Source organism: Mesorhizobium sp. P2_D1, assembly GCF_056404455.1.
In genome coordinates, this window is the sequence record NZ_JBFUDZ010000031.1 from 1 (window position 1) to 57,073 (window position 57,073).

The following is a 57,073-nucleotide window of genomic DNA, read 5'->3' on the forward strand; positions in this document are numbered from 1 at the left end:
GACGAAGACCGGGCTGTCCTTGGTGTCGAGTTCGATGACTGCCGACGCCACCGACATGGTCTTCAGCGTCATGGTTGATTCGGCGACGATGGCCGGCGCGAAATTATCCGGAATATCCTCGTCGTCATCGGCCAGCGGCGCCATCACCGTGTAGGCAATGTCGGTCGGATCGCCATTGGCGGCGCCTGAATTGTGCGATTTCAGCCGGCGCTTGTAGCGCCTCAGGCGCGTTTCCAGGCGATCGGCGGCGGCCTCGAAGGCAACCGTCGGATCCTGGGCATCGCCGGTGGCCTGCAGCGAAGCACCGGAATCCAGCCGGATCATGCAATCCGCCGAATAGCGCGAACCTGATTTGATGACTGTGACGTGTCCGGCAAAGCCGCGATCGAAATATTTGCCGATCGCTTCGCCGACACGATCGTTGATGCGTGTACGAAACGCATCGCCGATATCCATGTGTTTTCCCGATATGCGCAGATTCATCTGAAAACTGACCTTCCTTGCTCAGGCTTCAAACTCGCCCGAGTTTATACTCGTGGTCCGTGCGCACAAGCTTTGCGGCGTCACTCGCGCCGATTTTAAATCCGAACTTTCCGGTTGATCACAAGCCGCCCTTTTGACCGTCCCGAGGCCAACGTCGTGACGGACCATCCACACGCGGGCATCTAGCCCCACTCATGCGGGCGGGCTTCTAGCCACTTCGCCGCGGCTTGTCAATGAAGTGCTGGCCTGAGGAAAATTGAACCGTGTCAGCGCCCGGCGCTGGCCAGCGCCCGTTTCTCGCGCCGGCGCTGCACCGAGGAGGGAATATTCATGCCTTCCCGGTACTTGGCGACCGTGCGCCTGGCGATATCGACGCCACTCTCGCGCAACATGTCGACGATCGCATCGTCGGAAAGCACGTCGACGGGTTTTTCCTCATCGATCAGCTGCTTGATGCGATCACGCACCGATTCCGAGGAATGCGCATCGCCGCCACCCGACGCAGCGATCGAAGCGGTGAAGAAGTACCGCAGCTCGAACACGCCGCGCGGCGTCAGCATGTATTTGTTCGCGGTGACCCGGCTAACCGTCGATTCGTGCATGCCGATGGCATCGGCCACCGTGCGCAGGTTGAGTGGCTTCAGCTGGCGCACGCCATGGACGAGGAAGGCATCCTGCTGGCGAACGATCTCCGAGGCGACCTTGAGGATGGTCTTTGCCCGCTGGTCGAGGCTGCGCGTCAGCCAGTTGGCGTTTTGCAGGCATTCGGCGAGGAAGTCCTTTTCCGCCTGGTTCTTCGCCTGCGGCGAAACCTGGGCGAAATAGATATGGTCGACCAGAACGCGCGGCAGCGTTTCGGCATTGAGCTCGACCGTCCAGCTGCCGTCATTGGCGGCACGCACCTCGACATCGGCAACGATCGCATCGCTGGCGCCGCCCGAAAACGCCATACCGGGCCGGGGATCGAGCGCACGGATCTCGGCCAGCATGTCGAGCAGATCCTCCTCGTCGACGCCGCAGATCCGCTTCAGCGCATGGAAATCGCGCCGTGCCAGCAGCTCAAGATTGGCGACCAGCGCCTTCATCGCCGGATCGAGCCGGTCCCGCACGGCAAGCTGCAGCGACAGGCATTCGGCAAGGTCGCGGGCAAACAGGCCGGCCGGCTCGAAAGTCTGGCACACCGCCAGCACCTTTCTCACACCAGCGGCGTCCGTGCCGAGGCGGGCGGCGATCTCGGCCAGGTCGCCGCGCAGATAGCCGGTCTCGTCGAGGCCGTCGGCCAGGTCGGCGGCGATCAGCCGTGCCGCCGGATCGGCGAAGGCGAGCGCCACCTGTTCGCCGACATGATCGCGCAGCGTGATCGCCGCGGCCGCCATGTCGCCGGCATCAATGCCCTCGGATGAGGAACTCGCACCATTGCCGGAAGCCGATTTCCATTGCGCCGTCAGGTCGGGACCGAGCCGCTCGCTCGTCCCCGGATCGTCGGGAAACAGGTTTTCCAGCGACGTGTCGAGCTTGTCGGAGATCGCCTCGGCGCTCCACTGCGTCTCGTTTTCGAACCAGTCGCCGTCGGCGGTGGCGGCCTGCGGCTCCGCCTCGATTTTTTGCGACTGGTCGCTGGCGGCATCGTCCTGCGGCTCGGCGCGCTCCAGCAGCGGATTGCGCTCGATTTCGTCGTCGATGAAATGCTCGAGCTCGGTATGGGTGAACTGCAGCAGCCGAATCGATTGCATCAGCTGCGGCGTCATCACCAGCGACTGCGATTGTCGTAGCTGTAGTTTCGCCGCCAACGCCATTGTCTGGTTTCAAACGCCTCGTGTACGCATCCGGGCTTCCGGACAGGATTTTTGCAGCCGGCCATAGAAACTGGCCCGGCTTTTGCTTGTCAAGGCAATAGCTAGCAAAACTCACTTACCGGAGCGTTATCTGGCGGCAAAATCGCAGAAAAAGCGCGGTGAAGGCACCAAAAATCGTGTCAGGAAACAAATTTCACGCTCAGAGCGTAAAGCCCTCGCCGAGATAGAGCCGGCGGACATCCGGGTTTGCCACCACTTCGTCGGCCCGGCCATGGGTCAGCACCTGACCGGCGTGGATGATGTAGGCGCGGTCGATCAGGCCGAGCGTTTCGCGCACATTATGATCGGTGATGAGGACGCCGATGCCCCGCGCCGTCAGGTGACGCACCAGTTGCTGGATATCGGCGACGGCGATCGGATCGATGCCGGCAAAAGGCTCGTCGAGCAGCATGTAGGCCGGCCGCGTTGCCAGCGCACGCGCGATTTCCAGGCGCCGCCGCTCGCCGCCGGAAAGCGACATGGATGGCGCCTTGCGCAGATGGCTGATGTGGAATTCCTCGAGCAGTTCGTCGAGATTGCGTTCGCGCTCCTTGCGGCTCTTTTCGACCACTTCGAGCACGGCGCGGATGTTCTGCTCGACACTCAGGCCCCGAAAGATCGATGCCTCCTGAGGCAGATAGCCGATGCCGAGGCGCGCACGACGGTACATCGGCATCGAGGTGACGTCGAAGCCGTCGATCTCGATCGTGCCCTCATCCACCGGCACCAGGCCGGTGACCATGTAGAAGCAGGTCGTCTTGCCGGCGCCGTTGGGGCCGAGCAGTCCAACCGCCTCGCCCGCGCGCACACCGATGGTCACGCCGCTGACGACCTTGCGGCCCTTGTAGCTCTTGGTCAGACCCTTGGCGATCAGGGTTCCCTTGAACTTTCCCGTATCGACGGTCGCCGTGGCCGGCGCCGAAAGCTTGCCAGCGGCCCGTCCCGGAAGACGCGCCGTCAGCGACGACAGGCTGGCCATCAGGGGTTCGCCGCTCCCGATTTCGGCGGCGGTGTGATCGACATCTGGACGCGTTGCCCAGCGCATGGATCAACCTGGGCCAGGCCGGTTTTCATCTGAACGACGAGCTTGCAGCCGACCAGGACGTTATCGTTCTGCGACAGGACGACCTTTTTGCCCGAAAGCACCAGAACCTGGCTTTTCATGTCGAAGCTGCCTTGATCGCCGGTGGCGATCTGCGCGTCCGACTTGATGTAAACCTTGTCGGAAATCTCCAGGTGGTCGATGTTGGCTGAGCCGGTCATCGCCGCCCCTGCGGCTTCCGTGCCCTTGGCCGCGGCGTTGGGATCCTTCACATAATAGACCGTCATCTTGCCAGCCTTCATCAATGTCGGCCCTTGGACGACGCTGACATTGCCCGTGAAGATTGCGACATTTTCGGCCTGACGGACTTCCAGCTTGTCGCTTTCGATCTGGATCGGCTTGTCGCCGGACAGTTTGAGACCTGATTGGCTGGTGGACTGCGCCAATGACGGCACCAGCCCGAACAGCAGCAACGCCGAAGTTGCAGCCGCGAGCCGCGTCGAACTACTGAGCCGCATTGATTTCTCCGCTGTTTCCCTCTGCCGTCTTCAAGGCGGCGGAATCGATGTTGACGCGCACTTTGTTCTCGAAAACCAGAACCTTGCCATTGTCCTGGACCGACATCGAATCCGCCGTGATCCGTGACCCCTCACGGCTGACATCGACGGGATCTCCCGTCTTCATAGTGCCTTTGCCCATGTCGAGGAAGACCGATTTGAACTTGGCCTGCATGCCGTCAGTTGTGGTGATGTCAACGTCGCTGGTCAGGTTCATCGTATTGCCGTTGCGATCGTAGGTGCCGTGCGAGGCCTTGATCGCCGCGATATTGTCAGGTCCGACCGGGATCTTGGCGTCGATGCCTTCCAGTTCGATGATGCCTTGCGTGCTGACATCCTGGATGGCGCGCAGCGCCGTCATCGAATAGGGCTGCTTCTGCTTCGTGAAACCGTTGAGCTTGGGATTGGCCATCACCAGCTTGCCGTTGGAAAAAGCGGTGCCTTCCGCCTGGACCGCGACGGAGACGGGTGCGGCCAGATAGGAATAGACCGGGAAGGCGACAGCGATCAGTACCGCGGCCAGCGGCACGGCAAACTTGAGAACGCGCACGCGGCGCGAGTGACGCTGGGCGCGGTCGAAAGCATCGCCACGCATCCGGACGTCCGCCGGGGGAGCCAACTCCGTCTCGGCGTTGGTCGATTCAATCGGTCGCGCTAACATTCAACGCTTTCTTCTAACCCCTTGCCCACCCGCGAGCACCGCCTATAGGTGGGACGCCGCCGCCTGCAAGCAAGCACAAGCCCATGAAAACTGCAAAAATGTGACAGCCGCGTTTGTACAGATGAAAATGAGATCCGCACAACTGCCCGTTCTTCATAGCAGAAACAGACACGCGGCGTAAAATTTATCAGCTGCCAATCTTCGCCGCCAGACCTCGCGGCGATTGCACAAATACGTGAAGAGACCTGTGCCTGGAGAGGGGCGGAGCCCGCCCTGACCTGCCCGATGGCGCATCCGGCATGGCCAACTCGACTGTCCGCGCGGATTGTCTTGTTGCGCCGGAAAAGAGAATTGCTTCCAGATGGGAAGATGATGGTCTAAAAGCGTCTCCTCCCGCCGACTGAAAGGCTGACCATGGCACTGAGAGCCGACGACCTGATCGACCGCCRCCGTTTGCGGCGCAAGCTGACATTCTGGCGGATTGCCGCCATCGGCATCGTGGCACTTGGGGTGATTGCACTTTCAACCTGGTTCTATGGCGACGATTTCACCGGCTCGGCCGTCGACCATATCGCCAAGGTCAAGATCGAAGGCACCATCACCGAGGACGAGGAGCTGATCAAGCGGCTGGAAACCATCCGCCAGTCGTCGAAGGTGAAAGGCGTTATCCTGTCGATCGATTCGCCTGGCGGCACCACGGTCGGCGGTGAATCGATCTATGAAGAGGTGCGCAAGCTGGCCGCCGACAAGCCGGTGGTCGCGGAAGTCGGCACGCTTGCCGCATCGGCGGGCTACATGATCGCCAGTGCCGCCGATCATATCGTTGCCCGCAAGACCTCGATCGTCGGCTCGATCGGCGTGCTGATCCAGTATCCTGATGTCAGCGGCCTGATGGACAAGCTCGGCGTCAAGCTGGAGGAAGTGAAATCCTCGCCGCTGAAAGCCTCGCCATCTCCCTTCAAGCCGACCAATGACGACGAGCGCGCCATGGTCCGCAAGCTCATCCTCGACAGCTACGACTGGTTCGTCGGCATCGTCGCCGAGCGCCGCAAGATGACCCGCGAGCAAGCGCTGGCGCTCGCCGATGGCTCGATCTTCACCGGCCGCCAGGGCGTCGCCAACGGGCTGATCGACGCTGTCGGCGGCGAAACCGAAGCGGTCGACTGGTTGGCGACCAAGGGCGTCGATGCCAAACTGAAGGTCGTCGAGTGGAAGGATACGCAACGGCGCGGCGGCTTTTTGTTCTCGAAAGCGATGGCGCAAACCATCGGCAGCGCGCTCGGCCTGCCCGCCTACGGCGGCGATGTCATTCATGAACTCGGCGCCGACCGCTTGTTTCTTGACGGTCTCGTTTCCGTCTGGCACCCTTGAGATGCCGTTTGGGGCAAGTGAAAAAGCAAATAAAATCATCCTCATAATTTTGACCGTACTGCTTTCACGGGGACCCGTCTGATGATCAAGTCCGAACTTGTGCAGATTATTGCCACGCGCAATCCGCATCTTTTCCTGCGCGACGTCGAAAACATCGTCGGCGCGATCTTCGATGAGATCACCGACGCTCTTGCCGAAGGCAATCGCGTCGAGCTGCGCGGCTTCGGTGCATTTTCGGTGAAAAACCGTCCCGCCCGCACCGGCCGCAATCCACGCACTGGCGAGTCCGTCGAGGTCGAGGAGAAATGGGTGCCGTTCTTCAAGACCGGCAAGGAGCTGCGCGAAAGGCTGAACGGCGGCAAATAGGCGCGGCGTCAGCGCCAGACAGCCTTTCCGACGGAAAACATCATGTTCAATCGCTTCATGCTCATCGTGGTCTTCGTGCCCCTGGCGATCATCCTGATCGCGCTCGCCGTCGCCAATCGCGAACTGGTCGCCTTCACGCTGGACCCGTTCAACCCCGGCAATCCAAAGCTGACGCTGACCTTGCCGCTGTTCATCTTCCTGTTTTTGGCGCTCGCCATCGGCATGGTCGTTGGCAGCCTGGCAACCTGGGTCAAGCAGGGCCGCTACCGCAAGCTGGCGCGCCAGCGTGGCGTCGAAGCCGAGAACCTGCGCCAGGCGGTTAGCCGCGCGCCGGCGGCACCACAAGGATCTGCCCAAGGGTCAGCCCAGGCATCGGCCTTGCCGAAGCCAACCACTTGAACCGCCGGTCGGCGGTTTTCTCTCCGCGGAGTTTTCCATGCTGACCATTTCGGCCGCCGAGGTCGATCATGCGCTGACCTTTCCCGGACTCGTGGATACGCTGCGCGCCGCGTTTCGTGACGGTGCGGTGCAGCCGGTCAGACATCATCACTCGGTCGAACGGCCCGACGGCGCCGCCTCGACACTGCTTTTGATGCCGGCATGGACCGACTTCAACGCTGCCGGCACGTCGGCCAGTGGTCACATCGGCGTCAAGATCGTCACCGTTTCGCCTGACAACAACACCATCGGCAAGCCGGCGGTGATGGGGCTCTATCTGCTGCTCAATGGCGCCACCGGCGAACCTGAAGCCTTGATCGACGGCCAGAGATTGACGCAGTGGCGCACCGCCTGCGCCTCGGCGCTGGCTGCTTCCTACCTCGCCCGCGAGGACGCCTCGCGGCTGCTCGTGGTCGGCGCCGGCGCGCTGTCGCCCTTCCTCGCCAAGGCGCATTGCGCCGTCCGGCCGATCAAGACCATCCGCATCTGGAACCGTACCCCTGCCAATGCCGAAAAGGTCGCCGCCGATCTGCGCGCCGAAGGCTTCACGGCCAGCGCGGCAAGCGATCTCGATGCCGAACTTGGGCAGGCCGACATCGTCTCCTCGGCGACGATCACCACGACACCGCTGATCAAGGGAGCGTTGTTGCAGCCGGGAACCCATGTCGACCTGGTCGGCGGCTTTACGCCGACGATGCGCGAAAGCGATGATGACGCGATCGCGTTTGCCCGCGTCTATGTCGACACCCGCGCCGGTGCCACCAAGGAGGCCGGCGATATCGTTCAGCCACTGGCCTCCGGCGTGCTGAAGCCGGACGCCATTGTCGCCGACCTGCACGAATTGACGCGCGGTCAGAAGAAGGGGCGCGAGAGCGCCAGCGAGATCACGCTGTTCAAGTCGGTCGGCGCAGCCCTCGAGGACCTTGCCGCCGGCATTGCCGTCTACAAGGCGCTCGTGGCTTAGTTCACCGCCGCCGCTGTTCTGGCGCCCATCGCCTCGGCGATCAGCGAAAAATCATGCGCGCTGATTTCGAAGAGGCCGAAGCGCAGCTGATAACCCCAGTTGGACTTGTCGGCGCTGAAGTCCAGCCTGTCGAGCAACGGCTTGATCGATGCTTCCTCGGCCTTTGCCCAGGCGACATCGCGGCGGAACGGCGTGAAGCCGCCGCCCATATCGCCCTGATAGGGCTCGCCTTCCCGCACCGTGCCGATTGCCGTGAACGCTTGCAGGCCGTCTTTCTCGCCGAGAATGGTGGTTGGCGAATAATAGGCGATGCCGTCACCGGGCTTAACGCGGCGCAGGGGTGCTGCCTTGCCGTGATTGACCTGCATGAAGCCGCCTTGGCGCCCGCGCCGGACATGTTCGGCCGACGCCACCGCGATCCAATGCGCACTCATTTTTGTCCCCCATCGGTCTGTTCGCCATCGGACAGCCAGTAGACGCGCAGGCGATGATTGTCGGGATCGAGCGCGACGAAGGTGCGGCCGAAATCCATGTCGGTCGGCGTCTGCAGGATCTTCAGCCCGCGCCCGGCCCAGTCGGCATGGGCGGCATCGACTGCGTCCGGCGTATCCAGCGCAAAGACGATTTCGGCGCCGCCGCCTGCCGTCGCTGCGGCCGGCTCCACCGTATGGCGCGACCAGAGGCCGAGCTTGAAGCCCGCATCGAGCACGAACAGCACGAAGGTCGGCGAACTTTCGACGGGCTCGCGACCGAGCAGCGCGCTATAGAAGGTGCCGCTCTGCTGCGGCTGGTCGACATAGAGGATGACGAAATTCGGGGCGATCATGTCTGCTCTCCAAGGTTCAGTGTTTCAACTTGGCGACCATAGAATGAGCTACTGTCAGATTCTGGCAGCAGTCGTCACGAACTGCGGGGCTTGTCGAGCGTTGCCCGCCATTCCCTCAGAAGTGCCTGGCGACGGCGCGGATAGCGCGTATCGGTGGCGTTGAGGCCGGATATTCGATCGGCGCGAAAATGCCGGAAATCCTGGCGCATCTCGCACCACGCCACCACGACCCGCACCTTGTCGAAGAACCCCAGCGCAAACGGCCAGACCACCCGTTCGGAGGCCGCGCCGCCGGCGTCGCGGTACAAAAAGCCGAGCTTGCGCTCGTTGCGGATCGCCTGCCGCACCAGGCCGAGGTCGATGCCCTCAATGACTGCTGCGGGAGGCCCGACCAGCAGCGTGCTCGCATCGAGATCCTCGCGCAGATCGTCCGGCAGCACGGCGGCGATCTTGGCCAGCGCGTTGGCGGCAGCGGCCGACAGACGCTGGTCCGGCTGCTTGGCGACCCAGCGCGAGCCGAGCACGATGGCTTCGATCTCCTCGTCGCTGAACATCAGCGGCGGCAGCATGAAGCCGGGCTTGAGCACATAGCCCAGTCCCGCCTCACCCTCGATCGGTGCGCCCTGGCCCTGCAACGTGGCGATGTCGCGGTAGAGCGTGCGGATCGAAATCCCGAGTTCATCGGCCAGCGCCTGCCCGCTCACCGGCCTGCGATGCCGGCGCAGCGTCTGGATCAGGTCGAGCAGGCGTTCAGAGCGGGACATGATTCTCCGGGCTTTGTAGTCTCCACGATAGTGCATCTCGTTCGGAAGTGTACGGGTGGTCCAAGCCGTGACATCAGAGATGGAATACCTTGACTTCGTTGCCGCGTTCCAAGGCCTTGTTGGCGACGAACATCTGCGTCTTCGACATGTCGACTTCACGGTCGGCAAGGACGCGCAACATCGCCTCCAGCCGCCTCAGTGCGATCGCCTTGTTGCGGTGTTGCGATCGCTCGTTGCGCGCCGTGACGACAATGCCTGTCGGCAGGTGAACGGCACGCACCGCACTGTCGGTGGTGTTCTGATGCTGTCCGCCGGGACCACCAGCCCGCAAGGTTTCGAACCGGACATCGGACAGTGCGACCGACACGGCAGCGGCCACCGTCAAATCCACGGTCTGCACGCCGACGAACCAGTTCTGCCGTTTGTGGCCCCGCCGCACCTGGCTCTTGAAGACGAACTTGACGGTGCCGCAATATTCCTCGGCAAGTGCCTCGGCGTTGCGCCCCTCAAGGCTGAGTATGGCGGATTTGGCGCCATGCCGGTCCGGTTCGTGACCAAGCGTAACTTCGATCGCATAGCCAAGCCTGCCAGCTTCGCTCTTGATTATGTCGACCAGAGCCATCAGGGCGATGCGGCATTCCACCGGCCCGCTGCCCGATGTGAGAAGCATGTCAACTGCGGCCATGATCTGCCCTCCTCGATGCGCGTTCACGCGATGGCTTCTTGCGCGTCCGGTCGAGCGGGCCGTCTATCGCCTTCTTGTAAGTCACCAGCGGTTTCATCGCCGCCAGCGTTACGACCAAGCCGGCATCGGCGAGATCTTGCACCACTTGCCCGGCATCCTTGTAGGCCGAAGCCGCTTCCTCGATGACCAGGTTACGGTCATCGCAGATCAGCTGCCCTCCCCACACGTTCCTCAGCAAGGCGTCGCGCTCCGACCTGTTGCGCCCCGCACGGCCATGCATGGTGGCGCGATCGTATTTGCGCCCGGCGCCATGCGAAATGCCGCCCAGCGATGGACCCGTCCCGTCGAGCGCTCGCACGACATAGCTCAGGCTGGCGCGCGAACCCGCGATCGGCGCGACATCTCCCATCCGCACCGCAGCCGACCCCTTGTGATGGACGAAACCATCGGCCCGGTCGCGGACTAGATTGTGCGGCACATCAGCCACCACCCGGACCTCGCTGCGCAAGGCGCTTGCCGCACGCTCGGCGATCAGCCTGCGGTTGAGCGATGCCCAGGTGACGCAGAGATCATGCTGGCGGCGCCAGTTCCTTCCCTCGGCGGACTGCGGATCAAGCCCGGCGATGAACGCGGATTGAAGGTCGCGCATCTGCCCGAACACAAAGGCACCAAGCCCACGCGAGCCGGAATGCACCAGTAGATAAAGCTTCTGGCGGTCGAACAGGCCTTCACCAGCCGCATCGATCTCCTGGTCAACCGCTTGCAACTCGCAGAAATGATTGCCGCCGCCGATCGTGCCCAACGCATCGGGGCAGAGATCCAGCGGCAGGTCCGCGCCAGCGAGCGCCGCACGCGGGTCGATATCCTCCGCTTCGATCTGGCGCAGGCATTCGACGGCCTTGTCGATCCTGAGTTTGCGCAGTGGCAGATCGAGCTCGAACAGCGACATGCCGCAGCCAATGTCATTGCCGATCAGCTGCGGATGCAGCCGTTCCGACAACACCGCAATCCCGGTCGGCCCATATTTGCCGGGATGCAGGTCGGGGAACGCGGCAACCGAGGTAACGCCGGGCAGAGCCGCAACGGTTTTCAGCTGCTGAACTGCTGCTCCTTCGATCCAGGTACGCGGTGAAAAACAATGCTGGATATGCGCCGTCGCGACGACGCGCGGCGCAGAGGAGCCTGAGCTCCCAATCAAATTGCCCATGATGGAACACTTCTGGATACAGGTCAGAAATCGGACGCCATCAGGCATCCGTTCGACCGGCGGCAGTCAGCAAGATGCTGGCTTACGCCGGAACCCTCGAGGGGTGCGCGGTGAAGATGTTCGTCATCTTTCGCTCCCATTCCAGAAAACAATCCGGGCCTCATAAACGAAGCGCGTGGAAAAACAAGCGCAATGCTGCAACACCCGCCGCACTGTTTCGAACGCGAAGGCTTCAGGCCTGCGCCAATCGACCTGCCGGCCATCGCTTATTGCACCGCCGCTGTCCGCATGCCAAAAGCGGCCACGCCGCTCGGAGTTGCTCACGCTTGAAGTCTTTTCGCGACAAACGCCGCGACAACCGTCCGCATCAATCCGCGAAGGGTGCGGGGGACCAGCCACGTCCGCAGGCCGGCCGCGCCCCCGCCAGACCGGAACCGCAGCCGCGCGAGCGGCTTGAGGCGAAAGCCGACGACCGCTCCGAGCCGAAATCGGTGCCGCGCATCCTTGCCCGGCGCGATGGCGCCCTGCCCACCGAGCACCTCCCCGTGATCCTCGAAGTGGCGCCGAATGCCGATTATGCGCTGCTCGACAGCGGCGCCGGGCAGAAGCTCGAACAATACGGCCCCTACCGCATCGTGCGGCCCGAGGGCCAGGCAATCTGGCAAAAGGCCTTGCCGGCAAAGGACTGGGAGCGAGCCGACGCCATTTTTACCGGCGATACCGACGAGGAAGGCATCGGCCGCTGGCGGTTCCCGAAGACGCCGCTCGGCGAAACCTGGCCGATGAAGCATGACGGCATCGACTATCTCGGCCGTTTCACCTCGTTTCGCCATGTCGGCGTCTTTCCGGAGCAGGCCTCGCACTGGGACCATATGGCCGGGCTGATCACTGCGGCCAAGCGGCCGGTCAAGGTGCTGAACCTGTTCGGTTATACCGGTCTTGCCTCGCTGGTGGCGGCCCGCGCCGGCGCCGAGGTCACCCATGTCGATGCCTCGAAGAAGGCGATCGGCTGGGCCCGCGAAAACCAGGAAATGGCCGGGCTCGGCAGCAAGCCGATCCGCTGGATCGTCGACGATGCGGTGAAATTCGCCGAGCGCGAGGAGCGCCGCGGCAGCCGCTATGACATCATCCTGTTCGACCCGCCGGCCTATGGTCGCGGCCCGAAGGGCGAGGTCTGGCAGTTGTTCGAGGACCTGCCTGACTTGACCGACCTTTGCCGCGCGATTCTGACACCGAAACCACTCGCCATGGTGCTCACCGCCTATTCGATCCGCGCATCCTTCTTCGCCATCCATGCCTTGATGCGCGACACCTTTGCCGGCATGGGCGGCACGGTCGAATCGGGAGAGCTCATCATCCGTGAAAAGTCCGCCGGCCGGGCGCTTTCGACCTCATTGTTTTCGCGTTGGGTGGCCTGAAATGAACGAGCGGCATGCAGGCGCACCCGGGCAGGTGAAGGAAGTCACCAGCCTCGCCAATCCGCTGGTCAAGGACATCAAGGCGCTGGCCCAGAAGAAATTCCGCGACCAGCAGAATGCCTTCATGGCCGAGGGGCTGAAGCTGGTCATCGATGCGCTCGATCTCGGCTGGCAGATCAGGACACTGGTTTTCGCCAAGGCCGGGCGTGGCAACGCCGCGGTGGAGAAGGTCGCTGCACGCACCGTTGCCGCCGGTGGCACGGTGCTCGAAGTGTCGGAAAAGGTGCTCGTCGCCATCACCCGCCGCGACAATCCGCAAATGGTGGTCGGGGTCTTCTCGCAAAAATTCCTGGCCTTGAAGGATATCCGCGCCGACAATGGCGATGTCTGGGTGGCGCTCGACCGGGTGCGCGATCCCGGCAATCTCGGCACCGTCATCCGCACCGTCGATGCTGTCGGCGCCAAGGGTGTCATCCTGGTCGGCGACACCACCGATCCCTTTTCGGTGGAAACGGTGCGCGCCACCATGGGTTCGATCTTTGCCGTGCCGGTGGCCAAGGCGACGACCGAGGCCTTCCTTGCCTGGCGAGGCGGATTTTCAGGCCTTGTCGCCGGCACCCACCTGAAAGGCGCCGTCGACTACCGCTCGGTCGACTTTTCCCGCGGTCCGGTGCTGCTGATGATGGGCAACGAGCAGCAGGGGCTGCCCGAAAGCCTGGCGGCGAGTTGCGACAGGCTGCTTAGAATTCCGCAGGCTGGCCGCGCCGATTCGCTCAATCTTGCCGTTGCCACCGGCATAATGCTGTTCGAGATCCGGCGCGGCGCGCTGAAGCTCGAACCAATCGTGGACCCGCAATGAAGGTTGTCCGCCCGTGAGATCATGGTCCCCCTACGCGCTGCTCGTCGTCGCGGCCATAGCGCTCGACCAGTGGATAAAACATCTGGTCGAGACCGGCCTGCCCTTTCAGGAAAAGCTCGATCTCGTGCCGTTCCTGGCGCTGTTTCGCACCTACAACACCGGCATCGCCTTCTCGATGTTCTCGACCTTCGGCGACACCGGGCTGATTGTCATCTCGCTGGCGGTCGTTGCCTTCGTGCTGTTCCTGGCGACGCGGATCGCGCCGTCCCAGATCCTTGCCCGCACCGGCTTTGCTCTGATCGTCGGCGGCGCCCTCGGCAATCTCATCGACCGCGCCATATACGGCCATGTCATCGATTATATCCTGTTCCATACGCCGGTCTGGTCCTTCGCAGTCTTCAACCTGGCCGATGCCTTCATCTCGGTGGGCGCAGCCCTGGTCGTCTTCGACGAACTGTTCGGCTGGCGGCGCGAGCCCAGACCTTCGAATGCCAAGTCTTCCAAAGATTGACCCCGTGCGGCCATCGCCGCACAGTCCATGTCGCCAAACAAGATCGCGGAGAAAGAGATGCCCGAAACCTTCAAAGCCATCCTCGTTTCGCGTGACGCCGAGAAAAAGCAGTCGGTAGCCGTGACCGATCTCACCGAGGCCGACCTGATGGAAGGCGATGTCACCATCGCGGTCGAGGCGACGACGGTGAACTACAAGGACGGTCTTGCAATCACTGGCAAGGCGCCGGTGATCCGCCGCTGGCCGCTGGTGCCGGGCATCGATTTCGCCGGCACCGTCATCTCGTCTTCCCATCCTGACTGGCGCGCCGGCGACAAGGTCATCCTGAACGGCTGGGGCGTCGGCGAAACCCACTTCGGCGCCTACGCCGGCCGCGCCCGCGTCAAGGGCGACTGGCTGGTGCCGCTGCCGCAAGAGATGAGCCCGCATGACGCAATGGCGGTCGGCACCGCCGGCTATACCGCCATGCTCTGCGTCATGGCACTGGAACGACACGGCATCCTGCCCGATCGCGGCCCGGTCGTGGTGACGGGGGCGGCCGGCGGGGTCGGCTCGGTCGCGGTCTCGATCCTGTCCAGCCTCGGCTACCATGTCGTTGCTTGCACCGGCCGCAACGCCGAAAGTCCCTATTTGATCAACCTTGGCGCCGCCGAAGTGATATCGCGTGACGAGCTTGCCCAGCCGGCCAAGCCGCTGGCCAAGGAGCGYTGGGCCGGCGGCGTCGACGCGGTCGGCAGCCACACGCTGGCCAACGTSCTGTCGATGACCTCCTATGGCGGTGCGGTCGCCGCCTGTGGCCTGGCCGGRGGCATGGACCTGCCGACGAGCGTCGCCCCCTTCATCCTGCGCGGCGTCTCGTTGCTGGGCATTGATTCGGTGATGGCGCCGAAGGCAGTCCGCCTCGAAGCATGGCGGCGCATCGGCACCGATCTCGATCTGCAGAAGCTTGCCAGCCTGGCGACGACCATCGGTTTCGACGGCATCATCGATGCCGCCCATGACATCGTCGACGGCAAGATCCGCGGGCGCGTCGTCGTGGATATGTGAGCCGCTCGACTGCCCTGAGAAGGCGGACGGAATTGCCACGTGTGCCGGCAAATCCACCACCGCCGGGGCGAAAAGCACTCATCCGCTAAAATTCGAACGATCCGCCGCAATTTTCCATAATCTCTATCTGGCAAGGGTTTCGCATGATCGCGGAATCCGGCAGCCAACAGGTGGACACGGGCGAAGACGTCGATGCGGCGCCGACGTCGACGCGGCGCTTCGTCGCCGCGCCGCCGCTGGTGCCCGAGCCGGAACCCGCCGGGCGCGAAGGCCTTCCGTTGCTGGCCTTCGCCGCCATCGTCGTGCTGGCAGGCCTTGCGCATCTGACCGGAGCACCGATCTTTATCAGCGTCGCATTGCTGGCAGTCGGCCTAGCCGGCGTTGCCCTGCATCTGCGCGCCAGGCGGAGCGAACACCGAACGGCGGTCCTGCTCGACGAGACCACCGCCCGCAGCCGCGCCGAGATCGAGACGCTGGCCGACCGCATGTGGGAAATGCAGGAGAGCGAGGAGCGCTTTCGCGGCCTGATCGACGCACTTGGCGACCTCGTCATTCATCGCGACCGCGATGGCTACATCGTCTATGCCAACAAGATCTTCGCCGACCTCGTCGAAAGCGATCAACGCGACCTCGCCGGCAAGACCCTGGCGGAACTCGGCATCGATGTCGGCATCGTTCCCGATGCTGCCTTTTCCGATCATGAATGCCTGAGTTCCACCGATGTCTCCATCCGCACGCCGAGCGGTCCGCGCTGGTTTTCGTGGATCGAACTGTCGGTGCGCGACAAGGACAGCGGCGCCGTTTCGCATCGCGCCATCGCGCGCGACATCACCGCCCGCAAACGCGCCGAATCCTCGCTGATCACCGCTCGCGAGCGGGCCGAATACGCCAGCCAGGCCAAATCGCGCTTCCTCGCCACGGTCAGCCATGAAATTCGCACGCCGATGAACGGCATCATGGGCATGGCCAGGTTGCTGGCCGACACCAGGCTGTCGCCGGAACAGCAGACCTATGTCGGCGCCGTCTCGACCTCGGCCAGCGCATTGCTCGCCCTGATCGAGGATCTGCTCGATTACTCCAAGATCGAGGCGGGGCGTTTCGACCCGGAGCCGCAGCCGATGTCGGTGCGCGAGATCGCCGACAACATCGTCGAATTGCTGGCTGCCCGCGCCTTCGCCAAGGATATCGGGCTGGGCTGCCATGTCGAACCCGACGTGCCGCAATTGATCACCGCCGATCCGGGCAAGGTCAGGCAGGTGCTGCTCAATCTCATCGGCAATGCCATCAAGTTCACCGACAGCGGCGGTGTATTGGTGAGCATCGCACGCGCGCGCACTGAAACCACCGACCGCATCTGCTTCACTATCGCCGACACCGGTCCAGGTCTGCACGAAGACGACCTGGAGCGCATTTTCGAGGAGTTCGAGCAGGCCGACGGCACGTCGACGCGCACGCATGGCGGGGCCGGCCTCGGCCTCGCCATCTCCAAACGCCTGGTGGCCGCCATGGGCGGCACGATTTCAGTATCGAGCCGGCTCGGTCAGGGATCCGAGTTCGTCTTTGAAATCCCGGCAATATCGGCCACCGAAGCGCCGCAGGGCCGGCAGAACGCGCTCTCGGGCAAGCGCGCCGTGATCCTGTCGAAAAATGCCGTCGAGGCCGATGCCATCGCCCGCACCATCCGCGCCAATGGCGGCGCGGTCGATGTCGCCATCACCGTCGCGCAGGCCGCGCCCTTCGCCGACGGCTGCGATATGCTCCTGGTCGACGCGGCGATGGAAGCGAGCGATGGAAGGCTGCTCAAGCGCCTGCGCCAGAGCGGTTTCGTCGACTGCGAGGCCATTACGCTGATCGCACCTACCGACCGCGGCATGCTTGGCGAATTCCGCGCCAGCGGCTACGCGACCTTCCTTGCCAGGCCGGTGCGTGGCGGAACGCTTCTGCGTGTGCTGTTGAGCAGCAATGCTCCCGCCCTCGCCCAGCCGCAGCCGGAAAACCGCCACGCACCCTCGCCTCGTGCCGTCGGCAGCCGCCAACGGGGACTGTCGGTGCTGATCGCCGAGGACAATGACATCAACGCCATGCTTGCCCGCGCCACGCTGCTGAAGGCCGGGCATCGCGTCAAGGTGGTCGGCAACGGCAAGGCCGCCGTCGAGGCTGTCACCGGCGCCGGGCACAACCATCGCTTCGACGTGGTTCTGATGGACCTTCACATGCCGGTCATGGACGGGCTGGACGCGATTGCTGCCATCCGCCGCTACGAGGAGGAAACCGCCGTGCCGCCGGTGCCGATCATGGTGCTGTCGGCTGATAGCCAGGAAAAGACCCGCCATGCGGTGCTTGCCCATGGCGCCAGCGGCTTCGTTACCAAGCCACTCGACCCTGACGCGCTGGTCAATGCCGTCGAGGGACAGGTCGCGGCCTAGGGGCATGATCGCGAGCCGAAGGTCAGGAACTTCGACAGCCCATCCACCCCGCCCGCAGGCGTAACGTAGCCGGTTGACCGTATTCGCCAGCCGACGAAGTATTGCCCACGACGTCGTATCACGGTACTGTCACAATCCTGTTGCACCTACACCGTATCCCCGTGCCAAGAGGGATGGCTCGAAGGAGAATCCTCGTGCATACAGTTATGCCGGAATGTGACACTCGGCCGAACGCCAGCAGCGCCTTGCTTGCCGGACGTAACGTCGATTCCGTCATAAAGGGCGCAGCACTCGGCCGTATCGGTAATCTCGAAGTGCGGCTCGCCCGCAACGAGGCCGAGATCGCGACCGCGCAGGAAGTCCGCTACCGGGTGTTCTACGATGAACTCGGCGCCAGGAAGGATTTGTTCCAGGCGCCGGATCGCCGTGACGCCGACCGGTTCGATCCGCTCTGCGACCATCTGCTCGTCTTCGATACTTCGCTTTCCGGCCCCGAACATCGACGTATCGTCGGCACCTATCGCCTGCTGCGGCAAGAAATCGCGGCCGCCGCTGGAGGCTTCTATTCCGAAGGTGAATTCGAGCTGACCAAGCTTATCGCCCGTCACCCCGGTCAGCGTTTTCTCGAGCTCGGCCGCTCCTGCGTTTTGCCTGAATATCGTTCGAAGCGCACCATCGAGGCGCTGTGGCAAGGTATCTGGGCCTATATCAACCACTACGAAATCGGTGTGATGACCGGTTGCGCGTCCTTCCACGGCACTGTGCCGGCGGCGCATGCCGAGGCGCTTACCTATCTCGCCCACCACTGCCGGACGAATTCGGCCTGGGACGTGCGCGCGGTGTCCGGGCGCTACTGTTCGATGGATCTGATGCCGATCGAGGCGGTCAATGCCAAGGCGGCGATCGCGGCGATGCCGCCGCTGGTCAAGGGCTATCTGCGCGTCGGCGCCCGCATCGGCGATGGCTGCGTCATCGACCGCGAATTCTCAACGGTCGACGTGTTCGTCGTGATGCCGGTCAAGGAAATCGGCGCCCGCTACGTCAACTACTATGGCGGGGAAGCCCAGCGCTTCGCTGCGTGAACAGCCGAATAGCGAATAGGACGTCGTGGCCGGAGTTGCGCGGCAACAACCGCTATTCGCTACTCCCTATTCGCTATTCCCTCTTTTCACGGAATATCTTCCGGTCGCCGGCCGGGCCGGCTCTTGTAGGGCGGAAACGCCCAGCCGAAGCGAAGCGCGCCGCCGCGCACGGCGAACGCCGCGGCGAAGCCGGCCCATCCTGAGACAATCTGCGGTAAGCCAGCCACATCGCCTGCTGTAAAGATGGCAGCGCCGACGAGCGCGGCCGTGACATAGATTTCGGGCTTCAGCAGCACCGAAGGCTCCCCGGCCAGAAGATCACGCAGGATACCGCCGAATGTAGCGGTAAGCATGCCGGTGATCACCGACACCGCCGGCGAGCCGGTGATGGCGAGCCCCTTGGCCGCGCCCATCACGGAAAACGCGGCAAGGCCGATTGCGTCGAGCCAGAGCAGCAGCTTGTAACGGGATTCGACACGGTGTGCGGTGAAGAACACCACCACCGCCACCACCGCGCAGATCAGCAGGTAGTCCCGGTTTCCCACCCAGAACACCGGCACGTTGAGGATCAGGTCGCGAAACGTGCCGCCGCCGATGCCGGTGACGCTGGCCAGGAACAGGAAACCGATAATGTCGAGCTGCTTGCGTGAAGCAGCAAGCGCCCCGGTCGCGGCAAAGACGGCGACGCCGGCATAGTCGAGAAGAGCGATGGGGTTCATGAGTGAGCGAATAGCAAGAAGGGAGTAGCGAATAGGGAATAGCACGAAGCCACTTGGCCGCTATCAACTATTTCCTACTCGCTACCCCCTATTCGCTACTCGCTCTCGTCAGGCATCCTTCTCGGCCTGCTCATTGACAGGCCCAGGCTCGACTGGGGCTTCCGCGGCAAACTTCGGGCCACCCTTGGCGACGCCGACCATGGCCGGGCGCAGCACCCGCTCGCCGATCGAATAGCCCGGCTGGACGACCTGGACCACGGTGTTGGCAGGGACATCCGGATTGGGCACTTCAAACATCGCCTGGTGGAAATTGGGATCGAACTTCTCGCCTTCAGGCGTGAGTTTCTTGACCCCGTGCCGTTCCAGCGCCGACAGCATGGCGCGCTCGGTGAGGTCGACGCCTTCGATCAGCGCCTTGAAGCCGGCGTCCCCGGATGCCTTGGCTTCAGCCGGGATGGCGTCGAGCGCACGGCGCAGATTGTCCGACACCGACAGCATGTCGCGCGCGAAATTCGCCACCGCGTAAGTGCGCGCGTCGTGCACGTCGCGCGCGGTGCGGCGGCGCAGGTTTTCCATCTCGGCCGCGACGCGCAGCGCGCGGTCCTTCAGATCCTCATTTTCCTTCAGCAGCCGCACAAGGGCTTCATAGTCGCCATCGATGCTGCCTTCCGTGCGCTCGGCATTGGCCTCGGTCGCCTCGACTTCATCGGGCGCGCGTTCGTCTTTTGCCTGGTCGCTCATCGCCGTTTCCCGTCAATCTCGAATGATATGGATTTTGAGCCCGATATCGAGGTTTGGCGGCCAAAAATCAAGGGGTAAGCGATGGTAGAGGCCCTTGACCAGGGCGGGGCAACGAACGGCACGGTCTTTCGATCTTAATTCAAGCTTTACCTTAAATGACGGCTTTGCTTGCCACAAAGGCGTGGTGCGGGAACCATTCCCCTGCTGGAGGAGTTTCGAAGCTGACACAGGATTTTGAGATTATGACCCGCAACAAAGGCGAAAAGGGAGAACGGTTGGCCACCGAGGTCAGGCGCCAGTTCGGTGCCGAGGCGGTGACGCGCTTTCTGCGTACCTTGCCGGCCTTCCGCACCGAGACCGACATTCCCGACCGCCTCAGGGAGCTGCTCGATCGCCTCGACGGGGTGGAGGACAGCGACGCCGGCTGGCGCCGGCAGTAAGCGCAACGATCGATCTGGCAACAACCCTCCATCGGCAATAGCCTGAGAGAGCCGAACCATCTAGTGATGGATGCGTTATGATTCACATGGAGGACGTAGTGCGCAAGGTTTCGACCACCTCATTGCTGTCGGCGCTTGTCGGCCTTGGCGCCGTTGCATTGGTGGCCTTTCCGTCACAGGCAGAGAGCCTGCAGCTGGAATTGGGCAAACATGGCCCGCGGCTGAAGCTCCTGCCAGATTGCGATCCCAACTACGACGATTGCGATGTCCGCAGCGACGACTGGCGCGACCGTCGCCACTCACGAGGCTGCACGGAAGACCGGGCTCTCGACAAGGCGGAACGGATGGGCATTCGCCGGGCAAGGATAGAGTCCATCGGCCGCCGCGAGATCACCGTCCGGGGCAGACAGTATGGCGACCGCGTGCGCGTGACTTTTGGAACCGAGCGCGGCTGCCCCATCCTCGATCGGGAGTAGTGATCGCCCCAAAGCAGAAAAACCCGGCGCTCCAGGGTGAATCGTCGACTGGGTCAAGTTGGGACTGACCGGGTCGACCGCCGTGCCACGCGACAATTACGCACAGTAATTTTGCGTGATCCCTGTCTTGCGGTGGCGGGACACCCCGCCTATGATTCCTGATGAACATGATTTCCCCTGAGGCGGCTGCCAACAGCAAGCGCGCCTGGCTGAAGATTCTGGCACGCTACAAGAAGCCGGATAGGCGCCGCAGCGCGCTCGAACTCGCCATCACCCTTATTCCCTTCGTCACGCTCTGGGCGCTCTCTTCGGCCGCCTACTCCTACGGTCATTGGTGGGGTCTGGTCCTCATTCTTCCGGCGGCCGGGTTTCTGGTGCGCATCTTCATGATCCAGCACGACTGCGGCCATGGTTCCTTCTTCGCCAATCGTTATGCCGACGACTGGATCGGCCGCGCGCTCGGCATCCTGACGCTGACGCCCTACGACTGCTGGCGGCGCGCCCACGCGACCCATCATGCCAGCGCTGGCAATCTTGACGAGCGCGGCATGGGCGACATCAGGACGTTGACCGTTGCCGAATACCGGCAATTGTCATGGCGGGGCCGTCTCGCCTACCGTCTCTATCGTCACCCGCTGGTGATGTTCGGGCTGGGACCGATCTGGCTGTTCATCTTCGAGCAAAGGCTGCCTGTCGGCATGATGCGTGGCGGCCTGACGCCTTGGGTGTCGTCAATGACCACCAATCTTGGCATCGCGGTTGCGGCGGCTATCCTCATCTGGTTCGTCGGCCCCGGCGCGTTCCTGGTTGTCCATCTCCCGATCGTCATCCTTGCCGGTTCGGCGGGCATCTGGCTGTTCTACGTCCAGCACCAGTTCGAGGAGACGGAATGGGAAAAGGATGCGGACTGGGAATTCCAACACGCCGCCTTGCACGGATCGTCCTACTACGACCTGCCGCCGGTGCTGAACTGGTTCACCGGAAATATCGGCGTCCACCACGTCCACCACCTCTCCGCCAAGGTGCCGGGCTACCGGTTGCAGGAAGTGCTGCGGGATTATCCGGAACTGCGCGGCATCGGTCGCGTCACGCTGCTCGACAGCCTGCGCTGCGTCAAACTGGCGTTGTGGGACGAGAACCGCCGCAAGCTGGTGTCGTTCCGCGAGGCGCTGGCGGCATAAAGAGACCGCCGCACCATACGGCGCGGCGGCATTTGGCAAATCCTGGATTTGTCTTGACGCAATTCCGGACGGAAAACCTTTCACCCTTTTCCTGGAATTGCCCGGCGGGTCAGGCCGCCTGACGCTCTTCGCGCATCAGGATCTCGCCATGGCGGATCTCGGTGCCCAGCACCTTCAGGCATTCGCGGATGAAATTGGACAGGCCCGGCCAGCCCTTGGCTGAAACAAGATTGCCGTCGACATGGGCGCCGGTCGGCGCGACGTCGATGTAGATGCCGCCGGCCAGCGTCACCTCCGGCTCGCAATAGTGAAGCGCTGCGACTTCCCGGCCCCGCACCACGCCGTCGACGGCGATCAGGATCTGCACGCCGTGGCAGATGGTGAAGATCGGCTTGCCGGCCTCATGGAAATGCCGCACCAGCCCCTGCACCCGGTTGTCGATGCGGATGTATTCCGGCCCGCGCCCGCCCGCCGCATACACGGCATCATAGTCGTCCGGCTTCACCTCGGCGAAGGTCTTGTTGAGGATGTAGTCGTGGCCGAGCTTTTCCGTATAGGTCTGGTGGCCTTCGAAGTCGTGCAGCGACGTCTTCAGGATGTCGCCGGCCTTCTTGTCGGGGCACACGACATGCACCGTATGGCCAACGGCATGCATGGCCTGTTCAAAGACGAAAATCTCGTACTCCTCGCTGAACTCGCCAACGAGCATCAATATCTTCTTGCCAGCCATTCCCGGTTCCTCCCTTGTGGCCACATTTATTTCGGATGATGAAATAATGGACCTATCCTAAGGGCAGGAAGGCGAAAGGGAAAGCACAAATCCCCCGTTGGTAAGACCAGTTCCCGTCGGCCGGGGATGGCATCGCCATAGATCGCTTCAAAACAGGCGAAATTAGCAACACTGGTTCGACCAGAACTCCTTCAGGCCACCGCCTTGATCATGTCCGCCGCCTTTTCGGCGATCATGATGGTCGGTGCATTGGTGTTGCCGCCGATCAGCGTCGGCATCACCGAGGCGTCGACCACCCGCAAGGCCCGTATGCCGCGCACGCGGAGCTGCGGATCGACCACCGCCATGTCGTCGATGCCCATCTTGCAGGTGCCCGCCGGGTGATAGATCGTATCGGCGCGGGCTCGGATATGGGTCATCAGCTCGGCATCACTCGATACGCCGGCGGTGTAGATTTCCTTGGCGCGGTATTTGGCCAGCGCCGGCGCCTCCAATATGCCGCGCATCATTCTGACACCCCTGAGCAACAGTTCGGCGTCGCGTTTGTCGGACAGAAAACGCGGATCGATTCGCGGTGGCGCCAGCGGGTCGCGCGCCGACAGCCCGACCTCGCCGCGCGAATGCGGCCGCAGCACGCAGACGTGGCAGGAAAAACCATAACCCATATGCAGTTTGCGGCCATGATCATCGACGATGGCGATGCAGAAATGCAGTTGCAGATCGGGACGGTGGATCGCCGGGTCGGATTTGAGGAAGGCGCCGCCCTCCGCGTAGGGCGTGGCGATCATGCCGCCGCCATCCCTGCGCCAGCGCCGCAGATGCCGCAGCAGTCCAGGCAGACCGCGCAGGCCAATGCCCATCATGTCGGTATTCTTCGATTTCCAGCCCATGATGAAATCAAGATGGTCCTGCAGGTTCTTGCCGACGCCGGGCAGTTCATGGACGATCGGAATTCCGTGGGCTGCAAGCTCGACAGCCGGGCCGATCCCGGACAGCATCAAGAGCTGCGGCGAGCCGAAGGCACCGGCGCAGACGATGACCTCGCGCCTGGCTTTCGCAACGGCTTCATTCTTGCCAGCGCGATAACGCACGCCGGCAGCCCGCTTGCCTTCAAGGACGATACCCGTGGCGTGCGCTCCGGTGACAACGGTGAGGTTTGGCCGGCTCATGGCCGGGTGTAGATAGGCGGCGGCTGCCGAACAGCGCTCGCCATTGCGGCGTTCGCCCCAGAATTGCGTGACCTGATAAAGTCCGGCCCCTTCCTGTTCGACGCCGTTGAAATCATCGTTGCGCCGGACCTGGTTTTCGCCACAGGCCTCGACAAAGGCCTTGGAGAGCGCACGCGGCTCCTGCTGCTCGGCGACCCGCAATGGTCCCTCGCCACCGTGCAAGGCATCCGCACCACGCTGATTGCCTTCCGCACGCCGGAAATAAGGCAGCACCTCGCCCCATGACCAGCCGTCACAGCCGAGATTGGCCCATTCGTCATAGTCGCTGCGGTGCCCGCGTGTGTAGAGCATGGCATTGATGGCGCTCGAGCCACCCAGCGCCTTGCCGCGCGGCTGGTACCCCTTGCGGCCGCCAAGCTCTGGCTGCGGCACCGTCTCGAAGGCCCAGTTGTTGATCTTCGGCCGGCCCGGCAACAACGCTATGACGCCTGCCGGCGCGCGGATGAGCAGGTTTGTACCCTCGCCGCCGGCTTCGATCAGGCATACCTTTTTCGATGGATCTTCGGAGAGCCGCGCGGCAAGCGTGCAGCCGGCGGACCCGCCACCGGCAATGACATAGTCGAAATCCATGATCTCCTCCCGGACACCCGGCGGATGTTTCCGTCCGGACGGCCAAGAGAAGGCCCTGTCAGAGGCGTTGTAAAGGCACGCGGAATTACCGCTGCGTCAGCTGACGCGAACGCGCCGCCAGGAATACTTTGGTCCCCTGGGCTCCGGCATGGCAGTTGGCTGGTAGTAGAGCCCCAACCCGCCGGTGCGGCCCTCTTCCAGCCGTTTCAACAGCACCGGGTTAGATATCTCGAATTCGTCGAAGCCGAGCCGCAGCATATGCGGCAACTGGTCGACCAGCACCTGGCCGGTGGCGCGCACCGCACCCTCGAAATGATAGCGGCTGCGCAGCAATTCGCCCTTGGAGAAGGAACGGCCATCGCTGAAGGCCGGGAAGGCCAGCGCCACCAGCGACAATTGGTCGAGCAGATCAGCGATCTTCTCGAGCTGGTCGCCGGGCTGCAGCGCGACACCGAGCCGCTCCCTGGCGGACCGGCGCACCTCCGGGTCGAGAGCGAGGAACGCCTGCAGCGGCAGGATGAAGCGGCCATTGCCGGACAGCGCGTCCGCGCCTTCGGCATGAGCCCACTCGTCCTCGCGAAAACCCGTCGGGGTCCAGAGGCGGGTCTCCGGTGTGGTCGGTTCGGTCATCAAAAATTCCTAAAGCCCAAAGAATCCCAGGGTGTTGAAATTCAGGTCAGGCCGAGACGAAAATGGTGGCTTCCGAGAACCGGAGCGGAGCGTACCAAAGTACGTGAGCACCGGAAGCGCAGGAAGCCGCCATTTGCAGGCCGGCATCACCTGAATATCACATACCCTAGAGCGATGCGTCGGTCAGCGACTTTTCCAGTCCCGACAGGTGAATGCCGCACTCGGTCTTGGCATGACCGGCCCAGCGGCCGCTGCGCGCGTCCTCGCCGGGCTGCACCGGCTGCGTGCACGGGAAGCAGCCGATCGACAGATAGCCATAGGCGACCAGCGGATTTTCGCGCAGCGCATGCGCGCGCATGTAGTCCGCCTGGTCCGATGTCGTCCAGTGCGCCAGCGGATTGATGCGGATGCGCGGGCCGACCGCCTCGAACACAGGAAGCGTTGCCCGGGTCGAGGCCTGGAAGCGCTTGCGGCCAGTGAACCAGGCGCGGAAAGGTGCAACGCCACGCGCCAGCGGCTCGACCTTGCGCACGTCGCAGCAGGCGTCGGTATTGCTCTGGTGCAGATTGCCCGTCGGGTCGATCCGTTCGAGCGCTGCTTCTTCGGGCTTGATCACCCGGATGTTGGGCAGCCCGAAATCGGCGGCAAGCGCGTCGCGATAGCTGAGCGTCTCCTCGAAATGCTTGCCGGTGTCGAGGAAGATGACCGGCAGCGTCCGGTCGATCTTGGAGATCATGTGCAGCAGCACGGCCGAATCCGCGCCGAATGACGACACCGCGGCGATCTCGTCGTGGAACAGTTCGCGGGCCGAGCGTTCGATGATCTCTAGCGGGGTCAGATGGCCATAAAGCGCATCGAGCCCCGCCGCTTTCGCAGCTATGCCGTCATCGACGACGTCGACGATCTGGTCAAGCGGCCTTGGCTTCGCCAGCATAGAGCGCCTCCTTGAACGGCGCGGGACCGACTCGGCGGTAGGCGTCGATGAATTTTTCTTGTGGGTTGAGCCGAAGGCCGAGATAGGTCTCGACGATCTGCTCGATGGCGTCGGTGATCTCTTCCGAGCTGAAGCCGCGACCGATGATCTCGCCGACCGAAGTATTCTCGTCGGCCGAGCCGCCCAGCGTCACCTGATAGAGCTCGGAGCCCTTCTTCTCGACGCCGAGGATGCCGATATGGCCGACATGGTGATGGCCGCAGGCATTGATGCAGCCGGAGATCTTCAGCTTCAGTTCGCCGATCTCGCGCTGCCGCTCCAGCGAGGCGAAGCGGCGCGAGATTTCCTGCGCGATCGGGATCGAGCGCGCCGTCGCCAGCGCGCAATAGTCGAGGCCCGGGCAAGCGATGATGTCCGATATCAGGTTGGAATTGGCCGTCGCCAGCCCGATGTCGACCAGTGCGTCATGGACCGCCTTGAGATCGGCGCGCGCCACATGCGGCAGGATCAGGTTCTGCTCATGGCTGACACGAAGCTCGTCGAAGGCGTATTTCTCGGCGATGTCGGCGACTGCTTCCATCTGGCTGTCGGAGGCATCGCCCGGCACCTCGCCGATGCCCTTCAGCGAAATGGTCACCGCCGCATAGTCGGGATGGCGGTGCGTCACCACGTTCTGGTCGAGCCAATCGGAAAAGCTCTTCGAATCGAGGCGCGCCAGCTTAACCGCTGCGTCGCCGTCCGGCCGGTCGGTGAGCGCCGGAGGCGCGAAATAGGCCTGGATGGCGCGGATATCAGCGTCCGGCAATTTCAGCTCGGCGTCCTTCAATTCCTGCCACTCGGCCTCGACCTGGCGGGTGATTTCCTCGACGCCGGTCTCGTGGACGAGGATCTTGATGCGCGCCTTGTACTTGTTGTCGCGGCGCCCATAGAGGTTGTAAACGCGCAGGATCGCCGTGCAGTAGGACAGAAGGTCGGCTTCCGGCAGGAAGTCGCGGATCTTCCTGGCCACCATCGGCGTGCGGCCCTGGCCGCCGCCGATATAGACGGCAAAGCCGAGTTCGCCGGCGGCGTTCTTCTTCAGGTGCAGGCCGATGTCATGGGTCTGGATGGCGGCGCGGTCACGCTCGGCACCAGTCACCGCGATCTTGAACTTGCGCGGCAGGAACGAGAATTCCGGRTGCACCGACGACCAYTGGCGCAGGATYTCGGCATAGGGRCGCGGATCRGCRACCTCRTCGGCGGCAGCGCCTGCGAAATGATCGGCGGTGACATTGCGGATGCAATTGCCACTGGTCTGGATGGCATGCATCTCGACACTTGCCAGATCCGCCAGGATCGCCGGAATATCCGACAGCGCCGGCCAGTTGAACTGGATGTTCTGGCGCGTGGTGAAATGGCCGTAGCCCTTGTCGTATTTGCGGGCGATGTGGCCGAGCATGCGCAACTGCTTCCCGTTCAGCGTGCCATAGGGCACCGCGATGCGCAGCATGTAGGCGTGCAGTTGAAGATAGACGCCGTTCATCAACCTCAGCGGCCGGAACTGGTCCTCGGTGATCTCGCCGGCAAGGCGGCGCTGGACCTGGTCGCTGAACTCGGCGACGCGGGCCTGGACAAAATCGTGGTCGAACTCATCGTAACGGTACATGCTTCGTCTTTCAGGGCGCGTCCGCCCATGCCTGGTGTCTTGTTAAGCTGCCCGAGTCGCCTGCTTGGCAGCCTGCTTGCCGAGATCGTTGCGGATGGTGGGGCCGGCGGCGCGAATCTTCTCGCGCAATCGCACCGGCTCGACGATGCCGTTGACGACATCGGCGTCGATCAAATTGACGTCGACCACTTCGTTGGCGGCATAGGCCTTGGCGCCGATCGCCTCCAGGCGATCCTCGGCCGCCTTGTCATGCGCAAGGTCAGCATGGTCTACCGTCTCGGCCCAGCCGCCATCAGCATACCAGACGGCAATGCCGTCACTGAGGCGGTTAGCGGTCAGTATCTTCATTGCTGAACTCTCTCAGTGGCAGCTGCGGACACGCCTGCATGCCTGTGAGCCGCGAGCGGTTCGGACCGTTCAAAGTTGGCGCCGGCAACCGCATCGCCGATGATGGTCATGACCGGGCCGGAAAGATCGGCACGCGCTTCCAGCGACGGCAGGTCGGCAAGCGTGCCGTGGAAGCGTCGGCGATTGGCGAGGCTGGCATTCTCGACCACGGCCACCGCCGTGTCGGGCGACAGACCGGCCTCGATCAGCCGGCCGGCAACTTCGGCCGCCACCGAGCGGCCCATATAGACGGCGACGGTCGCCCCCGAAATGGCAAGCTTGGCCCAGTCGGGCAGCGAATTGCCCTTGAGGTCATGTCCGGTCGTGAACACCATCGACGAGGAAACGCCGCGCAAGGTCAGCGGCAACTCGAAATCGGCGGCGGCGGCGAAGGCTGCGGTAACACCCGGAACCACCTCATAGGCGATGCCGGCATCACGCAGTGCTGCCATCTCCTCGCCGGCCCGACCGAACACCAGCGGATCGCCCGACTTCAGCCGCACGACACGCTTGCCTTGGCGCCCAAGCTCGACCAGGAGCGCATTGATCTCGGCCTGGCTCTTGGTGTGGCAGCCCTTGCGTTTGCCGACCGGCAGGCGCTCGGCATCGCGACGTCCCATGGCGACGACCGCTTCCGCCACCAGCGCGTCATGGACAATGACATCGGCTTCCATCAGCAGGCGGTGGGCGCGCAAGGTCAAAAGATCCTCGGCTCCCGGACCGGCACCGACGAGCGCGATATGGCCCGAAGGTGGCGTGTTTGAAAGCAGAAGATCGACGGCGGCGTCATGCGCCTGCGACAGCTGGCCTGCGTCCACGGCATGGGCAGGCGCGCCGCCGAAAAAGTCGCTCCAGAAGCGTCGACGGGCGTTGCCTTTCGGCAGCAGTTTCTCGGCAGCACCGCGAAACGACGCGGCAAGCGTTGCCAGCGGGCCAAGCGACGGCGACAGCAGCTGGTCGATGCGGCTGCGCAGCATCTGGGCAAGCACCGGTCCCGCCCCTTCCGTACCGATGGCGATGGCGACCGGCGCGCGGTTGACCACCGCCGGGGTGAAGAAATCGCAGAGCTCCGGCCGGTCGACGGCATTGACCGGGATCCCCAGACGGCGCGCGTCCCCAGCCACGCGGCGGTCGAGTTCGTCGTCGCCGCTGGCGGCAAACACCATGACCGCGCCTTCGAGCTGCGACACGTCGTACGTGGCGGCCACATGGTTCGCGCCAGCCTGAGCGATGAAGGCCAACAGGTCGGGCTCGGCGTGTTCCGCAATGATGCGCAGGGCCGCGCTCGACTGCCCGATCAGCCGCGCCTTGGCCAGCGCCTCGTCACCACCGCCGACGATGGCCACGGTCTGCCCTTCGACCCGCAGGAAGACGGGGAAGGCATTGAGCTTGGGAGTTGTGTGCGACATGGACGCGAGCGTAACCCTGAACAGGCCTGCAGTTCTACGCGCGGGCGCGAAAAACCAGAAGGAACGCACTCGCGCATCGCTTGTCGGGATGCAATCGCTTTTCTGAAAGCCTGTCGGCCAAGAGAATAATATTCCTCGTTGGCACATGGGGCGGATTCAAGCTGCTGCCGCAGGCCTTGATTTGCGCCTCTTTTAGCGCCCGACGGAAAATATCGCAAAACAGTTTTTTCTAAATTCTACCAATTTGGTAGATTAAAGCCACCCTTACCAAAACCCATGTAGGGCAGCAAAATCGCTGCCCTTTTCGATCAGGTGGTGACTTGATCTGCGTGAATTCTGACGGCTATTTGTTTTCTGCGCCTCTCGCCGTCGATTTCGCGCGCTTGCGGGTTGCATCGTCGACACCCCTTCCACCATATTGCAAACAGGCGGCGGCTTCGGGCGGCGCACATCCGACATTTCTGGTTTGAAAGGCGCTCCATAGACAATGCCGCATGACACGCCCCTTATCGCCACCATCGTCGCCGGTCTGGGGCTGGCTTTCGTCTTCGGGGCTCTCGCCAACCGCTTCCGCATTCCGCCACTGGTCGGCTATCTCGTAGCTGGCGTGCTGGTCGGGCCGAACACGCCCGGCTTCGTCGCCGATGCCGGCCTTGCCAATGAGCTCGCCGAAATCGGCGTCATCCTGCTAATGTTCGGCGTCGGCCTGCACTTCTCGCTGAAGGATTTGCTGTCGGTGCGCGCCATCGCCGTGCCCGGCGCCATCGTCCAGATCGGCTTTGCCACCGCGCTCGGCGCCGGGCTGTCCTGGATGCTCGGCTGGTCGATGGGCGCGGGCCTGGTTTTCGGCCTGGCACTTTCGGTCGCCTCGACCGTGGTTCTGCTGCGCGCCTTGCAAGAGCGGCGGATGATCGAGACCGAGCGCGGCCGCATCGCCGTCGGCTGGCTGATCGTCGAGGACCTGGCCATGGTGCTGGCGCTGGTGCTGCTGCCGGCTCTTGCCGGCGTGCTCGGCGGCCAGGAGCAGGCGGACACCCATGTGAGCGGCCTGCTGTCGCTGCCGGCCAGCTACGGCATCTGGGGCGTCGTTGGTATCACGCTGGCCAAGGTCGCCGCCTTCGTCGTCGTCATGCTGGTCGTCGGCCGCCGGGTCATCCCCTGGATCCTCCACTATGTCGCCCACACCGGCTCGCGCGAACTGTTCCGGCTCGCCGTGCTGGCCATTGCGCTTGGCGTCGCCTTTGGCGCGGCCAAGCTGTTCGGGGTTTCGCTGGCGTTGGGCGCCTTCTTTGCCGGCATGATCATGAGCGAGTCGGAGCTCAGCCATCGCGCCGCCGAGGAATCGCTTCCGCTGCGCGATGCCTTTTCCGTGCTGTTCTTCGTCTCGGTTGGCATGCTGTTCGACCCGTTCAGCCTGATCAGCAATGGCTGGCCGATCCTAGCGACGCTCGCCATCATCGTCATCGGCAAATCGCTGGCGGCATTCGTCATCGTCATTGCCTTTGGCTATCCGCTGGCCACGGCGCTGATGATTTCGGCAAGTCTGGCCCAGATCGGCGAATTYTCCTTCATCCTGGCCGAACTCGGTGTCGGGCTGAAACTATTGCCCGAACAGGGCCGTGACCTGATCCTGGCCGGCGCCATCCTGTCGATCGTCCTCAATCCGCTGATGTTCCTGGCCATCGACTGGATGAAACCATGGCTTGAAGCCCGCGCCGCCAGAACGGCGCCGCCAGTCGAGACAAAGCCGCTCGGTCCGGCGACGGAACCCGGTCAGGTGGCCTCGGTCGCGGCGACGACCAACAGGGAAGATGGGCCGCCGCCCAGGACAATTCTCGCCAACCACGCCATCCTGATCGGCTATGGCCGTGTCGGCAGCCTCGTCGGCGCGGCGCTGAAAGAGGCCGCCCTGCCCTTCCTCGTCATCGAAGATGCCGACAAGACGCTGGCCAGGCTGAAGGCCGACGGCATCGAGACCGTGTCCGGCAATGCGGCGAATGCCGAAGTGTTCGCCGCCGCCAATCCTGAAGGCGCCAAGCGGCTGATCCTGGCCATCCCCAATGCCTTCGAGGCCGGCCAGATCGTGCTGCGGGCGCGGGCCGCCAACCCCGGCATCAACGTCATCGCCCGCGCCCATTCCGACGCCGAGGTCGAGCATCTCAAGGGGCTCGGCGCCGACACGGTCATCATGGGCGAGCGCGAGATCGCCCGCGGCATCGTCGAAGAGGTGCTTGGGCACAAGCCACCCGAGGCCTCTGAACCGTCCGCTGCCTGAGCCGATCCAGAACGATTACGGTTCGCGACTGACCGATGGCCGGCGACAGATTGCATCTGTCGACTTCGAGCGTCCGCCCTCAATCGAATTGATCACGCAACGAATGCTGAGCCGCCATTCTGCGCAACGCTGCTGAGATACTGTGCAGGCGGCTTGCCCAGCGCCTTCTTGAACATGGTGATGAAGGCCGTGACGGACTCATAGCCGATATCTGCCGAAACCTGCTGCACGCTTGCGCCCGAGGCCAGTTCCCGTATCGCGACGATCAGATGCAGTTGCTGGCGCCAGCGTCCGAAGCTCAGGCCAGTCTCTCTCACCACCAGGCGAGCCAGGCTGCTCTCGCTGAGAGCGACACGCCTGGCCCATTCGGCCAGATTGCTGCGGTCGGCAGGATTCTCGGCCAAGGCATCGACGATCCGCCTCAAGCGCGGCTCTGACGATATCGGCATATGCAGCTGCTGGACAGGCATGCGCGGCAGTTCGCTGAGCAGAACCGTGGTCAGCACGGCTTTCCGTGAATCGTCGTCCTGCCCGTGATCGGCCAGCTCGACGATCAGTTCGCGCAGCAGCGGCGAGATCGACAGCGTGCAGCACCGGTCCGGCAGATCGGCGGCTCCCGGCTCGATGTACACGAAGAAAATCCGGGCGTTGGCGGTGGCGATATTGCTGTGCTCCATACTGCCGGGAATCCACACCCCGCAATGCGGCGGCACCATCCACAGGCCGCTGGGAACGCGGCAGGTGACGCCGCCACCGAGCGCGAAGACAAGCTGGCCTTTGCGGTGCCAATGGGAGGGGACCTCGGCCCTGGTCTCGGTGACGTCGACGCGCACGGCGATCGCCGGCTCGGAAAGCACATCCACATCGAAATCGAGCCAGGGGTAGCGAAGAGGCTGTCTCATGATTGACTGTTTTTAGCGATCGATTGCGTTGATAGCTAAATTATTCAAGTGGGAAAGTCGATAGGTTTCGGCTTGCGAATGAGCCCGCCTGAGCGCGGGTACAGGTTCTTCAAACGGCCGCGTCTGCCAACCGGCAAGACCAAGGCATAGGCAGCCGCCCCCGAAAGGCTATGCGTCCACCACGCAGCAATGAGGTATGAACTATGCTCGCCCTGGTCATCTCTCCAGATAGCGCCACCCGGCTGAAACTCTCAGAGCTCGACGAGCCTCAACCGGCCTCGAACGAGGCGCTTGTGTCGGTCCACGCAACTTCGTTGAACCGGGGTGAACTGCGCCTGCTCGCCATACGTCCAGCCGGCTGGATACCCGGCCAGGATATCGTCGGGGTTGTCGAACGCTCGGCAGCCGATGGCTCCGGGCCAGCCGCGAGCGCCCGGGTTGCGGCTTTGGTTGACCAGGCCGGCTGGGCCGAACGTGTCGCCGTTTCAACCGACCGTCTCGCCATCCTGCCGGATCACGTCAGCTTCGCCTCCGCCGCCACGCTTCCGGTCTCGGGCACGACGGCGCTCAGGACCCTGCGCCATGGAGGTGACCTGGCCGACCAGCAGGTCCTGATCACCGGCGCAAGCGGTGCGGTCGGTCGTTTCCAGGTCCAGATCGCCCACCAGCAGGGCGCGTTCGTGACCGCAGTCGCCGCCTCCCGACACGGAGGGGATCTCCGCAACCTTGGAGCCGGGCAGGTGGTCGAGTCGATCGAGCGGGCTGAAGGGCTGTTTTCACTGATCACTGAATCAGTCGGCGGCGAAAGCCTCGCACACGCGATCGAACGCGTCGCACCTGGCGGGACAATCGTCATGTTCGGCTCGAGCAGCGGCGAACTCACGCCCATTGGATTCCGCCAGTTCGTTCCGGGTCACGAGGGGGCGAGGCTTCATTCTTTCGCGTATTACGCTTCCGGTTCAGGCATTGGCGCGGATATCGCCTCGCTGCTCGCTATGGTCGCGGCGGGTCGGCTCGAAACGCGCGTGGTCTTGACCGTCCCGTGGACAGACGTCGCCCAGGCCCTCGACGCACTGCGACAGCGCAGCATCAGCGGCAAGGCTGTTCTCACCATAACCGGATGAGTTGGAGCAATTCCAGGAAAAGTGTGAAGCGGTTTTCCGTCCGGAATGGCGTCAAAACAAAGAAATCGACCCGCTCACACGTGCTGGCCGCCATTGATGTGGATTTCCGAGCCGGTCACGTAGGACGCCTGCTGCGAACACAGGAAGAAGATGATGTCGGCGACTTCCGCCGTGGTACCAAGGCGCCTGAGCGGGATCGTCTCGACGATCTTGTCCGTGCCCGGCGACAGGATCGCGGTGTCGATCTCGCCCGGCGCAATAGCGTTGACGCGAATGCCGTGCGGGCCGAAATCATGCGCCATCTCGCGCGTCAGCGAGCCGAGTGCCGCCTTCGATGTCGCATAGGCGGTGCCGGCGAAAGGATGCACACGCGTGCCGGCGATCGAAGTGACGTTGACGATCGAGCCCTTGGCCGCCGCCAATTCCTTAAACAGGCCGCGCGCCAGCATGATCGGCGCGAAGAAATTGACCTGGAACACATCGCGCCAGACATGCATTGGCGTGTCGATCGAGTCCATCCGGCTGTTGCCGTCCTTGAGCTTCGGCGAAATGCCGGCATTGTTGACCAACGCATGCAGCTGGCCGCCATGCGCCTCCAGCCGGTGGCGGATTTCCGACACCGCGATGCCGACATCTTCCTGGTCGGCGAGATCGACCTTGATGTGGTCTTCCGGCCCGGCCGGCCACGGGCAATCCTCAGCAAAAGCCTGCCTCGAACAGGTGATGACGCGCCAGCCTTCGCGCGAAAAGCGCTTGACCGTGGCGTGGCCGATGCCGCGGCTGGCGCCGGTCAGCACGATGGTTTTTCGGGTGTCGAGTTCAGCCATGTCAGGTCTCCAGCGACGTGATCTAGCCGAATATGGTTCCGGTGGCGAGAGCCGTGCTGACCGATCCTAAAATGACGGGCGACATCCTCAATAGCAGGTGGGGCACTCGTAGCGCAGGTTGAGATTAGACAGGAATACGAGGAGCGCCAGTACCCAAAGAACACCCAAAAACACGATACGAGATCTTTGCATAACGCGTCCGCAAAGCCACGCCAAACCATACGGTATGAGAAGTCCGGCGACGAAAGCGCCTGCCATTCCGCCTAACCTCTCGTCGAGAAGGTACGCCGGATCAGATCTGAGGTTGGGTGCCTGTCGGAACAAAATAGCGCTTGCCGTCATAGCGATCAGCAACGACCATTGTTCAAAGCTCAGACGGTTAAACCTACGAACGGCTTCCATTACTCGAGCTGCTCCGGCCATCCCTACTGATCTGAGATTAGCCACGTTTCGCCACGAAGAAAAACAAAGTCAGCCCCCGCCAAGAATATCGAGGATCGAAGTCTGCTTCTTCTTCAGCGGACCGCCGACATTGCCGGGCGGCACCGGATGCTTGATCGAAGCGGTGGCGCCCTCGTCCTCCGGCATGGCAAGGCCATCGGCATCGACGGTCTGGGCGGGACGCACGGCGCGGACCGGGGTTGGCGGCGGCGTGACCGGCGCAGCAGCCTGCGCGGCCGGCGCCTGCTGGCCAACGGACGCGGGCGGAACCGGCGCCGGCTGGCTGTTGTTTGCCGAAGGTATCTCGTCGGGCACGATCGTGTCGGCGGGGGTCGACTTCCAGGTGCCGGGCAGCGGCCGCACCGGCACGCCCTCATGCGCGGCGACCATGAATTCGTGCCAGGCCTGCGCCGGCAGCGCGCCGCCGGTGACCTTCTTCATCGGGCTGCCGTCGTCATTGCCGAACCAGACGCCGGTGGTGAGATTGGCGGTGTAGCCGACGAACCACGCGTCACGCGAATTCTGGCTGGTGCCGGTCTTACCGGCCGACGGCCAGGCGAAAGCTGCCTTCCTGGCGGTGCCGGTCTCGACTGTGCCGGTCATCATCGAGTTCATCATGCCGACGATCTCGGGCTTGACGACTCGCGGCGCGCTGCCGCCGCCGCTGTCGTAAAGCACCTTGCCGTCTGTGGTCGTCACGCGGCGGATGAAATGGATGTCCGGCTTGTAGCCGCCATTGGCGAAGGGTACGTAGGCCGATGTCAGTTCCAGCGGCGTCACCTCCGAGGTGCCGAGCGCGATCGAGGTGTTGGACTGCAGCTCGGACTGGATGCCCATGCGGTGCGCCGCCTCGACGACGGCGTTCGGCCCGACCTCCATGGTCAGCTGGGCGGCGACCGAATTCAGCGATTTCGCCAGCGCGGTGGCCAGCGTCACCTTGCCGAAATACTTGCCGCCGTAATTGTCGGGCGTCCAGTTGCCGATCTTGATCGGCGCATCGTTGCGCACGCTGTCGGGCGTGCGGCCGGCCTCGAGGGCTGCCATGTAGACGAATGGCTTGAACGCCGAGCCGGGCTGGCGGCGTGCTTCCGAAGCACGGTCGAACTGGCTGGTCGAATAGTCGTAGCCACCGACCATGGCGCGCACCGCGCCGGAATCGTCGATCGACACCAGGGCGCCCTGGGTGACGTTGAGCTTCTTGCCGCTGTCATCGATCAGCTTGCGGATCGACTGTTCGGCGAGTTTCTGCAGCGTCAGGTCGACGGTGCTGTCGACGATGATGTCACCGCGCACTGCGCCGATCAGGTCAGGCAGTTCTTCCATGATGGTGTCGGCGACGTAATTCTCCGAGCCAGTCCAGTACGACGGCGCGCGCGTCGCCGGCGCGCTCATCGCGGAAGTCAGCTCCTTGGCGCTGATCTTGCCCTCGTCGCGCATGGCGGCAAGCACGAGCTGCGAGCGTTCCTCGGCGGCCTTCGGATCGCGCGCCGGTGACAGCCGCGACGGCGCCTTCAGCAGGCCGGCAAGCAGGGCTGCTTCCGACAGGGTGACGTCGCGCGCGCTCTTGCCGAAATAGCGGCGCGAGGCCGCCTCGACGCCGTAGGCGCCGGAACCGAAATAGACCCGATTGAGGTACATTTCGAGGATCTGGTCCTTGGTGTGCTTGTGCTCGAGCCACAGCGCCAGCAGCACTTCCTGCACCTTGCGCTCCAGCGTACGGTCTGGCGTCAGGAACAGGTTCTTGGCCAATTGCTGGGTCAGCGTCGAACCGCCCTGCGAGAAATGCCCGCCAAGCAGATTGGTCACCATCGCGCGCGACAGCCCGATCGGGTCGATGCCGAAATGCGAGTAGAAGCGGCGATCCTCGATGGCGATGACGGCCTCGGGGATATAGGGCGACATTTCGTGTAAGCCGACGGCCTCGCCACCGCTCATGCCTCGATTGGCGAGCAGTTGGTTGTCGACTGAGACGATCTTGATGTTGGGGGCGCGGTCGGGGATCGACCAGGTTGTGGCCGCCGGCATCTTGGCGCCGTAGTAGATGACGATGCCGGCCGCCGCGATGCCGCCCCAGATGGCGAGCACGAAGCACCAGTAAAACAGCCGGCCGAGCACGCCGAACAGGCCGCGCCGGCTTCTGCCGCGCCCGCCGCGCGACGATTTTCCCTTGGCCGGCTTGCGTTTTGCGGAGGCTTTGCGGTTGCTCGGCACGACGCGATCCTCCTCGTTCACCGAAAGACCCGCCGAGGATTTCGCCTGCGGCGCACCCTCGAAACTGGGTTCGATGCGATTGTCTCTGCGGTTCGCCATGCGCTGTGCTTGATATCCCCGATGCTTATGGCGTTCGGGTTGAAGAGTAGATGCGGCGATTTAAGGGCGGGTTAAGTCGGGAAAAATCGAAGCAATGTGGATTCAATTGCTTGCGGATCGGTTCCAACGCCATATCGGCGCCGCCCTCTTGCACAACAAGGCGACGGCGGTCGGCGTCGGTCCGATGCCATCAATTCTGCTGGATCGAGATGCCCTTGTCGTCGATCTTGAGCTCGACGCCCTTCGGTTTGGTCTGCTCGCGATAGATATAGATGCCGAGCGCGATGACCACGACGACGAGCGCGCCAATGACGAGATAGAGCGTATTCTGTTTCATGGCGCGCTCTTTCGGTTGTCGAGCGTCAAGCTCGTTTCAGGACCTTGACCAGCACCAAAAGGATGATGGCGCCGATCGTGGCGTGGATGATCGCCGCGAGAACGCCGCCTCCGATGGAGAAGCCGATCCGCGGGAACAGCCAGCCGGCGATGAATGCGCCGACGATGCCGACGATGATGTTGCCGATCAGGCCGAAGCCGAAGCCGGACACGATGAGACCGGCGAGCCAGCCGGCGATGGCACCAATGATGATGAAGACGAGCAGGCTTTCGACACCCATGACGATTTCCTCCGAGCAAGAGGGCGAGCGCGGAGCGGAAAGCTCCGAATCGGCCTCGATATCAACGATTTCAGGCTATTCGAAACCAGCCAGCCTCGCCAGCGGCACGCTCATTGGTCGTCATCGTCGCTTGCGGCAGGCCGCCAGCTGGTCGGCTCGACCTTCTTTTGCGTATGACTGTCGGTGTAGACCCACCAGCCGTCGTCGCGATATTGCGCGATGGATTCGTTGATGACGCCGTCGCTGTCCTTCCAGGTGACGGAGACCTTGGAGCCGTCCTTCGGCGCGGTCGCTATCGGCTTTCTGTCCGCCATGTCGTCCCCCCTTCGAACAGACCAGACTCAGCCGACAGAACGCGGCGCCCTGCATCTGGTTCCAAACGGGTCAGCAGAGTCTAACCAAGGTCATCAGCTGTGGGCGAAGATATCCTCTTCGTCCCAGCCCATGAGGTCGAGTTTGGCACGCGTCGGCAGGAAGCGGAAGCAGGCATCGGCCTCCTTGGTGCGCCCGTCTCGCGCCAGCCGCCCGGCCAGCACATCGCGCAAACGGTGCAAATAGAGCACATCGGAAGCGGCGTATTCGAGCTGTTCGGGCGACAGCGTCTCGGCCGCCCAGTCCGACGATTGCTGCGCCTTGGACAGGCCGACGCCGAGAAGCTCGAAGCAGATGTCCTTCAGCCCGTGCCGGTCGGTGTAGGTGCGGGTCAGCCGCGAGGCGATCTTGGTGCAGAACACAGGCTCGGGCATCACCCCGAACGCATTGTAAAGCACGGCAAGGTCGAAGCGCCCGTAGTGGAACAACTTGGTCACGCCGCGATTTCTCAGCAGGCTGACGAGGTTCGGCGCCTTCTTCTGACCCGGCGCGATCTGGATCACGTCGGCCGTGCCGTCGCCCGGCGAGATCTGCACCACGCACAGCCGGTCGCGATGCGGGTTGAGCCCCAGCGTCTCGGTGTCGATGGCCACCGCCCCGACATTGTAGTGCGAAAGGTCGGGCAAGTCATTTTTGTGGAAACGGATGTCGGCCATTGTCTTCTCCGGTCGAGCGTGCGGCATCCCTTGAAGCGCAAGGGACGCCGTGTCGCTTTTGTCTCGTGGCCCGTCCTCGCCGCGATCCGCTGAAAAATCAACAGGAAAACTGGGGTCCCGCCGCCTCAGCGCGTTAACGCCTCAAGAATCCGCGCCCACGAGCGCTGGCCCTTGTGGAAGGAGCTCAGCTCGTATTTCTCGTTGGGCGAATGGATGCGGTCGTCGTCGAGGCCGAAGCCGACCAGCAGCGATTCCATGCCGAGATAGGTCTGGAAGTCACCAACGACGGGAATCGAGCCGCCACCGCCCGTCGTCACCGCCGGCTTCGGCCATTCGTCGGACAGCGCGTTCTTGGCCTTGGCCAGGAACGGTGAGTCGTAGGAAAGCTGGATTGCCGGCGAGCCGCCATGCGGGTGGAATTCGACCGAACAGTCGGCCGGAATGCGCTCCMTGACGAACTTCTGGAACGCAGCGCGGATCTTGGCCGGGTCCTGCTTGTGGACGAGGCGGAACGAGACCTTTGCCGAGGCTTCCGCCGCGATCACCGTCTTGAAGCCCTTGCCGGTGTAGCCGCCGATGATGCCGTTGAACTCGGCCGTCGGCCGCGCCCACGTCAGTTCCAGCACTGAGCGGCCCTTCTCACCCGACGGGATCGACAGGCCGACGGGTCCGAGGAACATCTCGGCCGTCTCGCCAAGCGTCTCCCATGATTTCAGGATCTGCGACGGCGTTTCCTCGACGCCCTCATAGAAGCCTGGAATGGTGATGTGGCCGTCCTTGTCGTGGATATCGGCCAAAACCTTGGCCAGGATGCGGATCGGGTTGGCAGCGGCACCGCCATAGAGGCCGGAATGCAAGTCGCGATCGGCGGCCTTCACCGTGATCTCCTCACCGACCATTCCGCGCAGCCCGACGCAGATCGACGGCGTGTCGCGGTCCCACATGCTGGTATCGCAGACCAGCGCGAAATCGGCCTTCAACTCGTCGGCATTGGCTTCGAGGAACGGTTTCAGCGACGGTGACCCGGATTCCTCCTCGCCCTCGAACAGGATGGTGATGCGGCACGGCAAATTGCCATGCACCTGCTTCCAGGCCCGGCATGCCTCGACGAAGGTCATCAACTGGCCCTTGTCGTCGGCCGAACCACGCCCGGTGATCACCCTGTGGCCGGGCTCGATTTCCTTGACCGCAGGCGAAAACGGATCGCTTTCCCACAATTCGATCGGATCGACCGGCTGCACGTCGTAGTGGCCGTAGAACAGCACATGCGGCGAGCCGGCTGGTCCATCATGATGCGCAACGACCATCGGGTATCCGGGCGTGTCGCGCACGCTGGCGTCGAAACCGATCAGCTTGAGGTCTGCCACCAGCCATTCCGCCGCCTTGCGGCAGTCGGCGCCATAGGCCGGATCGGTGGAGATCGACTTGATCCTGAGCAGGCCGAACAGGCGCTCAAGGCTCTGGTCGAGATTCTTGTCGAGGCGATCGAGAACGGGGGAAACTGCGGACATTTGTGAAGCCTTTCGATTCAGTGCCGGGACCGTAAAGGCAGACTGGGCGAACGAAAAGCCCGGGACGATTGGACCAAGGCGCGCAATGCCTCTCGAACGACAAAAAAAGACCGCCGTGGTGGAGGGGGAACCACGGCGGCCTTCTACTCGAAACGATGCGGCAGCCCGGAGAGGGGGGATAGGCTGCCGCAGGTGTCCGGGATAGGCGGGGGACGGGCCTTGCTCCGGACTTCGGCGAAAACTGCCGATGACGTTTATTTGGGTCTTTGAACGTGGCGATTCAAGGGCATGAAAATTACACTTTTGTAACATGGGCGTGAGCAGTCCGGCCGCTGCCATTCTGTCAGGGTGTTGCCGGAACCGGTGGGTGCCGGCGCCTTTGGCATGGACCGCAGCATCGAGCCGCGCTATCCCTGCCGACATGAAAAAAGGCGATCATCTCTTCCTTATCGACGGCTCCGGTTACATCTTCCGTGCCTATCATGCACTGCCACCGCTGACCCGCAAATCCGACGGCCTGCCGGTCGGCGCCGTTTCCGGCTTCTGCAACATGCTGTGGAAGCTGATGCTGGATGCCCGCAACACCGATGTAGGCATTGTGCCGACGCATTTCGCCGTTATTTTCGATTATTCCTCGAAAACCTTCCGCAACGACCTCTACCCCGAATACAAGGCCAACCGCTCGGCGCCGCCGGAAGACCTGATCCCGCAATTCGGCCTGATCCGCCAGGCGACCAGGGCGTTCAACCTGCCTTGCATCGAGATCGAAGGCTACGAGGCCGACGACCTGATCGCCACTTATGCCAGGCTGGCCCGCGAAGCGGGCGGCGACACCACCATCATCTCCTCCGACAAGGACCTGATGCAGTTGGTCGGCGACACGGTCGGCATGTACGACCCGATGAAGGACCGCCAGATTGGCATTCCGGAAGTCATCGAGAAATGGGGTGTGCCGCCGGAAAAGATGGTCGACCTGCAGGCGCTGACGGGTGATTCCGTCGACAATGTGCCCGGCGTGCCCGGTATCGGGCCGAAGACGGCGGCGCAGTTGCTGGAGCAGTTTGGCGACCTCGACGGACTGCTGGCCCGCGCCGGCGAGATCAAGCAGGACAAAAGGCGCGAATCGATCATCGCCAACGCAGACAAGGCGCGCATTTCACGCCAGTTGGTGACGCTGAAGGCCGACGTTCCGGTGGCAGAGGGTCTGGACGACTTCATCCTGCACGCCCCGGACGGACCGAAGCTGATCGGCTTCCTCAAGACCATGGAATTCACCTCGCTGACCCGCCGGGTGGCGGAAGCGACCGGCACCGAGGCCGGCGACGTCCAGGCCGTCACGGTGACCGTCGAGCGTGCCGACGCCGCGCATGGCCCCGATGTTGGCGCGGGAACTTCCAACGTCCGACCTGCCAAGACCGGCGAAGACGGCGCGGCAAACCAGGCCCCGGGCGCCGACAAACCCATCAGCGGCGACACCCCTTCCCTGCTCGCCGCACTGCGGTTGGAGAGCGCCGCCACCCGCAAGATCGATACGTCAGCCTATCATTGCATCCGCGATGTCGCGACCTTGAAAGCCTGGGTCGCCGAGGCAACCGAGACCGGCCTTGCCGCTTTCGACGTGAGGGCGACGTCGGCCGATCCGATGCAGGCCGAGTTGATCGGCATGTCCATTGCCACGGCGCCCGGCCGCGCCGCCTACATTCCTTTTGCCCACAAGAGCGGCAACGGTGATCTGCTCGGGGGCGGCGCGGTCGAAAACCAGATCCAGCTTCGCGAGGCGCTGGCCGTGCTGAAACCGCTGCTGGAGGACAGGTCGGTTCTCAAGATCGCGCAGAACCTGAAATACGATCTGGTCATCATGAGCCGCTATGGTATCGATGTCGCGCCTTTTGACGACACCATGCTGATCTCCTATGTGCTCGATGCCGGCACCCCTCATGGTCACGGCATGGACTCACTTGCCGAGAAATGGCTTGGCCACACCCCTCTCCAGCTCAAGGAGGTTACCGGCTCGGGCAAAAGCGCCGTCGGTTTCGATCAGGTCGACATCGACAGGGCGACGGCTCATGCCGCCGAGGACGCCGATATGACGATGCGGCTCTGGCTGGTGCTGAAGCCGCGGCTTGCCGCCAAGGGCCTGGTGTCGGTCTATGAACGGCTGGAGCGGCCGCTGGTGCCGGTGCTGGCGCGCATGGAACAGCGCGGCATCTCCGTCGATCGGCAGATCCTGTCGCGGCTCTCGGGCGAACTGGCGCAGGGCGCCGCTAGGCTCGAAGAGGAAATCTACCAACTCATCGGCGAGCGCATCAACATCGGTTCGCCAAAACAGCTTGGCGACATCCTGTTCGGCCGCATGGGCCTGCCCGGCGGTTCGAAAACCAAGACCGGGCAATGGTCGACCTCGGCGCAACTTCTCGAGGACCTCGCCGCCGAAGGCCATGAACTGCCGCGCAAGATCGTCGACTGGCGCCAGCTGACCAAGCTGAAATCGACCTACACCGATGCGCTGCCGGGCTTCATCCACCCGGACACCAAGCGCGTCCACACCTCCTACGCACTGGCGGCAACGACGACGGGCCGGCTGTCGTCATCCGATCCGAACCTGCAGAACATTCCAGTGCGCACTGCCGAAGGCCGCAAGATCAGGACCGCCTTCATCGCCGACAAGGGCAACCGGCTGGTCTCTGCCGACTACAGCCAGATCGAGCTGCGGGTGCTCGCCCATGTCGCCGAAATCCCGCAACTGCGACAGGCCTTCGCCGACGGCGCCGACATCCACGCCATCACCGCGTCGGAAATGTTCAATGTGCCGGTAGAAGGCATGCCTTCGGAAGTCCGCCGTCGCGCCAAGGCGATCAATTTCGGCATCATCTATGGCATTTCCGCCTTCGGCCTCGCCAACCAGCTGTCGATCCCGCGCGAGGAAGCAAGCAACTACATCAAGAAGTATTTCGAGCGCTTCCCCGGTATCCGCGACTACATCGAGGAGACCAAGGCCTACGCCCGCGAGCACGGCTTCGTCGAAACGATCTTCGGCCGCCGCATCCACTATCCTGACATCCGATCCTCCAATCCCTCGGTTCGCGCGTTCAACGAGCGCGCATCGATCAACGCCCGCCTGCAAGGCACCGCCGCGGACATCATCCGCCGCGCCATGGTGCGCATGGACGAGGCGCTGGAGAAGGCGAAGCTGTCGGCCCGCATGCTGCTGCAGGTGCATGACGAGCTGATCTTCGAGACGGTCGAAGCTGAAGTCGAGGCGACGATCCCCGTCGTGCGTCACACCATGGAGAACGCGGCGATGCCGGCGGTGTCGATGTCGGTGCCGCTGCATGTCGACGCCCGCGCCGCCAACAACTGGGACGAGGCACATTGAAGTGAGTGAAATGCTGCCGTTTTCAACGGCCACATTCCTCTCATTCGCGCTGGCGTCGCTGTTGATCGAACTGAYGCCAGGCCCCAACATGACTTACCTGGCACTGGTTTCGGCGAGCCACGGCCGCAGGGCGGGCTTCGCCACCGTGGCGGGCATCGCATCGGGTCTGGCGGCCATTGGCGGCATCGCCGCCCTGGGCGTCGCCGAAGTGATTCAGGCGTCGCCCTTGCTCTACGAGGGTCTCCGCTGGGCAGGCATTCTGTTCCTGCTTTATCTCGCTTGGGAGGGTTGGACCGCTGGAACCGATGTGGTTTCGAACAAGGGCAATCCGGGTGGGAAGTATTTCTGGCGCGGATTTGTCACCAATCTCCTCAATCCGAAGGCGGCGATCTTCTATGTCGCCGTGCTGCCGACCTTCGTCGAGGCCGGACGACCGATACTTGCGCAGACTGTCCTGCTTATCCTGACCTATGTGGCCATCGCGACAGCCATCCATGGACTGATCGTCGTGTTGGCGGGAGCGCTGCAGCCATTCCTCAACGATCCACGGCTGAAACGAACCAGCCGACGGCTGCTTTCGGCCTTGCTGGCGCTCGTTGCGTTCTGGTTCGCCTGGTCGACCGCGCGTTAGGCCGCTTCAGCCAAACACTTCGCACATATCCCGCGAAATTCGATCACCGCCTTCTTGGCGGCGAAGCCTGTCGAGCGCACCCATTCGTCCAGCCGGTGGTCGACATCGTGATCGGACATTTCGGTGACCTGCCCGCATGTGTCGCAGATGGCGAAGGCGGTCATTGAATGGCTGTGGTCATGCGGCTCGGCGCAAGCGACGAAGGAGTTGATGCTTTCGAGCCGATGCACGAAGCCGGACTTCACCAGCGTGTCGAGCGCCCGGTAGACCTGCAGCGGCGCGCGAAAGCCGCGCTCACGCAGCTGGTCGAGCAACGTGTAGGCGCTGAGCGGCCCGCTGGCGGCCTCGAGTTTCTCGAGCACGCACAGCTGGTTCTTCGTCAGTACATCCCTCGCCGCCATGATCCTGTTTCCAACCTGTCTTGCGTCGCTCGCGCATCATTTCCGCGCGCAAACGATCCCTACCCATCCAGATAGCGACGAACAGCCATTTTTGCTACTGTTTACAACATCTCTGCGCCGGAAGGCTGTCGAGAAAGCCTATCGTCGACCGGAGCGGGGTAACAGGCGGGTTGCTCTGCGATGCAACATTCAAAATACTGACAAAATCTTCGGCAAGGATTGCCGCGCTTGGGAAATTCGATCGGGCTTGGGGAAGCAATCATGATCAAATTGACGCGGCGGACGCTGCTGGTCGGCACGTCCGCGCTGACGATGGCTGGCATGGTGTCGTTCAGGACCATTGCAGCATCGCGCACTTACCATGCGCTGCTGGTCGCCTGTACCGAATATCCGAACCTGCCGCAGAGGAACTGGCTGATCGGACCGAAGAACGATGCGGGCCTGGTCCACGAATACCTGTTGAAGAACGTGCCCGACCCGGTGCGGTTCGCGCCCGAGAATGTCACGCTGCTGGCCAAGGACGTCCCAGGCGCAAATGGCTTGCCGACCCATGCCGCGATCAAGGCCGCGCTGGCCGACCTCGCCGCCAAGGTGCAGCGCGACGATTTCGTCTATCTGCACCTGTCCGGTCACGGCGCCCAGCAGCCGGAGAGGGTCAAGGGCGACGAGACCGACGGGCTCGACGAGATTTTCCTGCCCGTCGACATCGATAAATGGATCAACCGTGATGCGGGCGTGCCGAATGCGCTGGTCGACAACGAGATCGGTGCTGCGCTCGACGCCATCCGCAACAAAGGCGCCTTCGTCTGGGTCGTGTTCGACTGCTGCCATTCCGGCACCGCGACCCGCGCCGTCGAAGTCGATGACGAGATGGAGCGCAAGGTCGAGTTCGCCGACCTGGTCGGCGGCAGCGAAGCCGAGCGGGCCGCGGCGATCAAGGCCTATGACGAGGTGACATCCGCCGCCGGCTCGCGCGGCGTCGACGACAACGGCAGGCGCAAGCCCGCCTTCAACCTGACCCCGACCGGCGGCGAACCGATCACCAAGGGCAAGCTGGTCGCCTTCTATGCCGCGCAGACGGTGGAGACGACACCGGAGATGCCGCTGCCCAAGGGCACGACGGATGCACCCCGGTTCGGCCTGTTCACCTTCACCATCCTGTCGAAACTGGCTGAGAACCCGAACGTCACCTATCGCCAGCTCGGCCAGGCCGTGCTGCAGCAATATTCGGCCGACAGCCGCACGCGCCCGACACCGCTGTTCGAGGGCGAACTCGACGCGCGCGTGTTCGGCACCGACAAGACGGACGCGGTCATGCAATGGCCTGTTGTCATCAAGGACGGCGACGCGACGATCGGCGCCGGCCTGCTGCATCGCCTCACCCCCGGCAGCAAGCTCGCCATCCTGCCTTCGGCGTTGTCGCCGCTATCCGATGCGGTCGGCTATCTCGAGGTGCAGTCCGCCAGGAACCTGGAGAGCCGGGTCAAGCCGGTCGAATTCGACAAAAAGCCGGCGCTGAAGCTCGCCGATATTCCCGCCAACGCCTATGCGCGGGTGGCCGAAATCGCCGTCGACTACAAGCTCGCCGTGGCGCGGCCGGCGGCGACCAAGGGACTGGAAAAGCAAACCGCTCTGGTCAATTCGGTTCTCGACGAATTGGCTACGGCCAAGGAAACCGGCTTCAACATCGAACTGGTCGACCCCGGCAAGAGCGCCGAGCTTCGCTTTGCGGTGATGCGCGAGAATGCCATTGCCGGCGCTGCCAAGGACGCGACCGACAAGCCAGCGCTGTGGTTCCTGCCGGCCTCGGGCGACGTGACCTTGAAGGACGGCAGCAAGCCGCCGCTGATCATCATTCACATGGATGACCGGAAAAAGCTGGTCGAGGCCACGACCAGAAATCTGCGCACCATCTTCCGTGCCACCGGGCTGTCGCGGCTGGCGGCGGCATCCGACTACAAGCCGGAGGACGTCGACGTCCAGTTCCAGGTCAAACGCCGTGACAAGGATGGTCTCGAACCGTTGCAGGCTTCCGTGGTGCCTCGCGTCTCCCCGGGCGATGAAGTGCATGTGTTGGCAAAGAACAGCTCTGATCTGCTGGTCGACATCAACGTGCTCTATGTCGGCAGCGACTATTCGATCACCCACATCGTCGCCGAGCGCCTGACGCCGCAAGCCTCGCTCGAAGAGGGGCTGCTGGCCTTCACCGACACCAGCTTCGGCATGGAAAGGATGATCGCGGTTTTGACCGAGGCGCCGCCGGAAAGCGAGAAGGAGGATCTGAGCTTCCTGGCGCAGGACGGCGTTGCGTCCATGACGCGCGGGCTAGGCCCTGCCAGCTTCTCCGACATGCTGACCGATATCGGCATGGCGCCGGCAACCCGCTCGGTGATGCGGCTCGCCGACAAGAGCGGCCCGAAGGGCGCGGTGATGATCTTCCCTATGGAAACGGTGCCACGCGCCTGACCGAATGCCGGCACAAGGGCCGGACCGGCTCTTGCGTGATCGGCGCGATATGAGAACATTCCCGGCGGGCGCAATGGCGCATGACGGCCTGACGAAGCGGATAGGATCGATTGTGAAGAAATCTATGTTTTCCTGGCGTGGATCGGTGGCCGGCCTTGCCGGCAGCCTGTTGCTGATCGCCAATGCTTCGGCGGACGAGGCCTGCGGCCTTTGTGTCAATCAGATCGTCACCAACTCTGAACTGGCAACCTGTTTTCTCGATCAGTATGACCAGATCGCCAAAAGCGGCAACGGAGCGGTTGTCGTCGATCTCAGCAACTGCGCCTCGCGGGGCGTGGTCGAGGCGCTGCCGTCACCGAACAAGGGGGCGGCGGAGCCCGATGTACAGTTCATGATTTCGCGCCTGCAACTGGAATGCCTGAAAAAGAAGCTGGAGGCGCCCGGCATCGTGCTGGATCCCTCCGCCGTCATCGAACTGGACAGCTGCCAATGAAAAAGCCGGCGGCCAACACCAGGCAAACGGCAGCTACCGCCGCCCCCGCAAAGGCGCCAGCCACGAAGCCGGCTTTGCCGGAAACCACCGAGGGGTTTCCCTGGCCGAGCAGCCACGAGATCAAGAAGGAAGCGAACCCGTTCACCGACCGCGACTGGCGCATGCTGGTCTATGCCTGGTCGGGCCTGTTGGTGCGTCTGGCCATCATCTTCACCTTGATGTTTTCGATCTACCAGTTCCTTGCCAACCAGGAGCAGAAGCGCGTCGAGCAGACCATGTCGCTGGTTGAGCTCTGGGAAACCAAGGACTACCAGCAGGCGCAGCGCGCGCTGAAAGATCGGCTTGCGGCCCTCAACGCCAAATACGACAATCTGCTCAGCGCCAACCCCTCGCCGACCGAGGAGCAGGTGTTCCGGCAGCGGATCGGCATCGAGGCGATGACCGCCAGCGGTGGCGACATGCCACTCGCCGATTTCAGCGAAAACTTCGACCGCATCGTTTATATCCTCAACCGCCTGTCGTTCTGCATCGACGGCGATCTGTGTTCGCGCAAAGTGACCGACGCTTATTTCCGCGACTATGCCGTCTCGTTCTGGAGTTATTTTGCCGGCTATGTCGACAAACAGCGCAAGGCGGGTTCACCGACTTTCGCCACAGCGATCGAGGCCTATGTGCGCAATGGGCAACCCGCGGCCGAAGTCAAATAGCGATGGGAGGAGCAGCCCGCCGCCTCCTGCGTGCCTGCTGCTGGCTGGCCATGGCCGGTGCGCTTGCAGTCGCATCGGCTGCTAACGCCGAAGAGGCGGCTGACTTCCACCTCGATCTCGACACCGGCGGTCATAGTGCACAGGTCACCGACCTCACCTTCACGCCCGACGGCGACGACATCGTCTCGGCATCGAACGACAAGACCATCCGCATCTGGGACTGGCAGAGCGGGGTGACGCTGCGCACCATTCGCGGCTATCTCGGCAATGGCAGCGACGGCAAGATCTTCGCGGTCTCGGTCTCGCCGGATGGCAAGACGATTGCCGCCGGCGGCTATTTCGGCGCCAGCCTCGGCGACAGGCCACCCTATGGCGACATCCGGCTGTTCGACTTTGCCACCGGCAAGATGAAGGCGGTGCTCAAGGCCGCCGACTACGCAACCTACGACCTCGCTTTCTCTCCCGACGGCAAAACCCTGGCTGCCGGTGGCGCCGACGGCGTCGTCTATCTCTGGCGGCTGGACGACAAATCCGCGACCGGGTGGACGCTGGACAAGAAGCTCGATGCCGATTCTTGGCACATCGACAAGCTCGCCTTCGCTGCCGCGGGGACTAGGCTGGCGGCGACCACCACCGACAACGGCATCCGGCTCTGGGACGTCGCAAAGGGCGAGGAGATCGCCTTGCCGGCCGAGGCCGAACCGTTGCGGGATATCAGTGTCATGGCATTGGCCGTCTCGCCGGATGGCAGCCTGTTTGCCACCGGCAGCAAGGACGGGCAGGTCCAGCTCTGGCACGCAGACGACGGCACGCTGGTGCGCGCCATGCCGAAGCAGGATTTCCTCATCGGCTCGCTGACCTTTGCCAAGGGGTCGCGGCTGGTCGCCTCCTGCGGCTATCGCTGCGCCGACAAGCATCGCTCCGTCGTGTGGAACACCGACACCGGCGAAAAGGTGCTCGACTATACCGGCCACGACGGCACGGTCTATGCCAGCACCGCCAATGCCGATGGCTCGCTGGTGGCAACCGCCGGCGGCACGCGCAACGCCATCCAGGTCTGGGATCCCACGACTGGCGAGCGCAAGGCTCTGCTGCAGGGGGTGGGTGAGCCGGTGACCGCCGTCGGCATCGACGCAGCGAATGACGTCATCGCCTGGGGCAATGCCAACCCTTGCCCCCAGCGCGTGTCCTGTCCGGAGGAACAAGGCGAACTGGACAACAGGCTGGTGCTGCCGACCACCGAGCGATTCTTCGACGACCCGCAGCCGCTGGCGGAGCCGGGCTCGTTTGCCCGCGCCGCGTTGACAGACGGCCAGTGGTCGCTGCGCGCCAGGGAGGGAGGCAAGGACGCGTTGGAAAACGCGGTGCTGGAGATCGCCAATGGCGGCAAGATGGTGCGCAGCATCGAGAACGATGCCACCAATGGCTTTGTCCATTCGGCCTTCACCCTGATCGACAACGGCCTTGGCCTGATCACCGGCGGCAATGACGGCACGCTGCTCGAATACAGGACGCCGACAGCGAGAGTGTCGGGCGAATTCACCGGCCATACCGGCGAAATCAATGCCATGGTCGCTTCGGAAAAAGCGGGCCTGCTGGTCACCGGCAGCGCCGACCAGACGCTCAGGCTCTGGAATCTGAAGACGCACGAGCTGATCGTCTCGATGTTCTTCGCCGGCTCGCAATGGATCGCCTGGATGCCGCAGGGCTACTACTATTCCTCCGATGAAGGCGACAAGCTGATCGGCTGGCAGGTCAACCAGGGCCGCGACCATGAAGGCCGCTTCATCCGCGCCGGCCAATTGAAGAAATATCTCTGGAGCCCGGAGATGGTTCGCCGCGCGATCATCTTGCGCAGCGCCAAACAGGCGGTCAAGGAGATGCGGCCAAGCGTCGACAACGAACTCCAGAAACTGCTGCAGCGCAAGCCACCGGAATTCGACATCCGCCTCGCCACCGACCAGAGCAAGGTGCGTGACGGTTATGTCGCTGTCGAGATCACCGGTGCGGGGCAAGCCGGGACCGATGTCGCCGGCTTCTCGATCCTGTCGAACAGCCGCAATGTCGGCGACGTCACCGCCCGCTCGGTGGACGGCGACAACACCATCGTCGAGATACCGGTCGAGAATGGCGAAAACACCATCCGCATCACCGGCACCAACGAATTCGGTTATCTGACCGAACGCAGCGTAACGGCTCTGGCAAGGAAGACCGAGAAGTCCGAGGCCAAAGGCAAGCTCTATGTCGCGGTCATCGGCGTCGACAAATATCCGTTCCTGACCGACGCCTGTTCGGGCCACGCCTGCGACCTGCGCTACCCCGTCGATGATGCCACCGAATTCCTCAAGGTGATTGCGCAGAAATCGGCGCCGCTGTTCTCATCGATGGAGACGCTGGTTCTGGTCAACCGTGAAGCGCTCGATGAGGCCCCCGACAAGGCCAAGCAGACTTATTCAATCGCCAGCGCTGACGGCATCATGGAGCCCGACTCCGACACGATCGACGACCAGCTCGCCGATTTCCTCGACAGACCGGGCGAGCACGACACCACGATCATCTTCGTCGCCGGCCACGGCATCAACATCGACGAGGACTATTATTTCATCCCGACCGACGGCCGCAAACAGGATGCCGAGCGCTGGAAGCGCTCCTCGCTTGTCGACTGGTCGGACATCCAGAAATCGGTCGAGCGGGCCAAGGGCATGCGCTTCATGCTGCTCGACACCTGCCATGCCGCCAACGCCTTCAACCCGCGCCTGGAAAAGGACGCGCAGGATGCGCGCATCGTCGTGTTTTCGGCCACCGCAGCCAACAACACCGCCGCCGAACTGCCCGAACTCGGACACGGCGTCTTCACCTATTCGATCCTCGAAGGCCTGCGCGGCAAGGCCAGGACGTCGGACGGCGGCGTCACGCTGTTCGGCCTTGCCGACTACATTTCACGCGAGGTGGTGCGGCTGACATCATCGAAGCAGAAGCCGTTCTACTATGTCGGCGGCGTGGAGAACATCGTGCTCGCCGAGCCATGAGGGGACTGCGCCAAGACACCCCCCTCGCGCGACTGTGGCCGGCAATCGCAGCAATGCTATTCTGCCTCTTTACCCCACTCTTTTACGCCGTTGCCGCGCCCGTAATTTGCCCGCCCGGCGCTGACAACTTTCCGCCCTTCTACGATGACGCCAAACTGTTCAAGGATGCCATCGCAAAGGTGGCCGATATCGAGCCATCGAACCAGCGGCTGACCGGCATCACCGTCCCGCATCATCTCCTGGCCGCGGACCTGGTAGCGCTGGGGTTCCGGGCGGCGTCCGGCTTCCGCTACAAGCGCATCGTCATCCTGTCGCCAGACCATTTCCACAAGACGCGCAAACTGTACGCCACCTCGGTACGCGGCTTCGATACCGTGCTTGGCCCGGTCGCCGCCGACGTCCAAGCAGTACGCCAGCTCGAAACGCACGGCGACATGGTCGAGGAGTCCTGCCTGTTCGACAAGGAACATGGGGTGCGCGCGATGCTGCCTTTCCTGCACCACTACTTCCCCGAGGCGAAAATCGTGCCCGTGGCGATGTCGGTCAAGGCGCGGCGCGGCGACTGGGACAGGCTGGCCGAGGCCCTGAAGCCGATCGTCGACCAGGACACGCTGATCGTCGAATCCACCGACTTCTCGCACTATCTGCCGCAGCACGACGCACGGCGCTTCGACCAGCAGACGCTGAACATGCTGGCCGCCGGGTCGCTCGACGGCATAGCGGCGCTTCGCCAGCCCGCTCACGCCGATTCCGTCGGCGCGCTCTACATCCAGACCAGGCTGCAGCGCGAACTGTTCGGCGCCCAGCCGCTGGTCGTCGCCAACGAGAGTTCGCAGGAACACACGCCGGACTATGTCGAGCGGACCACCAGCTATGTCGTGGCGCTGTTCGGTGCCTTCGCTCCCGGTTTCAACAACCCGGCACGGCCGAAGGACAGGATCTACTATCTGGCCGRCGACGTGAATTTCGGCCGTGCCATCAAGAAAATACTGGTCCGCGACGGTGTTGCCGACCGGATCGTTGACAGCGTTTTGACCCTGACCGGTTCACGGCCGCTGATCGTCAACCTCGAAGGCGTCATCTTGCCCAACGTGCCGGAAGCGATCGACGACATGACACTGGCGATGCCGCAAGACCTGGCTATCGACATGCTGAAGCGGCTGCGTGTCGCCGGTGTCGGGCTCGCCAACAATCATGCCTATGATCTCGGCCCGTCAGGCTATGCCGAGACGCTGCGAGCGCTGAACGAAGCCGGCATCCCGCATTTCGGCCAGGGTGAGACGCTGGCGCTTGCCGATCTCGACCTCGTCGGCCTGACCGACATCGACACCAACGGCTCGAAGAACACCGATCTGCTGACGCCTGCCCTGCTTGACCGGCTGCTGCACGAAAACGCCGAGCGGCCGGTCGTCGCCTTCGTCCACTGGGGCCGCGAGTACAAGACCGAACCGTCGGCGCGCGAGGACATGCTTGCCGACCAGATGCGGCTGCGTGGCGCATCGGTCATCGTCGGCGGCCATCCGCATGTGTCGAGCGAGGCGATCGTTCCGCTTGCCGGCGGCGATGTTGCGGAGATCTATTCGCTCGGCAATTTCCTCTTCGACCAGAGCGCCGAGCGGTCGTCGGGATCGATGCTGGAACTGCGCGTCTTTGCCCAGGGCACGATCTTCACCCGGCTTTTGCCGCTGCCCAACTATTTCGAGATGGGCCGCAAATAGGCGCGCCAGGGTGTGTTGAGATTCAGGTCAAGCCGAGCCGGAAGCTGCCGTTTGCAGGCCGGCATCACCTGAATATCGATGCACCCCTAACCGCAGCCGACCATATCGCGCGGCAGATAACAGGCCGCCGGCTCGGTCTTGGTCTCGAACAGCGACTGCTTCGGCCGAAAATAGAAGAAGGTGACCGGCTTGCTCTCGCGCACGCTGCCATCGGCAAAATGCGCGGCGATGCTGAAGCTATGGATCGACGACATCGACGACCACATCTTCAGCCGCGCCGTGTAGGCGCTGATCTTCTTGTTGCCGCGCACCGGCATGGCGATGGTGTAATCATGCTTGCCGATCGGGAACTCGATGTTCTGGTAGCGCATCGCTTCCGGCGTGCCGCCGCCGCCATCGCCGCATTCGGCCATCGCTTCCGGCGTCTCGAAAACAGCCATGGTGATAGAGGTGCGGAACGGCTCGCTCTGCTGGTAGACATGACCTTCATCGTCCGACCAGGAATAGTCGAACTTGCCGATCGCATTCAGCGTCATCGCCTGTTGCATGGTGCCGAGATAATCGGCGACCTCGCCGAACTTGATCTTGTTGGTGAGCTGGCTGCGGCAGACGTTGAGACTATCGACAGAAGGACAGGGAAACCGCCCCGTCTCCAGGCTGGCCGTGTCGACGCCAGCCTCTGCGAGCACGCTCTTGATCGACACGTCGACGCCCTCGCCGAAACTGCCGACATCCTTGCTGAACATGCGGCTGGGATCACCGGTCGGATTGCCCTCGTCGTCGACCGTGGTGAACTGGATCGACATCTTCATGTCCTTGGGCTCGCCCCAACCATTGTTGATGATCGAGAAATCCGGACGGAAGCCGACGCAGCCGAAATGCTCCGATATCGACAGCATTGGCTTGCGATAGGCATCACTGGCGGCGACCTTCATTTCCAGACTGTCGAGCTTGACCCTGGAATGGTCTGACGTCTTCAGGTCGACCTCGGCAAAGGCCGGCGCCTCCTCCCAGTTCATACCTTCATAGACATTGCTGGTGGTGACATGGCCGGTGCCGTTCCAGCTGTCATTGTACTGGTCCGACAGCGGATAGATCGCGATATCCTCGTCGCGCACCAGATGTTGGTACTGCATATCGGACTGCTGGGTCATGCGCTGGTCGACCGCAACGCCGATCTCGACCTTGTCGGCATCGCCGCCACCGGTCTGCGCCTTGAGCAGCCCGCCGACCCTGGCATCGGCCAGCACGTCGGGACGCATTCCGCCGACCTCCTTGCCCATTGCCCATTGCGACTCGTAGATGGTGCCTCCGGTAAGCCGCGTGCGGCCCTCGCCGTTCTTCAACCCATCGACAAATGAGCCGGCAAAAATCTCCCCGGTCTTCGACAGCAGTCGCCCCTCGCCATTCGGCTCGCCAGCGACGAACTGACCCTCATAGCGGTTGCCGTCGGCATCGACATGAATGCCCTTGCCGTTGAGTTGTCCGGCAAGCCAATGCCCGTCGAAAACCTCGCCAGAACGCAGCTCGAGCCGGCCTTGCCCGTCGGGCCGGCCATTGCGGACGTCACCGAAATAGCTGGAATAGATGGTTTTGGGATCATAGCTCGCCGAGCCACGCACCCGCCACACCAGCCTGCCTTTGCCGTTGATGGTGCCGTCCTCAGTGATCGTCCGGTCGGGCGACTGGCCGGCCGCCGGCTCCCAGACGAAGTCGAGGTTTTTCTCCGGATGGAAATCCCAAACCCGGACCATCCTGCGCAGCACCGAGCGCGTGTCTGCCTGGTAGAGGATCTGCACCCGTTCCGCCCAGGCGCCGCCGGCAGGACCGGTCGGCGGATCAGCGAAGGCCGGTGATAGCATCAACCCGGCCAGCATCGATGCGGCCGCGATCCCGAACACCGTCCTTGTCCGCACCATCCCTTGAGCCCCTTTGGATGCCAACCCCTTGGCCCCTTAAGCCTAGTCGGCGAGCCGACCTCGTGCAAGAGAAGCCGCATCGGAAGCATCGGCATGAAAAAGGGCGGCGGGATTGCCCCGCCGCCCTTTGTCTTCACGGTGATTGCGCAGCGATTATTTATACAGGCTGTTGATCCACTGGATGTTGGCCGCGTTCAGGCGCACGGCGGTGTTTGCGTCGGGGCTTTCGGCCACGTTGACGCCGGTGATGATGCGCTGCTTGGAGCTGTTGTCATAGGCATAGACCGAGCTGCCGCTCGACCCCGGGAACGTATCGCAGTCATACTGGAAATATTCCGGAGCGATGTTTTCGGCACGCACTTCGCAGTTCGCCTTCCACATCGTGCCCATCGGCTTGTCGCCGGGGTAGCCGACGAGGTTGGCGGTGAAGTCGCCGAGATCGTCATAATTGGCGTAGCCCAGCCAGCCGAGATTGGTGCCGACATCCTGCTTCAGCGTGATGATGCCGAGATCCCATGGGATGACCGAACCATAATAGCCCTGGTAGTTGTCGATGAAGCCCTGCAGCACGTAAGCGCTCTCATAGGTGAAGGCGCCGAACGGTGCGTCGTCTGCTGTGCTGCCGTTGAGGCCCGGCACGAACAGATACTCGGACAGCCAGTCCTTGTCCTCATGGCTGTAGAGGCAGTGCGCCGCGGTAAGCACCGTGCGCGGGCCGATCAGCGTTGCCGAGCAGCTGCCATAGTTGCCCGTCTTCGGCGATTTGGCTTCGAGGTAGCCGATTGCCGAGAACGGATAGGTCTTGGTGTTCTTGACCTGCTCACGGTCGTCAGTGCCGAAAACCTGGCGACCGGCTTCGCCTTCGCCAAGGTCAGGATCTTCGGTCTTGCGCTGCGCCCCGTCTTTTCCATTAGCCGGCGCATTCAGTTCCTTGACGATAAGGTCCCGCAACGCTTCGCTCGGCTCGATCTTGATCTCCTTGCCATCGGCGGAACGTCCGACGATGCCATAGGATTTGACAGCCGTTGCCTCGTCAGCAAGCGGCGCGGCGCGGCTGTCTTCGTCAGTCAGCTTCGGCGACGCGATTGGTTTTGCCCGCCCGGGCTTATAGTCGCCTGAAGTTACGTCCCGCATGCTTTCGCCATTACCGGCACTGGCGGAGCCAGGATCGGCGGCGAAAACCGGGACCGTCCACATTGCAGTTGAAAGCAATGCGGACGCAATGATAGCGTTTGTCAGTTTTGTCATGGTGAGACTCTCCCAAAAGTCAGCAAGGACTTGATCAAAATACAGAAATATTGTCGAGATCGTGGTGAAGCCGAAAAATGAGTTTGGTTACCGGCGCCTGAACCTGATCATCACCCCACGCGGTCTGTCGAAGGCCCCCGCCAAAGACACCCGCGCCGGTATACTGCCTAAATTAATACAACATTGGAATGACAAATCGCTTCCACGTAGCCCGTGGGGGGCTATAGGGTTTTGAACGGGTTCCGCACGGGAACGCGATCCGCGAAGCGACGCCGGTTTGCTGGCGACTGTTTCGCTGATCATGCGCCGGAGTGGCTCGTTCGGGAACGTGTCTCAGGAGGATTTCAGGTGCACATCATCCATCGGTTCAGGCCGATCGTCTCCGCGTCGGCGCTCGCCATCGCCTCGGCTCTTGCC

Annotated in this window: 53 protein-coding genes (1 of these 53 cut by a window edge); 23 read left to right on the forward strand and 30 right to left on the reverse strand. The window is 63.1% G+C overall.

What is annotated here, in order from left to right; genetic code table 11:
* From hpf to lptC, 5 genes are all read right to left on the reverse strand, one after another.
* On the reverse strand, positions 1-483 hold a 483-nt coding region (gene hpf, locus AC1D0I_RS21100), incomplete at its 3' end, for a ribosome hibernation-promoting factor, HPF/YfiA family (protein ID WP_477397463.1).
* A 266-nt stretch (positions 484-749) separates the two neighbouring features.
* Entirely contained in the window at positions 750-2,279 is a 1,530-nt protein-coding gene (gene rpoN, locus AC1D0I_RS21105; RefSeq protein ID WP_477397465.1) for an RNA polymerase factor sigma-54, read from the reverse strand.
* Positions 2,280-2,478: 199 nt separating this feature from the next.
* Positions 2,479-3,297, reverse strand: a complete 819-nt coding sequence (gene lptB, locus AC1D0I_RS21110) for an LPS export ABC transporter ATP-binding protein (protein ID WP_477227909.1) — start codon at positions 3,295-3,297, stop codon at positions 2,479-2,481.
* Complete coding sequence (locus AC1D0I_RS21115; RefSeq protein ID WP_477397467.1) at positions 3,297-3,878, reverse strand: LptA/OstA family protein; 582 nt, start codon at positions 3,876-3,878, stop codon at positions 3,297-3,299. Before AC1D0I_RS21115 ends, lptB begins: the two co-directional genes overlap by 1 nt.
* Positions 3,865-4,578, reverse strand: coding sequence for an LPS export ABC transporter periplasmic protein LptC (gene lptC / locus AC1D0I_RS21120; protein ID WP_457154470.1), 714 nt, complete (start codon positions 4,576-4,578; stop codon positions 3,865-3,867). The genes AC1D0I_RS21115 and lptC overlap by 14 nt, the downstream gene beginning before the upstream one ends.
* A 414-nt stretch (positions 4,579-4,992) precedes the next feature.
* Here lptC and sppA point away from each other — a divergent pair, with 414 nt between their 5' ends.
* From sppA to lhpI, 4 genes are all read left to right on the forward strand, one after another.
* Positions 4,993-5,949 (forward strand): signal peptide peptidase SppA, encoded by a 957-nt coding sequence (gene sppA, locus AC1D0I_RS21125; RefSeq protein WP_477397469.1) that lies wholly within the window; start codon positions 4,993-4,995, stop codon positions 5,947-5,949.
* An 81-nt stretch (positions 5,950-6,030) separates the two neighbouring features.
* Positions 6,031-6,315: an integration host factor subunit beta gene (locus AC1D0I_RS21130; RefSeq protein ID WP_006200394.1), complete on the forward strand. Its 285-nt coding sequence runs from the start codon at positions 6,031-6,033 to the stop codon at positions 6,313-6,315.
* Positions 6,316-6,357: 42 nt separating this feature from the next.
* On the forward strand, positions 6,358-6,714 hold the full coding sequence (locus AC1D0I_RS21135; RefSeq protein ID WP_477227907.1) for a DUF1049 domain-containing protein: 357 nt from the start codon (positions 6,358-6,360) through the stop codon (positions 6,712-6,714).
* A 37-nt stretch (positions 6,715-6,751) separates the two neighbouring features.
* A complete protein-coding gene (lhpI, locus tag AC1D0I_RS21140; protein WP_477397471.1) occupies positions 6,752-7,717 on the forward strand; it encodes a bifunctional Delta(1)-pyrroline-2-carboxylate/Delta(1)-piperideine-2-carboxylate reductase in 966 nt (321 codons plus the stop codon).
* Here lhpI and AC1D0I_RS21145 read toward each other — a convergent pair.
* The 5 genes from AC1D0I_RS21145 to AC1D0I_RS21165 form a co-directional block, all read right to left on the reverse strand.
* A complete protein-coding gene (locus AC1D0I_RS21145; protein WP_477397473.1) occupies positions 7,714-8,151 on the reverse strand; it encodes an EVE domain-containing protein in 438 nt (145 codons plus the stop codon). The two genes, lhpI and AC1D0I_RS21145, sit on opposite strands and share 4 nt — an antisense overlap.
* Entirely contained in the window at positions 8,148-8,543 is a 396-nt protein-coding gene (locus AC1D0I_RS21150; protein ID WP_477397475.1) for a VOC family protein, read from the reverse strand. Before AC1D0I_RS21150 ends, AC1D0I_RS21145 begins: the two co-directional genes overlap by 4 nt.
* Positions 8,544-8,617: 74 nt before the next feature.
* A complete protein-coding gene (locus AC1D0I_RS21155) occupies positions 8,618-9,307 on the reverse strand; it encodes a helix-turn-helix transcriptional regulator (protein ID WP_477397477.1) in 690 nt (229 codons plus the stop codon).
* Between the two features lie 73 nt (positions 9,308-9,380).
* Entirely contained in the window at positions 9,381-9,992 is a 612-nt protein-coding gene (prfH, locus tag AC1D0I_RS21160; RefSeq protein WP_477397479.1) for a peptide chain release factor H, read from the reverse strand.
* Positions 9,979-11,199: an RNA ligase RtcB family protein gene (locus AC1D0I_RS21165; RefSeq protein WP_477397481.1), complete on the reverse strand. Its 1,221-nt coding sequence runs from the start codon at positions 11,197-11,199 to the stop codon at positions 9,979-9,981. Before AC1D0I_RS21165 ends, prfH begins: the two co-directional genes overlap by 14 nt.
* A 326-nt stretch (positions 11,200-11,525) precedes the next feature.
* Between AC1D0I_RS21165 and AC1D0I_RS21170 the strand changes: the two genes are divergently transcribed.
* The 6 genes from AC1D0I_RS21170 (at position 11,526) to olsB (ending at position 18,542) form a co-directional block, all read left to right on the forward strand.
* Complete coding sequence (locus tag AC1D0I_RS21170) at positions 11,526-12,617, forward strand: RsmD family RNA methyltransferase (protein WP_477397483.1); 1,092 nt, start codon at positions 11,526-11,528, stop codon at positions 12,615-12,617.
* Position 12,618: 1 nt separating this feature from the next.
* Positions 12,619-13,476, forward strand: a complete 858-nt coding sequence (locus AC1D0I_RS21175) for a TrmH family RNA methyltransferase (RefSeq protein WP_477397485.1) — start codon at positions 12,619-12,621, stop codon at positions 13,474-13,476.
* Positions 13,477-13,489: 13 nt separating this feature from the next.
* On the forward strand, positions 13,490-13,987 hold the full coding sequence (lspA, locus tag AC1D0I_RS21180) for a signal peptidase II (RefSeq protein WP_457151035.1): 498 nt from the start codon (positions 13,490-13,492) through the stop codon (positions 13,985-13,987).
* 57 nt (positions 13,988-14,044) lie between these two features.
* Entirely contained in the window at positions 14,045-15,034 is a 990-nt protein-coding gene (acuI, locus tag AC1D0I_RS21185) for an acrylyl-CoA reductase (NADPH) (protein WP_477397487.1), read from the forward strand.
* A 143-nt stretch (positions 15,035-15,177) separates the two neighbouring features.
* On the forward strand, positions 15,178-17,460 hold the full coding sequence (locus AC1D0I_RS21190) for an ATP-binding protein (RefSeq protein WP_477397489.1): 2,283 nt from the start codon (positions 15,178-15,180) through the stop codon (positions 17,458-17,460).
* Positions 17,461-17,666: 206 nt separating this feature from the next.
* Positions 17,667-18,542 carry a l-ornithine N(alpha)-acyltransferase gene (gene olsB / locus AC1D0I_RS21195; protein WP_477397554.1) on the forward strand — a complete coding sequence of 292 codons (876 nt, stop codon included), beginning with the start codon at positions 17,667-17,669 and terminating at the stop codon, positions 18,540-18,542.
* A gap of 86 nt (positions 18,543-18,628) precedes the next feature.
* Here the strand turns inward: olsB and AC1D0I_RS21200 are convergent, their stop codons facing one another.
* Both AC1D0I_RS21200 and grpE read right to left on the reverse strand, forming a co-directional pair.
* Entirely contained in the window at positions 18,629-19,261 is a 633-nt protein-coding gene (locus tag AC1D0I_RS21200) for a trimeric intracellular cation channel family protein (RefSeq protein WP_457151038.1), read from the reverse strand.
* A 108-nt stretch (positions 19,262-19,369) separates the two neighbouring features.
* A complete protein-coding gene (gene grpE / locus AC1D0I_RS21205; protein ID WP_457151039.1) occupies positions 19,370-20,002 on the reverse strand; it encodes a nucleotide exchange factor GrpE in 633 nt (210 codons plus the stop codon).
* Between the two features lie 239 nt (positions 20,003-20,241).
* Between grpE and AC1D0I_RS21210 the strand changes: the two genes are divergently transcribed.
* From AC1D0I_RS21210 to AC1D0I_RS21220, 3 genes are all read left to right on the forward strand, one after another.
* Positions 20,242-20,442 carry a hypothetical protein gene (locus AC1D0I_RS21210; RefSeq protein ID WP_457151052.1) on the forward strand — a complete coding sequence of 67 codons (201 nt, stop codon included), beginning with the start codon at positions 20,242-20,244 and terminating at the stop codon, positions 20,440-20,442.
* 98 nt (positions 20,443-20,540) lie between these two features.
* The gene (locus tag AC1D0I_RS21215; protein WP_457151040.1) at positions 20,541-20,918 is read left to right on the forward strand and encodes a hypothetical protein; all 378 of its coding nucleotides are present in this window, start codon (positions 20,541-20,543) and stop codon (positions 20,916-20,918) included.
* A 161-nt stretch (positions 20,919-21,079) separates the two neighbouring features.
* Positions 21,080-22,099: a fatty acid desaturase gene (locus AC1D0I_RS21220; protein ID WP_477397491.1), complete on the forward strand. Its 1,020-nt coding sequence runs from the start codon at positions 21,080-21,082 to the stop codon at positions 22,097-22,099.
* Positions 22,100-22,208: 109 nt separating this feature from the next.
* On the opposite strand, the gene AC1D0I_RS21225 is transcribed toward AC1D0I_RS21220, so the two are convergent.
* The 7 genes from AC1D0I_RS21225 to cysG all read right to left on the reverse strand — a co-directional run bounded on the left by AC1D0I_RS21225 (position 22,209) and on the right by cysG (position 29,633).
* Positions 22,209-22,829 (reverse strand): DJ-1/PfpI family protein, encoded by a 621-nt coding sequence (locus AC1D0I_RS21225; protein WP_477397493.1) that lies wholly within the window; start codon positions 22,827-22,829, stop codon positions 22,209-22,211.
* A 191-nt stretch (positions 22,830-23,020) separates the two neighbouring features.
* A complete protein-coding gene (locus AC1D0I_RS21230; RefSeq protein WP_477397495.1) occupies positions 23,021-24,628 on the reverse strand; it encodes a GMC family oxidoreductase in 1,608 nt (535 codons plus the stop codon).
* Positions 24,629-24,724: 96 nt separating this feature from the next.
* On the reverse strand, positions 24,725-25,258 hold the full coding sequence (locus tag AC1D0I_RS21235; protein WP_477397497.1) for a DUF934 domain-containing protein: 534 nt from the start codon (positions 25,256-25,258) through the stop codon (positions 24,725-24,727).
* A gap of 166 nt (positions 25,259-25,424) precedes the next feature.
* Positions 25,425-26,192 (reverse strand): phosphoadenylyl-sulfate reductase, encoded by a 768-nt coding sequence (locus AC1D0I_RS21240; RefSeq protein WP_477306855.1) that lies wholly within the window; start codon positions 26,190-26,192, stop codon positions 25,425-25,427.
* Positions 26,167-27,837 carry a nitrite/sulfite reductase gene (locus AC1D0I_RS21245; RefSeq protein WP_477306853.1) on the reverse strand — a complete coding sequence of 557 codons (1,671 nt, stop codon included), beginning with the start codon at positions 27,835-27,837 and terminating at the stop codon, positions 26,167-26,169. Before AC1D0I_RS21245 ends, AC1D0I_RS21240 begins: the two co-directional genes overlap by 26 nt.
* 42 nt (positions 27,838-27,879) lie before the next feature.
* On the reverse strand, positions 27,880-28,185 hold the full coding sequence (locus AC1D0I_RS21250; RefSeq protein ID WP_477397499.1) for a DUF2849 domain-containing protein: 306 nt from the start codon (positions 28,183-28,185) through the stop codon (positions 27,880-27,882).
* Positions 28,182-29,633: a siroheme synthase CysG gene (gene cysG, locus AC1D0I_RS21255; protein ID WP_477397500.1), complete on the reverse strand. Its 1,452-nt coding sequence runs from the start codon at positions 29,631-29,633 to the stop codon at positions 28,182-28,184. The genes AC1D0I_RS21250 and cysG overlap by 4 nt, the downstream gene beginning before the upstream one ends.
* Before the next feature lie 487 nt (positions 29,634-30,120).
* Between cysG and AC1D0I_RS21260 the strand changes: the two genes are divergently transcribed.
* Positions 30,121-31,908: a cation:proton antiporter domain-containing protein gene (locus tag AC1D0I_RS21260; RefSeq protein ID WP_477397502.1), complete on the forward strand. Its 1,788-nt coding sequence runs from the start codon at positions 30,121-30,123 to the stop codon at positions 31,906-31,908.
* A gap of 92 nt (positions 31,909-32,000) precedes the next feature.
* On the opposite strand, the gene AC1D0I_RS21265 is transcribed toward AC1D0I_RS21260, so the two are convergent.
* On the reverse strand, positions 32,001-32,810 hold the full coding sequence (locus tag AC1D0I_RS21265; RefSeq protein ID WP_477397504.1) for an AraC family transcriptional regulator: 810 nt from the start codon (positions 32,808-32,810) through the stop codon (positions 32,001-32,003).
* A gap of 203 nt (positions 32,811-33,013) precedes the next feature.
* Between AC1D0I_RS21265 and AC1D0I_RS21270 the strand changes: the two genes are divergently transcribed.
* Entirely contained in the window at positions 33,014-33,934 is a 921-nt protein-coding gene (locus tag AC1D0I_RS21270) for a zinc-binding dehydrogenase (RefSeq protein WP_477397506.1), read from the forward strand.
* 74 nt (positions 33,935-34,008) lie between these two features.
* Here the strand turns inward: AC1D0I_RS21270 and AC1D0I_RS21275 are convergent, their stop codons facing one another.
* The 7 genes from AC1D0I_RS21275 to AC1D0I_RS21305 form a co-directional block, all read right to left on the reverse strand.
* Positions 34,009-34,761: an SDR family NAD(P)-dependent oxidoreductase gene (locus AC1D0I_RS21275; protein WP_095199543.1), complete on the reverse strand. Its 753-nt coding sequence runs from the start codon at positions 34,759-34,761 to the stop codon at positions 34,009-34,011.
* Positions 34,762-35,232: 471 nt separating this feature from the next.
* A complete protein-coding gene (locus AC1D0I_RS21280; protein WP_477397508.1) occupies positions 35,233-37,512 on the reverse strand; it encodes a transglycosylase domain-containing protein in 2,280 nt (759 codons plus the stop codon).
* Positions 37,513-37,702: 190 nt separating this feature from the next.
* Entirely contained in the window at positions 37,703-37,849 is a 147-nt protein-coding gene (locus AC1D0I_RS21285) for a hypothetical protein (protein ID WP_477397510.1), read from the reverse strand.
* A gap of 25 nt (positions 37,850-37,874) precedes the next feature.
* Positions 37,875-38,129, reverse strand: a complete 255-nt coding sequence (locus AC1D0I_RS21290) for a GlsB/YeaQ/YmgE family stress response membrane protein (RefSeq protein WP_457153965.1) — start codon at positions 38,127-38,129, stop codon at positions 37,875-37,877.
* Between the two features lie 110 nt (positions 38,130-38,239).
* On the reverse strand, positions 38,240-38,443 hold the full coding sequence (locus AC1D0I_RS21295) for a hypothetical protein (protein WP_477397512.1): 204 nt from the start codon (positions 38,441-38,443) through the stop codon (positions 38,240-38,242).
* Between the two features lie 93 nt (positions 38,444-38,536).
* A complete protein-coding gene (locus AC1D0I_RS21300) occupies positions 38,537-39,157 on the reverse strand; it encodes a ribonuclease D (RefSeq protein WP_095084743.1) in 621 nt (206 codons plus the stop codon).
* A 125-nt stretch (positions 39,158-39,282) separates the two neighbouring features.
* Positions 39,283-40,668, reverse strand: a complete 1,386-nt coding sequence (locus tag AC1D0I_RS21305) for a M20/M25/M40 family metallo-hydrolase (protein ID WP_477397514.1) — start codon at positions 40,666-40,668, stop codon at positions 39,283-39,285.
* Between the two features lie 421 nt (positions 40,669-41,089).
* Here AC1D0I_RS21305 and polA point away from each other — a divergent pair, with 421 nt between their 5' ends.
* Together polA and AC1D0I_RS21315 are read left to right on the forward strand one after the other, a co-directional pair.
* The gene (gene polA / locus AC1D0I_RS21310) at positions 41,090-44,044 is read left to right on the forward strand and encodes a DNA polymerase I (RefSeq protein WP_477397516.1); all 2,955 of its coding nucleotides are present in this window, start codon (positions 41,090-41,092) and stop codon (positions 44,042-44,044) included.
* Between the two features lie 10 nt (positions 44,045-44,054).
* Entirely contained in the window at positions 44,055-44,675 is a 621-nt protein-coding gene (locus tag AC1D0I_RS21315) for a LysE family translocator (RefSeq protein WP_477397556.1), read from the forward strand.
* Here the strand turns inward: AC1D0I_RS21315 and AC1D0I_RS21320 are convergent.
* Positions 44,672-45,076 (reverse strand): transcriptional repressor, encoded by a 405-nt coding sequence (locus AC1D0I_RS21320; protein ID WP_457152403.1) that lies wholly within the window; start codon positions 45,074-45,076, stop codon positions 44,672-44,674. The two genes, AC1D0I_RS21315 and AC1D0I_RS21320, sit on opposite strands and share 4 nt — an antisense overlap.
* 261 nt (positions 45,077-45,337) lie before the next feature.
* Between AC1D0I_RS21320 and AC1D0I_RS21325 the strand changes: the two genes are divergently transcribed.
* From AC1D0I_RS21325 to amrB, 5 genes are all read left to right on the forward strand, one after another.
* The gene (locus tag AC1D0I_RS21325; protein ID WP_477397518.1) at positions 45,338-47,542 is read left to right on the forward strand and encodes a caspase family protein; all 2,205 of its coding nucleotides are present in this window, start codon (positions 45,338-45,340) and stop codon (positions 47,540-47,542) included.
* Positions 47,543-47,615: 73 nt separating this feature from the next.
* Positions 47,616-48,035 carry a hypothetical protein gene (locus AC1D0I_RS21330; RefSeq protein ID WP_477397520.1) on the forward strand — a complete coding sequence of 140 codons (420 nt, stop codon included), beginning with the start codon at positions 47,616-47,618 and terminating at the stop codon, positions 48,033-48,035.
* Positions 48,032-48,742, forward strand: a complete 711-nt coding sequence (locus AC1D0I_RS21335) for a DUF4760 domain-containing protein (RefSeq protein WP_477397522.1) — start codon at positions 48,032-48,034, stop codon at positions 48,740-48,742. The genes AC1D0I_RS21330 and AC1D0I_RS21335 overlap by 4 nt, the downstream gene beginning before the upstream one ends.
* 2 nt (positions 48,743-48,744) lie before the next feature.
* A complete protein-coding gene (locus AC1D0I_RS21340; protein WP_477397524.1) occupies positions 48,745-51,771 on the forward strand; it encodes a caspase family protein in 3,027 nt (1,008 codons plus the stop codon).
* Positions 51,772-51,824: 53 nt separating this feature from the next.
* Positions 51,825-53,489 carry an AmmeMemoRadiSam system protein B gene (amrB, locus tag AC1D0I_RS21345; RefSeq protein WP_477397526.1) on the forward strand — a complete coding sequence of 555 codons (1,665 nt, stop codon included), beginning with the start codon at positions 51,825-51,827 and terminating at the stop codon, positions 53,487-53,489.
* A gap of 86 nt (positions 53,490-53,575) precedes the next feature.
* Here amrB and AC1D0I_RS21350 read toward each other — a convergent pair whose 3' ends face one another.
* Together AC1D0I_RS21350 and AC1D0I_RS21355 are read right to left on the reverse strand one after the other, a co-directional pair.
* Positions 53,576-55,408, reverse strand: a complete 1,833-nt coding sequence (locus AC1D0I_RS21350) for an MORN repeat-containing protein (RefSeq protein ID WP_477397528.1) — start codon at positions 55,406-55,408, stop codon at positions 53,576-53,578.
* A gap of 153 nt (positions 55,409-55,561) precedes the next feature.
* A complete protein-coding gene (locus AC1D0I_RS21355) occupies positions 55,562-56,656 on the reverse strand; it encodes a trypsin-like serine peptidase (RefSeq protein ID WP_477397530.1) in 1,095 nt (364 codons plus the stop codon).
* 348 nt (positions 56,657-57,004) lie between these two features.
* On the opposite strand from AC1D0I_RS21355, the gene AC1D0I_RS21360 reads away from it, so the two are divergent.
* On the forward strand, positions 57,005-57,073 hold the beginning of the coding sequence (locus tag AC1D0I_RS21360; RefSeq protein ID WP_477397532.1) for a S1 family serine peptidase. It continues 1,026 nt past the right edge of the window; only the first 69 of its 1,095 coding nucleotides appear in the window; the start codon lies at positions 57,005-57,007; its stop codon lies off the right edge, out of view.

Excerpts from the sequence above, each read along its gene's own strand:
- AC1D0I_RS21150 (WP_477397475.1), bottom strand. The coding sequence starts at position 8,543 with ATGATCGCCCCGAATTTCGTCATCCTCTATGTCGACCAGCCGCAGCAG.
- prfH (WP_477397479.1), bottom strand. The coding sequence starts at position 9,992 with ATGGCCGCAGTTGACATGCTTCTCACATCGGGCAGCGGGCCGGTGGAA.
- olsB (WP_477397554.1), top strand. The coding sequence starts at position 17,667 with ATGCCGGAATGTGACACTCGGCCGAACGCCAGCAGCGCCTTGCTTGCC.
- AC1D0I_RS21220 (WP_477397491.1), top strand. The coding sequence starts at position 21,080 with ATGAACATGATTTCCCCTGAGGCGGCTGCCAACAGCAAGCGCGCCTGG.
- AC1D0I_RS21250 (WP_477397499.1), bottom strand. The coding sequence starts at position 28,185 with ATGAAGATACTGACCGCTAACCGCCTCAGTGACGGCATTGCCGTCTGG.
- AC1D0I_RS21330 (WP_477397520.1), top strand. The coding sequence starts at position 47,616 with ATGGCGCATGACGGCCTGACGAAGCGGATAGGATCGATTGTGAAGAAA.
- AC1D0I_RS21175 (WP_477397485.1), top strand. The coding sequence starts at position 12,619 with ATGAACGAGCGGCATGCAGGCGCACCCGGGCAGGTGAAGGAAGTCACC.
- AC1D0I_RS21235 (WP_477397497.1), bottom strand. The coding sequence starts at position 25,258 with ATGACCGAACCGACCACACCGGAGACCCGCCTCTGGACCCCGACGGGT.
- AC1D0I_RS21270 (WP_477397506.1), top strand. The coding sequence starts at position 33,014 with ATGCTCGCCCTGGTCATCTCTCCAGATAGCGCCACCCGGCTGAAACTC.
- AC1D0I_RS21350 (WP_477397528.1), bottom strand. The coding sequence starts at position 55,408 with ATGGTGCGGACAAGGACGGTGTTCGGGATCGCGGCCGCATCGATGCTG.
- AC1D0I_RS21130 (WP_006200394.1), top strand. The coding sequence starts at position 6,031 with ATGATCAAGTCCGAACTTGTGCAGATTATTGCCACGCGCAATCCGCAT.
- AC1D0I_RS21225 (WP_477397493.1), bottom strand. The coding sequence starts at position 22,829 with ATGGCTGGCAAGAAGATATTGATGCTCGTTGGCGAGTTCAGCGAGGAG.
- AC1D0I_RS21325 (WP_477397518.1), top strand. The coding sequence starts at position 45,338 with ATGATCAAATTGACGCGGCGGACGCTGCTGGTCGGCACGTCCGCGCTG.
- AC1D0I_RS21155 (WP_477397477.1), bottom strand. The coding sequence starts at position 9,307 with ATGTCCCGCTCTGAACGCCTGCTCGACCTGATCCAGACGCTGCGCCGG.
- AC1D0I_RS21300 (WP_095084743.1), bottom strand. The coding sequence starts at position 39,157 with ATGGCCGACATCCGTTTCCACAAAAATGACTTGCCCGACCTTTCGCAC.
- AC1D0I_RS21280 (WP_477397508.1), bottom strand. The coding sequence starts at position 37,512 with ATGGCGAACCGCAGAGACAATCGCATCGAACCCAGTTTCGAGGGTGCG.
- AC1D0I_RS21340 (WP_477397524.1), top strand. The coding sequence starts at position 48,745 with ATGGGAGGAGCAGCCCGCCGCCTCCTGCGTGCCTGCTGCTGGCTGGCC.
- AC1D0I_RS21265 (WP_477397504.1), bottom strand. The coding sequence starts at position 32,810 with ATGAGACAGCCTCTTCGCTACCCCTGGCTCGATTTCGATGTGGATGTG.
- AC1D0I_RS21320 (WP_457152403.1), bottom strand. The coding sequence starts at position 45,076 with ATGGCGGCGAGGGATGTACTGACGAAGAACCAGCTGTGCGTGCTCGAG.
- AC1D0I_RS21335 (WP_477397522.1), top strand. The coding sequence starts at position 48,032 with ATGAAAAAGCCGGCGGCCAACACCAGGCAAACGGCAGCTACCGCCGCC.
- rpoN (WP_477397465.1), bottom strand. The coding sequence starts at position 2,279 with ATGGCGTTGGCGGCGAAACTACAGCTACGACAATCGCAGTCGCTGGTG.
- AC1D0I_RS21190 (WP_477397489.1), top strand. The coding sequence starts at position 15,178 with ATGATCGCGGAATCCGGCAGCCAACAGGTGGACACGGGCGAAGACGTC.
- AC1D0I_RS21200 (WP_457151038.1), bottom strand. The coding sequence starts at position 19,261 with ATGAACCCCATCGCTCTTCTCGACTATGCCGGCGTCGCCGTCTTTGCC.
- AC1D0I_RS21135 (WP_477227907.1), top strand. The coding sequence starts at position 6,358 with ATGTTCAATCGCTTCATGCTCATCGTGGTCTTCGTGCCCCTGGCGATC.
- AC1D0I_RS21285 (WP_477397510.1), bottom strand. The coding sequence starts at position 37,849 with ATGAAACAGAATACGCTCTATCTCGTCATTGGCGCGCTCGTCGTCGTG.
- AC1D0I_RS21115 (WP_477397467.1), bottom strand. The coding sequence starts at position 3,878 with ATGCGGCTCAGTAGTTCGACGCGGCTCGCGGCTGCAACTTCGGCGTTG.
- AC1D0I_RS21355 (WP_477397530.1), bottom strand. The coding sequence starts at position 56,656 with ATGACAAAACTGACAAACGCTATCATTGCGTCCGCATTGCTTTCAACT.
- AC1D0I_RS21290 (WP_457153965.1), bottom strand. The coding sequence starts at position 38,129 with ATGGGTGTCGAAAGCCTGCTCGTCTTCATCATCATTGGTGCCATCGCC.
- grpE (WP_457151039.1), bottom strand. The coding sequence starts at position 20,002 with ATGAGCGACCAGGCAAAAGACGAACGCGCGCCCGATGAAGTCGAGGCG.
- polA (WP_477397516.1), top strand. The coding sequence starts at position 41,090 with ATGAAAAAAGGCGATCATCTCTTCCTTATCGACGGCTCCGGTTACATC.
- lhpI (WP_477397471.1), top strand. The coding sequence starts at position 6,752 with ATGCTGACCATTTCGGCCGCCGAGGTCGATCATGCGCTGACCTTTCCC.
- lptC (WP_457154470.1), bottom strand. The coding sequence starts at position 4,578 with ATGTTAGCGCGACCGATTGAATCGACCAACGCCGAGACGGAGTTGGCT.
- cysG (WP_477397500.1), bottom strand. The coding sequence starts at position 29,633 with ATGTCGCACACAACTCCCAAGCTCAATGCCTTCCCCGTCTTCCTGCGG.
- AC1D0I_RS21240 (WP_477306855.1), bottom strand. The coding sequence starts at position 26,192 with ATGCTGGCGAAGCCAAGGCCGCTTGACCAGATCGTCGACGTCGTCGAT.
- AC1D0I_RS21275 (WP_095199543.1), bottom strand. The coding sequence starts at position 34,761 with ATGGCTGAACTCGACACCCGAAAAACCATCGTGCTGACCGGCGCCAGC.
- AC1D0I_RS21165 (WP_477397481.1), bottom strand. The coding sequence starts at position 11,199 with ATGGGCAATTTGATTGGGAGCTCAGGCTCCTCTGCGCCGCGCGTCGTC.
- lptB (WP_477227909.1), bottom strand. The coding sequence starts at position 3,297 with ATGGCCAGCCTGTCGTCGCTGACGGCGCGTCTTCCGGGACGGGCCGCT.
- AC1D0I_RS21295 (WP_477397512.1), bottom strand. The coding sequence starts at position 38,443 with ATGGCGGACAGAAAGCCGATAGCGACCGCGCCGAAGGACGGCTCCAAG.
- AC1D0I_RS21230 (WP_477397495.1), bottom strand. The coding sequence starts at position 24,628 with ATGGATTTCGACTATGTCATTGCCGGTGGCGGGTCCGCCGGCTGCACG.
- AC1D0I_RS21145 (WP_477397473.1), bottom strand. The coding sequence starts at position 8,151 with ATGAGTGCGCATTGGATCGCGGTGGCGTCGGCCGAACATGTCCGGCGC.